Source organism: Nocardioides sp. GCM10023255 (assembly GCF_042653125.1).
In the GTDB taxonomy this organism is placed as follows: Bacteria; Actinomycetota; Actinomycetes; order Propionibacteriales; family Nocardioidaceae; genus Nocardioides.
In genome coordinates this window covers 111,718-167,215 of sequence record NZ_JBHSHU010000010.1, presented here as the reverse complement: position 1 = coordinate 167,215, position 55,498 = coordinate 111,718, and the positions used below count along the sequence as shown (strand labels likewise).

Sequence of the window (55,498 nt, the reverse complement as noted above, 5' to 3'; positions counted from 1 at the left end):
CAGCGGCGGCACGGCGAGGGCAGCGGCCACGAGCACCAGGGCAGCGCCGAGGCCGACCCACGGGGCGACGGCCCGGCGGGTGACCGTCGGCGCGCGCAGCTCGGTCGTCGCCATGCCCGTCACCCTAGGGTGCCCCGAACGCGCGCTGCCTCGGCGGTCACCCGGGGCAGGTGGCGTGACGGTCGCGTCCGGGGAAGAACTGATCCCACTCCGACGCGGTGAGGTCACGGCCCGCGATGGCACAGGCGCGCTCGGTCCAGGTCTCGGTGCGGGTGTCGGCGGTCCAGGTGCGGCCATCCGCTGCGGCGATGACGAGGCCCGAGCTGTCCTTGCGGTAGGTGATCGAGACAGGTCCGGTGTCGGCGGGCAGCGGGAGGCTCGAGAGGTACTCGCCCGTCCTCCCGTCCCACAGCGAGACCCGGTCCGCCCGGACAGCGGCGACCTGGCTGCCGTCGGGTGCGTAGTCCCGGTCGGTCCCCCACGGGGCGCCGGAGTCCGGGCCTGCCCAGGTCAGGGACGTGGCGTCCATCAGGCGCAGGTTGCCGGACGCGTCGGCCGTGGCGAGGACGGAGCCGTCCGGGGAGTACACCCAGGAGCGCGCCTGCGCGGGGAGCGTCCCCGGCGGTGCGGTGCCGAGGACCTTCCCGTCGGAGGGGTCCAGGCGGACCAGCGACCCGTCGGTCCGCAGCGCCGTCACGGACCCGTCGCTCGGGTGGGCCAGCAGGCTGGCGATCCCGGTGCCGAGGGGAACGGGGTCGTGCGCCGGTCTCAGGGTGTCCGTCTCCAGGGTCTCCAGACGGCCCGTGCCGTCCGGGAGGTAGAGCATCGTGCCATCGGGAGCGAACGCCACCGGCAGCAGGTCGGAGTAGTGCCGCCGGTGCGCGAGCTCCCGGCCCGTCTGGGCGTCCCAGACCCTGATCGTCTCGTCGGCATGCCAGGTCAGGAACCTGCGCGCATCCGGCGACCACCGCGAGCCCCACAGCTCGGGAAGCCTGCGGGACGGGGCCGTCCTGCGGCCGTTGCCGGTGTCGACGAACCACAACCGGTGCGCCTGCATCCTCGCGAGCACGCGTCCCGTCGGCCCGGGCAGCGAGAAGTCGTAGCCGCGTTCCTGCAGCCGTCCGGTGTCCTCGCCCAGGACCAGCACCCCCGGGACGGTGCTCACCCGCCAGGTCATGAGCAGGTCGTCCTCCTCGACGTCCACGCCGGACGTCGTGTACAGGGAGCGGTCGTCCGGGGACCACTGCGCGTCGACCAGGCCGCCGTTGTCGGGGACGAAGCGGTGCAGGAGCTCGCCGGTGCGGGCGTCGCGGACGACCGCGCTGTCACCCGTGACGATGACCAGCGACCTGCCGTCGTGCGAGTACGTCGCAGACTCCAGGTCGATCCCGCGGATGGCGGGCTCGCGGGGTCGCAGGGTGTCGGCGTCGAACCGGAGCACCCGGTCTCCCGTGGTGACGGCGAGGCTCGACCCGTCGGGGCTGAGGTCCAGTCCGCCGCCCCGGTAGCCCGCGACCACGTCCGGGCTGACCGCGAGCAGCCGGCCCTTGTCGACGTCGTAGGCGCGCACCGGCCGCGGTCCCCTCATCGCGGCGTACAGCCGGCTGCCGTCGTGGTCGAGGGCGACGTCGGCGTACTCCGGGACGCTGGTCCTGAAGAGCGGTCGCGCGGGGTGCGCGAGGTCCCAGACCGTGGCGGTCCCGAGCCGGGTGAAGCGATGGGTCTGGCGGTCCCAGTGCTGGACCACGGTGGCGAGCCGCCGGCCGTCGTCGCTGAAGTCCAGCGCGTACTCGATGCTGCTGCCCTCGGGCAGCCCGCCCAGCTGCCGCGCCGACAGGGTGCCGCCCGGGACGTCGTAGAGCCGGAGTGGCCGGTCGTCGATCCTCGGGGCCCGCCCCTGCCGGTCGGGCCGCCACTGGTTCACGGCCACCGCGAGCTGGTGGCTGTCGGGGGAGAAGCCGACGATGCTCGAGGGCGGGGTCGTCTCCTCGAAGTCGACCCGCTCGAGGGTCCGGGCGTCGAACAGCCGGGTCTGGTGCGTCGGCATGCCGACCGCCACCCAGCGTCCGTCGGGGCTGACCGACAGGGAGACCGTCGCGCCACCGACCTCGCCGACGCGCGAGACAGGCCCGGCCCGGGTCAACGCGGCGGCCAGGTTGTCCCGGGCCTGCGCGGACGCGTCGACGCTGCCGGCCTCGACCGCGAGGAGCAGGGAGGTGGCGAGGTCCTCCTGCTCCGCGGCCCGGGCGCCGGCCCGCCGGGCCTCGGCCAGCAGGGCGGCCGCCTGCCTGCGCTCCCGGTCGAGTCCGGCCTGGTGGGCGGACCGGACCGCCAGGACGCCGGCGACCAGGGCCAGCACCAGGAGCACGCCGAGCCCGGCGAGCGCGCCGCGCAGCCGCCGGCTCGCCCGACGCTCGCGAGCGGCCCGGGTCTCCGCGGCGCGGCGCTCGGCCGCGGCCAGCGCGACCGCGGCGTCGAGGAACGCGTTCTCGGTGTCGTCGAGGTCGGGTGCGGCCCGCTCACGCCACTCCAGCGTGCGCGTGAGACGGATGCCCCGGTAGAGCTCGCTGTCGGGGCGACCCATCGACTCCCACGCCTCGGCGGCCCCCGCGAGGTGGCGGAACAGGCGTTGCCCGTCGACGTCGTCGTCGAGCCAGCCGCGCAGCCGCGGCCACACCCGCACGAGCGCCTCGTGCGCGATCTGCAGGACGTCCCCGTCGATGCTCACCAGCCGGGCCTCCACCAGCAGCTCCACGAGCCGCGCGTGGGCCGCGTCCACGGCCACCTTGCTCCGGGGGACGCGGGCCCTGACCGGGTCACCGTCCTCGGTGGGCGTGACCAGCCGGAGCAGGAGGCTGCGCAGCCGGGTGCGCTGGGTGGCGTCGATGGCGTCGTAGAGCGTCTCGGCGGACCGGGTGACCGCTTGCCGGATCCCGCCGGTGTCCCGGTACCCCGCGACCGTCAGCGTCGGACCCTCGCGGCGTTCCCAGGTCTCCCGGAGCACGTGGGAGAGCAGCGGCAGCGCGGCCGGCTCGCCCTCCACCTCGCGGACCAGCAGGTCGACGAGCCCGGGCTCGAGCCGCAACCCGGCCCGGCGGGCGGGACCCTCGATCGCGCTGCGCAGGCCGGCCTCGCTCAGCGGCCCCAGGAGGTACAGGCCCTCCTCCAGGACCCGGGCGATCTCCGGGTACGGCGCCAGGTCGCCGAGGTGGTCTGCCCTCAGCGCCAGGACGAGGGGACCACCGGCCCCCACGTGCACGGCGAGCGCCGCGAAGTAGCGCGAGCGTTCCGCCGGGTCGGCGCAGAGCGTGACCGCCTCCTCGGCCTGGTCGACCACCAGCACCTGCCGCCCGCGCGGCTTCAGATCGACGATGGAGTCCATCGGGTGCGTCCCGGGGGAGGTGACGAGGACCGGGCGGTCACCGCCCAGGAGGGCCGCCACCACCCCGGCCCGGACCAACGACGACTTGCCCACGCCGGAGGGCCCCACGACCGCGAGGGTCCCGGCGTCGCGCAGCCGCCGCAGGCACAGGGCGACGTCGTCCTCCCGGCCGAAGAAGGTGTCGGCGTCGGCGGCGTCGTACGGCAGCAGGCCGCGGTAGGGACAGATGGTGCTGACCTCGGGAGCGGTCGCCGGGGACAGGGACGGGTCCTGCCGCAGCAGCTGGGCCTCGAGGGCGACCAGCTCGAGGCCGGGATCGAGACCGAGCTCCTCGGCAAGGATGGTCCGGGCACGCGTGATCACCCCGAGCGCCTCGGCCTGGCGGCCCGACAGGTGCAGCGCGCGGGCCAGCAACGCCCAGCGTCGCTCGCGCAACGGCGACTGCGCCGCCAGCGCACGGGCCCGCTCCAGCACCTCCGTCGGCCGGCCCGCCTCGATCTCGGCCTCGACCAACAGCTCCTCGGCGTCCATCCGCAGGCCCTCGAGCCGGGTCGTCTCCACCCGCCCGGGCTCCCACTCCTCCAGGTCCGGCACCGGCCGGCCGCGCCACAGCTGCAACGACTCCCGGGCCAGGTACGACGACCGCGCAGGGTCGCCGGCCGCGAGCGCGTCCCTCGCGCGTTCGAGCAGCCGCTCGAACACCTTGTGGTCCAGCTCGTCCTCGGCGAGGGCGAGACGGTAGCCGTGGGCTGCGGACACGATGGCGCCGCTGCCCAGCTGCTTGCGCAGGCGTACGACGCAACCCTGCAGCACCTTCGTCCACGTCGCCGGCAGGTGCGCGCCCCACAGCGCGTCGGCAAGGGCCTCGGTCGTGACGGGCTCACCGGCCCGCACAACCAGGGCCGAGAGGACCACCCGGTCCCTCGGGCTGAGCCCGTTCTCCCGGCCGTCGACCCGGAGCGGGCCGAGCACGGCGACGCCCATACCTCGACTGTCGACCCGGTGACGGCGCCCGTCAACGGCGTCGTTACCCGGTCGACACCGCTGCGGAGCCCGACCGGAACCGGTCGGGTGGAGAAACGGGATCGACCACGTTCCTCGACCTGGAGGTCATCATGACCGGACATGCGACGCAGGGCATCCTGCCGCTCCTGGCGGCGGCCTCGCTGCTCATCACCGCCTGCAGCGACGACAGCTCGAGCGTGACGAAGGAGAGGTCCCCCACCACACCCTCGTCCAGCGCGCCGGGCGACAGCACGCACCCGTCCTGGGAGCTGCTCTCGAACGAACCGGAAGGCGTGCCGCTCGCGGCCGGGACCTACGGGCTCACCCCGGGCGCGTCGTCCGAGCACGTGGCTGTGGTCCAGGCTCCTGGGGGATACGAGGCGTACGGGGGCTGGACGTTCGTCACCGGCGAGGAGCAGCCCCGCGCACTGTTCCACGCCGTGGGGATCCTGACCGCCGACCAGGTCTATCCCGACCCTTGTGCCTCCACGCGCAGCAAGGCCGCGATGCTGAGGGACCCCGGTCCCACGGTGGCAGACCTCGCCGAGGCCCTCGTGGCCCAGCAGGGGGTGACGACGTCGACGCCCCGGCCCGTCACGCTCGACGGGCACCGAGGCCTGTACCTCGACTATGAGGTGTCGAAGGGGGTCGACGTCAGGGACTGCGGCGACGAGGCCTTCGACATCTTCGGCAGCGCCGCCGGCGCTTCCTGGTATCTCGAGGCCGCGCGTGAGCGGGCTGCCATCTGGATCCTCGACGTCGACGGCGAGCGCCTCGTCCTGTCCTGGGTCGCCTTCCCCGGAGTGTCCGACAGCGAGCTTGACGAGATGACCGCCATGGCCGAGTCGGCCCGCTTCGTCGAGTCGGAGTAGCCCGGCCATGTCCGCAGGGCCTCGCGCCCGGGTGGGTCTGGGTGCCGCGTTGTGCGCCATCGCCCTCGTGGCCGGCGCCACCGTGCCGGTCGGGTCCGACGTCCGCTCCGGGGCAGCGAGCCCGCGCCGGCCCGAAGCGAGCGCCGACCGGCCGGCCCCCGGCCACGCGCGAGGGGCGGGCGGTCCGCACGGCACGGTGACGCTGGCCTTCGCCGGCGATACGCACTTCCAGCTCCAGCTGGCGGCGCTGCTCGACCACCCGCGCGGCGCGCTCGGGCCGATGGCCGGCCCCCTGGCGGCAGCCGACCTGACGATGGTCAACCTGGAGAGCGCAGTGGCCGAGGGAGGCACCCCGGACCCCAAGGAGCTCGAGGAGCCCGCCGACCGTTACTGGTACCGCACCTCCCCGAGAGCCCTGGTCGTCCTCGAGCGGGCCGGCGTCGACGTCGTCACCATGGCCAACAACCACGGTGCCGACTACGGGGCGGCCGGCCTCGCGGAGACTCTGCGGGCGCGCCGGGACGGCCCGGTCGCGGTGGTCGGAGCTGGCCGGAACCGTCGGGACGCCTTCTCGCCCTACCGCGTGTCGGTCCGCGGCACGGACTTCGCGTTCCTGGGCGCCGACGCCTCCGCGCGCGAGGGTTCCAGCAGCGTGTGGGCGGCCGGACCGCGCACCCCCGGCCTGGCCGCCGCCCACGCCGCCCGGCCCCGTGCCCTCCTCGCCGCGGTCCGAGCCGCCGACCGGCACGCCGACGTGGTCGTCGTCTACCTGCACTGGGGCGAGGAGGAGCGCGGCTGCCCCACCCACCGGCAGACGGTCACGGCGAGGGCCCTCGCCGGCGCAGGTGCCGACGTCGTCGTGGGCAGCCACGCGCACGTCCTGCTCGGCTCGGGCTGGCTCGGCGACACCTACGTCGACTACGGCCTCGGGAACTTCGTCTGGTATCACGACCACCACCCCGAGACCGGCGTCCTCCGGCTCGAGGTCCGCGACGGCAGGGTCGTCGGGGACACGTGGATCCCGGCGCGGATCCGCTCCTGGGGACGGCCGTACCCGCTGCGGGGTGCGGACCGGGCCGCTGCGAGCGCCGACTGGCGACGCCTGCGCGACTGCACCGGACTCGCGGCCGTCCACCTCCCTCTGGCCGACCACGTGGTGCCCGGCGACGGCCCGGCGCCGCTGCCGGCGTACTCGTGGTCCGGACGGCGGATCGGGCCTGGCCTGCTGGGCCGGCTGCGGTTCAGCCACCGACCCGGGTGCCCCGTCGCGGTCGGTGAGCTTCGCTACGCGCGGATGACCTACCTCGGCTTCGACGGCCACGCCCACACCGGCGAGCTGGTCGTCCACCGGCACTATCTCCATCAGGTCGTCATGGTCTTCCGCCAGCTGTACGACGCCCGCTGGCCGATCCGACGCATGCGCCTCGTCGACGACTTCGGCGGCGAGGACCAGCGGTCCATGGCTGCGGACAACACCTCCGCGTTCAACTGTCGTCGCGTCGCGGGCAGCCGCTCCTGGTCCGCCCATGCGTACGGCGCCGCCATCGACGTCAACCCTGTGCAGAACCCTGACCTGACCGGCGCCCGGGTCGCCCCGCCCGCCGGGCGGCGCTTCGCGACGATCAGGCGGTCACCCGGCGCGCATCCTCCACCTGGCGTGATCACGGCCGACGGGCCCGTGGTGCGGGCCTTCGCCCGGATCGGCTGGGAGTGGGGCGGCCGGTGGTCGACGGGCAGGGACTACCAGCACTTCGCCGCTCCCGAGCTGCCGGGCAGGTCGCGCGGCTACGACCCCGCCGTCACGACTCCGTAAGCATTGACGCCCCTGCGGGCACGCCTGACGCCTCTACCGTCGTGGACATGGAGCCCGTCTGCGACCTCGTCCTCCCGTGCCGCGACGAGGCACCCGCGCTCGCGACGCTGCTGCCCCGCGTGCCGGAGGTGTTCGCGGTGATCGTGGTCGACAACGGCTCGCGCGACGGCACCGCGCGGGTCGCCCGGGAGCTCGGCGCCACGGTGGTCGTCGAGGACGTCCCGGGGTACGGCGCTGCCGTGCACGCCGGCCTGCTCGCCGCCCGCCACGACCACGTGGCGTTCATGGACGGCGACGGCTCCTTCGACCCCGACGAGCTGCGGCCGATGCTGGACGACGTTCGCGCCGGCCGCGCCGACATCGCGGTCGGCCGGCGGCGCCCGGTCCGGTCGGGGGTCTGGCCCTGGCACGCGCGGGCCGGCAACGCGTTGATCGTGGCGTGGCTGCGCCGGCGGATCGGGATGCCTGCCCGCGACATCGCTCCGATGCGGGTCTGTCGCCGGGCCGACCTGCTCGCGCTGGACGTGCAGGACCGGCGCTTCGGCTACCCGGTCGAGCTGTTGGACAAGGCGACCCGGGCCGGCTGGCGCTTCTCCGAGCGGGAGGTGTCCTACCACCCGCGGGCCGAGGGCACACGGTCCAAGGTCTCCGGCTCGGTCCGCGGCACGGTCCGCACCGCCAGGGACTTCTGGAAGGTGCTCTCGTGACCGGCCCGCGGATGCTGGTGCTGGCCAAGTCGCCGGTCGCCGGCCGGGTCAAGACCCGGCTGGGGGCCCACGTCGGCCTCCACGAGGCGGCCGGCATCGCCGCCGCCGCGCTGCTGGACACGCTGCGGGCCTGCACGGACGCGGTCGGCGTGAGGTCGTGCCACCTCGCCCTGGCCGGTGACCTGCGCGACGGAGTCCGCGGCCAGGAGGTCGCGCGGGCGCTCGACGGGTGGACCGTGAGACCCCAGCGCGGCCGTGAGTTCGCCGAGCGGCTGGTCAACGCGCACCTCGACCTCGCCACGGGGCCCGGCCCGGTGGTGCAGATCGGCATGGACACCCCGCAGGTGACCCCGCTGCTGCTCGTCGACGCCGCCAGGGGCACCCGGGAGCACGACGCGGTGCTGGGGCCGGCGGAGGACGGCGGGTGGTGGGTGCTCGCGCTCGGCGACCCGCGCCACGCCGCCGCCATCGCAGACGTGGAGATGTCGACGCCGCGCACGCACGACGACACCCGGGGCGCCCTCGCCGGCGCCGGGCTGCGCGTCGGCACCACCGCGGTGCTGCGCGACGTGGACACCGCGGCCGACGCGGACGCGGTGGCCGTGCAGGCACCGGACGGCCACTTCGCGCGCGCCTGGACCGCCGTAAGGGCGGCGCGGTCATGAGCACCGAGTTCTCGCCCGTCGACGACGTGCGCGAGAGTCCGCCCGACGAGTCGTTCTCGGTCGTCTACTCGCGGGCGCTGCGAGGGGTCCCGTGCACGGTCGTCGGCGTGGGGACGGAGCCCCAGCCGCTGCCGGTGGCCAGCTGGACCGGAGCTGCGGACTCGACCGACGCCACGATGCTCGCCCATTGCGTCGGACCCACGCTCGACATCGGCTGCGGGCCCGGCCGGCTCACCGCCGGCCTGGCGGAGCTCGGCCACGTGGTGCTGGGCATCGACGTGGTCCACGAGGCCGTGCGGCAGACCCGGGAGCGCGGGGTGACGGCGATCGTGCGCGACGTCTTCGAGGCCCTGCCGGGCGAGGGCCGCTGGCGCAGCGCGCTGCTGGCGGACGGCAACGTCGGCATCGGCGGCGACCCGGTCGCGCTGCTGCGGCGCGTCCGGCAGCTGCTGGACCCGCGCGGCCGGGTGGTGGTCGAGCTCTCCCCACCGGGCGCGGGCGTGCACTCGATGTGGGCGGTCCTGCAGTCCGGGACGTCCCGGTCGCGGCCGTTCCGCTGGGCGGTGGTGGGCGCGGACGCGATCGCCGAGGTGGCCACCGCCGCGGGGCTGGCCGTGCGAGGCACTCACGCCTGTGCGGGCCGCTGGTTCGCGGTGCTCGAGGACCCGGCATGAGGATCCCCGCCGACTCCGACTTCCGCTCGCGGCTGCGCAGCGCGGCCGTCACCGCCCGCGTCGGCCTGTGGCTCGGGATCTGCTTCGGTGTCGCCTTCGTGACCGGTGTGATCAGCCACTACGCGCAGGTCCCCGACCAGCCGCTGCCGTTCCCCACCAGCCCGTCGTGGGGCTACCGCGTCACCCAGGGCCTGCACGTCGTCGCGGGCACCGCAGCAGTGCCGCTGCTGCTGGTGAAGCTCTGGACCGTCTACCCGCGGCTGTTCCTCCGGCCGCCACGCGGACTCCGCAAGCTCGCGGTCGAGGGCGCCGAGCGCGCGTCGGTCGCGGTGCTCGTCGCCGCGGCGATCTTCCAGCTGGCCTCGGGGCTGGCCAACGCCGCCCAGTGGTACCCGTGGGCCTTCTCCTTCCGCGCCACCCACTACGCCGTCGGCTGGGTCGCGGTCGGCGCGCTGGTCGTGCACGTGGCGGTCAAGCTCCCGGTGATCCGGCAGGCGCTGGGGGCCGACCTGGAGTCCACCGCCCTCGACCGGGCCTCTGCGGTCGAGCCCGGCGCGCTCAGCCGTCGCGGACTGCTGCGCACCACCTGGTTGGCGGCAGGCGTCGCGGTGCTGGCCACCGCCGGCAGCACCGTGCCGATCCTGCGCCGGGTGTCGGTCCTGGGCGTGCGCTCGGGCGACGGGCCGGGCGGGGTGCCGGTCAACAAGTCCGCCCGGGCCGCCGGCGTGACCGCGACCGCCACCGACCCGTCGTACCGCCTGACCGTCGCGTACGCCGACCGCGAGGTCACCCTGGACCGCGCCCGGCTCGAGGCCATGGAGCAGACCACCCACAGCCTGCCGATCGCGTGCGTCGAGGGGTGGAGCGCCGGCGCGACCTGGACCGGGGTGCGCGTCCGCGACCTGCTCGACCTGGTCGGTGCGCCGCGGGGGAGCGACGTGCTGGTCGTCTCGCTGCAGGAGAGCGGGCCCTACCGCCAGACGCTGCTGCAGTCGGGATTCGCCGACGACGAGCGCACCCTGTTGGCGCTGCGGCTCCACGGCGAGACCCTGGCGATCGACCACGGCTACCCGTGCCGGTTGATCGCGCCCGACCGTCCCGGGGTGCTCCAGACCAAGTGGGTACGCCGGCTCGAGGTGCAGACGTGACCGCGCGGCTGGTCACGGGCGCGGTCGGCGTGCTGCTCGGGGCGTACGGCGCGTGGTTGCTGCTGAGCCGCCAGGACGCCAGCCGGATCGTGGACGCCGCGACCTGGCTCGCCGCCGGGGTCGTGCTGCACGACGTGGTGCTCGCCCCCCTGGTCGTCGCCCTCGCCGCGATCGGCGCCCGTGCGCTGCCGTGGGCGGCCCGCGGCCCGGCGACGGTCGCCCTCGTCGTGCTCGGCAGCGTGACGCTGCTGGCGGTCCCGGTGCTCGGGCGGTTCGGGGCGCGGGCGGACAACCCGACGCTGCTGGACCGTCCCTACGTCGCCGGCTGGCTCGTCCTTGCCACACTGGTGGTGGTGGCCGCGGCCGTCGCCACCGTGGTCCGCGCCCGACGCGCGGCGGCCGGCCCGAGCCGGGGAAGGAGGCCACGTGTCCCGGGTCCTGGTCGTTGACGACGACCACACCGTGCGCGAGGTGGTCGTGTCCTACCTGCGCGCCCACGGCCACGACGTCCTCGACGTGGGGGACGGTGAGGCGGCGCTCGCCTCGATGCGGGACGCACCCGCGGACCTCGTCGTCCTCGACCTGATGCTGCCCGGCATCGACGGGCTCGAGGTGTGCCGGCGCCTGCGGGAGACCGGCGACGTGCCGGTGATCATGCTGACCGCACTGGGCAGCGAGACCGACCGCGTGGTCGGTCTTGAGCTGGGCGCCGACGACTACGTGACCAAGCCGTTCAGCCCCCGCGAGCTGGCGCTGCGGGTCGACTCGGTGCTGCGGCGTACCGAGACCGCGCCCGCGGCGCCCGAGCTGCTCACCGACGGCGACCTGGTCGTCGACGGCGCCCGCCACACCGTCACCCGGGCGGGCAGCCCGTTGGCGCTGACCGCCCGGGAGTTCGACCTGCTGCGCTTCCTGGTCGCGCACCCGGGGGTCGCGTTCTCCCGCGACGACCTGCTCCAGCAGGTGTGGGGGTGGTCGATCGGGGACCGGTCGACGGTGACGGTGCACGTGCGTCGGCTGCGCGAGAAGGTCGAGCGTGACCCGACTCGGCCCGAGCGCCTGCTCACCGTGTGGGGCGTGGGCTACCGCTGGGAGGCAGGCGGATGAGCTCGGACCAGCTCCAGATCGTCCTGGTGTCCGCGGCCAGCGCGGCGGCCGTGGGAGCCGTCGGGCTGGGTGCGGCCTGGCTGCTGCGGCACCGCTCCATCCGCTGGCAGCTCGGGCTGGTGGCGCTGGTCGCGGTGCTCTCGGTGCTGGCGGGTGTCCTGGCCACCTCCGAGCTGATGTTCATCTCCGACCACGACTGGGGCGTGGTGAGCCTCGTCGCCCTGGTCGCCGGCGTCGTGGCGGTGGCGGTGGCCCTGGCGCTCGGGGCCGCGGTCGTGCGCTGGTCCGCCGCGCTGCGTGAGGAGGCCCGGCGGATGGCCGAGCACGGGCGCTTCATCGCCGGCAGCCGGGGACCCAGCGAGTTCCAGGCCCTCTCCGAGGAGCTGGCGCGCACCAGCGAGCGCCTGGAGGAGGCGCGCGTCCGGGCCGCCCGGCTCGAGGAGTCGCGTCGCGAGCTGGTCTCGTGGGTGTCCCACGACCTGCGTACGCCGCTGGCCGGGATGCGCGCGATGACCGAGGCGCTCGAGGACGGGCTGGCCACCGACCCCGCCCGCTACCACCGGCAGATCCGGGCCGAGGTGGACCGGATGGTGCGGATGGTCGACGACCTCTTCGAGCTCTCCCGCATCCACGCCGGGGTGCTGCGGCTCAGCCCGGAGGCGGTGGTGCTCGGCGACCTGGTCAGCGAGGCGATCGCCGGCGCCGACCCGGTGGCGCGCGCCCGGCGGGTGCGCCTCGGGGGGACGGTCGAGGCGGGCGTGGAGGTGACCGCCGACCCGGCCGGGCTCTCCCGCGTCGTCTCCAACCTGGTGATGAACGCGATCCGGCACACCCCGGCCGACGGGGTGGTCGAGATCCACGGGCGCGCGGTGGCCGAGGGGGTCGAGCTGAGCGTCGTGGACGGGTGCGGCGGCCTGACCGCCGAGGAGATGGCGCGCGTCTTCGACGTGGCCTGGCAGGGGGGAGCGGCGCGCACCCCCGACCCCGACGACTCCTCGCACGCCCGCGGCGCCGGGCTCGGCCTGGCCATCGTCAAGGGCATCGTCGAGGCCCACCGCGGGCAGGTCGAGGTCGAGAACGTCGTCGACGGACCGGCCGCGGCCGGGTGCCGGTTCCGGGTGGTGCTGCCACGGGTGCCGGGGGAGTCGTCGCGCGAGCCGGTCGCCGACCCCGCCTGAGCCGTCGTACGCCGCGCCCACCGACGCCGCGGCTCCGGAATCGCCCCGGTGGCCGCGATCGCCCAGTGACCAGAATCGCCCAATTGGGGGGTTCGCCCGGGCCGGGATCGACGAAGAGTGGAGCCGTGGAGGAACGGGGGTTCTCGGACCACGGCGACGGCACCGACGAGCCGTCGGCGTGGCTGGGCGACCACGCCCAGGACGCGTGGACGGACGAGGACGACGTCCCGGTGGGGGACGACGTCCGGTACGACGCCGTGCCGGCGCCGGCCGGCGACCCGGGGCGGGGCGAGGACGGTTACGACGACCCGCCCGAGGACGAGGACCCCGAGTGGGACGAGGGCTGGGAGGCGGACTGGGACGGGGCTCTCGTCGACGTACCCGGGGAGCCGCAGCGCACGGCCCGGTGGTGGCTGAGCCCCGCGTTCTTCGCGGGTGCGCTCGCCGGGATGCTGGTCGTGGCCCTGGTCTGGCTGGTTGCCGCGGCGGGGTCCGAGGGGGCGTCGCGGGATCCGGCGAACGCCGCCGCGTCACGCGCGGTCCCGACCCCGTCGACCGACCCGACCACGTCCGCCGCGCAGCAGCAGGAGGAGCAGTGCGCCGATGCCGCTGCGGCCCTCCACGGGGTGCTGCAAGCGGCCGCGCCCGCCCTGGACCAGTGGGAGGTGCACGTGGGCGCCATGAACCAGCTGGTCTCCGGCGCCATCAGCCTGCAGCAGGCGACGCAGTTCTGGAACCAGACCCGCGTCGGCGCGCACCAGCGTCTGGCCCGGTTCCGGGCCGCCGACCGGAGCCTGGCCGTCCGGGCCGGGGCCTGCCCGGCACCGGAGGGGCTGCCCGACGCGCCCGCGGCGCTGCGTTCCTGCAGTCGCGTCGTGGCCCACGACCGGACGACACTGGACACCGCCCGGACGTCGATCGACACCTGGGAGCACCACGTGCACGACATGGAGATGCTCCGGTCGGGGCGCCTCTCGCCGGCGGCGGCGACGCAGATGTGGCTGGCCAGCTGGAGGCAGGGCGTCCGGGAGCTCGACGCCTACCACGCGGCGCGGCGCGAGCGGCAGCGCCAGCTGTGCGGCGGCTGAGCCTGGGGCCGGGTGCGGGGGCCGGGCGGCGGGTGGACGACACGCCCACCGCACCTGCGTGAGTCGAACACGTGTTCGGGCTAGGGTGGTTCCACAGGTGACGCGCAGGTCGACGTCGTCCCCAGCAGTCCGGCCCCGGACCGGCACTGTCGGCGGTCCCGTCTAGCGTCTCGCACGACGATGAACACGACGACGACATCCCAGACGAAGCGACCACGACGCGGGGCGGGCAAGCCCCCGAAGGAGAAGAACGACATGGCTGGTGGAGACCGCGACAAGGCTCTCGACACCGCGCTCGCCAACATCGAGCGCCAGTTCGGCAAGGGTTCGGTCATGCGGCTCGGCGACGAGACGCGCGCCCCGCTCGAGATCATCCCGACCGGCTCGATCGCGCTCGACGTGGCGCTCGGGCTCGGCGGCCTGCCCCGCGGCCGCGTGGTGGAGATCTACGGCCCGGAGTCCTCCGGAAAGACGACGGTCGCCCTGCACGCGGTGGCCAATGCCCAGCGCGCCGGCGGCATCGTGGCGTTCATCGACGCCGAGCACGCCCTCGACCCCGAGTACGCCAAGAACCTCGGTGTCGACACCGACGCGCTGCTGGTCTCCCAGCCCGACTCCGGTGAGCAGGCGCTCGAGATCGCCGACATGCTGATCCGCTCCGGTGCGCTCGACCTGATCGTCATCGACTCGGTGGCCGCCCTGGTGCCCCGTGCCGAGATCGAGGGCGAGATGGGCGACAGCCACGTCGGCCTGCAGGCCCGGCTGATGAGCCAGGCGCTGCGCAAGATGACCGGTGCCCTGAACAACTCCAAGACGACCGCGATCTTCATCAACCAGCTGCGCGAGAAGATCGGCGTGATGTTCGGCTCCCCGGAGACCACGACCGGTGGTCGGGCGCTGAAGTTCTACTCCTCGGTCCGCCTCGACGTGCGCCGCATCGAGACGCTCAAGGACGGCACCGACATGGTCGGCAACCGCACCCGCGTCAAGGTCGTCAAGAACAAGGTCGCCCCGCCGTTCAAGCAGGCCGAGTTCGACATCATGTACGGCAAGGGCATCAGCCGCGAGGGCGGCCTGATCGACGTCGGCGTGGAGGCGGGTCTGGTCCGCAAGGCCGGTGCCTGGTACACCTACGAGGGCGACCAGCTCGGCCAGGGCAAGGAGAACGCCCGCAACTTCCTGCGGGACAACCCCGACCTGGCCAACGAGCTCGAGAAGAAGATCCTCGAGAAGCTCGGGGTGGGCCCGACGGTCGACGCCGAGGTCCCCGCCGACCCGCTGGGCGTCGATGACTTCTGAGCCCCGCAGCACCCGTTCGTCGGGCTTCGACGACGACCGACCCGCACCCTCGTGGGCCGGTGACGTCACCGCCGGGGTGGACGCGTGGACGCAGCGTGCGTCCACGCCCGCCCCGGCGGACACCGAGATGCCCGAGCGGGGGTCGTCACGCGGCGGTGCCCGGTCGGGCCGTCGGCGGGCCGGGCGCGGACGCACCGATCCGCCCCCGCCCGACCCGCAGGAAGGTGGCCCGGAGGCCGACCCCGAGTCGGTGGCCCGCAAGATCCTGCTCGACCAGCTGACCGGCCAGGCCCGCAGCCGCAAGGAGCTCGACGACAAGCTCGCGGCCAGGAACGTGCCACCCGAGATCGCGACCCGCCTCCTCGACCGCTTCGAGGAGGTCGGCCTGGTCGACGACGAGGCGTTCGCGCGGTCGTGGATCGCCAGCCGGCAGCCGGGCAAGGGGCTGGCCCGCCGGGCGCTCGCCCAGGAGCTGCGTCGCAAGGGCGTCGACGACGAGGTCGCCCGCGAGGCCCTCGACGAGATCGACCCGGCGGCCGAGGAGGAGGCGGCGCGCGCCCTGGTGCGCAAGAAGCTGCGCTCGCTGGCCCGGGTCGACGACACCACCGCCACCCGGCGCCTGGTCGGCATGCTCGCGAGGAAGGGCTACGGCTCCGGCCTGGCCTTCGCCGTGGTGCGCGAGGAGCTCGCTGCGAGCGGCCGCGACCACGATGAGGACCTCGCCGGCCCCGGCCTCTGACGATCCGGCAGACTCCCGTCATGACCGACCGGGAGACCTTGACCTGGGAGGCGTTCGGCGCCTCCGTGCGTGACCTGGGCCAGCAGGTCGTCGACGACGGCTTCGACCCCGACCTGATCCTCTCGATCGCCCGCGGCGGCCTGGCTCTCGGCATGGGCCTGGGCTACGCGCTGGCGGTGAAGAACCTCGCCGTGGTCAACGTCGAGTTCTACACCGGCGAGGACCAGCGGCTGGAGATGCCGATCATGCTGCCGCCGACCCCGGACGTGGTGGACCTGTCGGGCCTGAAGGTGCTCATCGCCGACGACGTCGCCGACACCGGGCGCACCCTCGAGATCGTCCAGGACTTCTGCGCCGACCACGTGGCCGAGGCCCGCACCGCCGTGGTCTACGAGAAGCCGCGGTCGGTGGTGAAGCCCGACTACGCCTGGCGGCGGACGTCGGCCTGGATCGACTTCCCGTGGTCCTCCCAGCCGCCGTTGGTCGAGCGCGCCGGCGGCGCCCCCGCCTGAGCCACCGGCCTCGGGGCGCCCGGCGTCCGAGGGAGGTGCTGCCCCTCAGGCGTGGATCGGCCTACGCTCACCCATGTGGCCGAGCACGTCGGGATGCGCGTCGTCGTCCACGACCGGGGGCACGACCTCGCCGGCGTGGTGCGCGCGGGGGAGTCCTGGGCCGAGGCGGCGAGACGCACCTGCGCGGCGGTGCACGCGCTGCCGGTACCGGTCGACCTCTCCGGTGGGGTCAAGCAGTTCGCGATCGACCACGAGCGGGTGGTCTCGCTCCGGGCGATGACCCACGGCGACCTCGCCGACGTCGCCCGGTGGTGTGCGACCGAGCACGTGCGTCGTTGGTGGGCCGTCGACGGTGAGCCCACCCGCGAGGCGGTCGAGGCGACGTACGCCCCGCGCATCGACGGGATGACCCCGACGCGGATGTGGGTGGTCGAGGTCAACGGCCGGTCGGTGGGATTCGTGCAGGACCACCGGATCGGCGACCACCCGGACGCGGCCGTCCCCGGCCCGGCCCGGGACGCGATCGGGGTCGAGTACGCGATCGGTGACCCGGCCTGGGTGGGTCGCGGCCTCGGCGTACGCCTGCTGTGGGCCTGGATGCTGCGCGCCCGCCGTCGCTTCCCCGACGCGCCCACCTTCTTCGCTGCCCCCGACCATCGCAACGCACCCTCGCTGCGGATCCTGGCGAAGGCCGGCTTCGCGGAGGAGCTGAGGTTCGACGAGCAGCACCGCGACGGCAGCGTCGGCACGGTGGTGGGCTGCAGCCTCGACGTGCGCCGGGTCCTGGGGTGAGTCCCGTCGGTCGAGCCGCACCCTCCGGTGGTCGAGGTCGTCGAGACCCGACATGATGGCCCGCATGACCGACGAGTACCCCTTCCGCCTGCCCGCGGGCCCGGTGGACCTCACCTCCATCGAGACCAACACCTCGCCGGGCTTCACGGGTGGCAAGAAGAAGGGCAAGGCCGCTCTCTTCGCGCTGGGGGACGAGCTGTCGGACCTCCAGGAACGACTCTTCGCGGAGGGCCGGTCCGGCTCCGGGCGCCGCCTGCTGCTGGTGCTGCAGGGCATGGACACCTCCGGCAAGGGCGGGGTGCTGCGGCACACCGTGGGGCTGGTCGACCCGCAGGGCGTGCGGATCACCTCCTTCAAATCGCCGACCGACGAGGAGCGGGAGCACGACTTCCTGTGGCGGGTCCGTCGGGCACTGCCGGAGCCCGGCTACATCGGCGTCTTCGACCGCTCGCACTACGAGGACGTCCTGATCGGGCGGGTGCGCGAGCTGGCCGAGCCCGACGAGATCGAGCGCCGCTACGGGGCGATCAACGACTTCGAGCGCGAGCTCGTCGACAGCGGCACCACGATCGTGAAGTGCATGCTCCACATCTCGGCGGACGAGCAGAAGGAGCGGCTGCTCGCGCGGCTGGGGAAGCCCAGCAAGCACTGGAAGTTCAACCCCGGCGACATCGACGAGCGTGCGCAGTGGCCGCGCTACCGCGAGGCCTACGAGATCGCCCTCGAGCGCACGAACACCGAGCACGCGCCCTGGTTCGTGATCCCGAGCGGCAAGAAGTGGTACCGCAACCTCGCCATCGGCCGGCTCCTCTACGACACGCTGCGCAGGATGGACCCGCAGTGGCCGGTAGCCGACTTCGACGTCGAGGCCGAGACGAAGCGTCTCATCCACGAGGCACCCGTCTCGTGAGCGCGACCGTCTCCGTCACCAGGTACGTCACCCCGCTGCGCGAGGGTGGCAGCCTGCCCGGCATCGTCGAGGCCGACGACCTCGGCACCTACGTCTGCAAGTTCCGCGGCGCCGGCCAGGGGCTGCGCGTGCTCGTCGCCGAGGTGGTCGTCGGTGAGCTGGCGCGCCGCATCGGGCTGCGGACACCGCGCCTGGTCGCCCTGGAGCTGGACCCCGAGATCGCGCGCTACGAGGCCGACGAGGAGGTGCAGGACCTGCTCAACGCGAGCGCCGGGCTCAACCTCGGAGTGGACTTCCTGCCGGGCGCGTTCGGGTACGACGGCGACCTGCCCGCCGGTCAGGGGGTCGGCGCCACCGTGCTGTGGCTCGACGCGTTCACCGCCAACGTCGACCGCAGCTGGCGCAACCCCAACCTGCTGCTGTGGCACGGCGACCTGTGGGTGATCGACCACGGCGCGTCGCTGTACTTCCACCACGCGTGGTCCGGGGGTGTGACCGATCCGGCGCGGTTCGCCGCGCAGCCGTGGGACCCCAGCGACCACGTGCTCGGCTCCCACGCGGCCGAGCTGCCTGCCGCGGACGAGCGGATCCGCGCCCTGCTCGACGAGTCCGTCCTCGCGGAGGTGCTGGCCGAGGTGCCCGACGAGTGGCTGGAGCCGGTCCCCGGCGCGGAGACCGCGGACGCCGTGCGTGCGGCGTACGTGGCGTTCCTGACCGCGCGGCTGGCGACCCGGCAGTGGCTTCCGGCGGGGGTGGGCGCATGAGCACCTCGACCAGGCTGGCCTACCAGTACGTCGTGCTCCGCTGCGTGCCGCGCGTGGACCGGGAGGAGTTCCTCAACGTCGGGGTGGTCGTCTACTGCCAGGTGAGTGACTACCTCGATGTCGCGTGGGCGGTCGACCGCGAGCGGCTGGCGGCGCTCGACCCCGGCCTCGACCTCGACCAGGTGTGCGAGGCGCTGGCGTTCGTCGAGGGCGTCTGCGCGGGCGACGAGCGTGGCGGCGCGGCGGCGGCCCGACCGATCGGCCAACGCTTCGGTTTCATCAAGGCGCCGCGCAGCACCGTGATCCAGCCCGGTCCGGTCCACGGCGGCGTGACCGCCGACCCGGCACGCCAGCTCGAACACCTGCTGGAGAAGCTGGTCAGCTGACCGCGGCTCGCTGACGGTCTGTCAGAGGTAGGGGCGCAGCGCCCTCAGCGACTCGGTCGGCACCTTGACGGCGATGCCCTCACCGATGGTCCGGAGCAGCCACCGGTCGCCGTTGCGCACCAGCTTGGCCATCGCCAGCCCGGTCTGCGGGACGCCGCCGGTGAGCGTGAAGCGCGCCAGCTCGACGTCGTGCTCGTCGGTGATGCGGCAGTAGGCGTTGTTGATCCACTCGAGCGTGTGGCCCTGGTAGCTGCTCACCAGGAACACGATCGTGTCGACCTTGGTGTACACGCTGCCGAGGTCGACGGTGATGACCTCGTCGTCGCCCTCGCCCCGCCCGGTGACGTTGTCACCGAGGTGCACCACCGACCCGTCCCGGGTCCGGAGGTTGTTGTAGAAGGCGAGGTCGAAGAGCTGGCCGTCTGCGAACTGCACGGCCGAGGCGTCGAGGTCGACGTCGGGCGCACCGGTGCCGATGAAGCCGGCGGTCCGCTCCTTGTCCCAGCCCAGGCCCACGCGCAGCCGGGTCAGCGGCCGCCCCTCCTCAGTGGCCAGCTCGAGCTCCTGGCCCGCGGTCAGCTGCGTCACGTCGTTCCTCCCGTCGGTGGTCCTTCGAACCTACCGGGCGGGAGGAACGACGTGACGTCAGACGGGGACCAGCTCGACCGCACCCACGGCGTACCGCGCCAGGATGGTGCGGGCCAGCTCCGGGTGCGCACCCAGCGGCTCCGAGACCGCGATGGCGCCCGCCTCGGTGGCCAGCTCCGCGGCCCGGTCCGGCAGGAAGCCGGGGGCGAGGAAGAGCGAGGCGACCGCGATGTGGCGGCGGCCCTCGGCGCGGAACTGGCGCACCGCCTCGCCGGCGGCCGGGGGAGCCGCCGAGGCGAACGCCGCGGTGACCGGCAGCTTGTGCCGCTGGCCCCACACCCGGGCGAGCCGGGCGACGGCCTGGTTGGCCAGGGCGTCGCTCGAGCCGGCCGCGGCCAGCACCAGCGCGTCGAGCTCGCGCACCCGCGCGGCCTTCAGCGCCTCGCGCATGCGCACGTCGAGGACCTCGAGGAAGCACGGCTCGAGGCCGAGGATCGAGGTGGCCCGGATCTGCAGGCCCTCGTGGCGGGCCTGGGCCTCGGCGACCGCGGACGGGACGTCGACCTTCGCGTGGTAGGCCTCGGTGAGCAGGAGGGGTACGACGACGATCTCGTCGTGGCCGGCCTTCACGAGCCGGTCCACGACCGTCGTGAACGACGGCTTGGAGAGCTCGAGGAACGCCTGCTCGACACGCAGGTCCGGGCGCATCGCGCGGACCTCGTCGACCAGGGCGGTGATCGTCGCAGCGGACCGTGGGTCACGGCTTCCGTGAGCCAGGGCCACCAGGGCAGGAGCAGCCATCAGTGCGGCCTCCTCTGTGTTGCCGGTGCTACCGGGGTGGTGGTGTGACGACGACCGACAGCGCTGTCGATCTGGGGGGAGTGAGGAGTCATGAGTGGATCCCGCACTCGGTCTTGTTGGTGCCGGCCCAGCGCCCGCTGCGCGGGTCCTCGCCGGGGGCGACGCGGCGCGTGCACGGCCAGCAGCCGATGGAGGGGTAGCCGTCGTAGACGAGCGGGTTGACGAGCACGCCGTTCTCGGCGACGTAGCGCTCGACCTCCTCGTCGGACCAGCGGGCCAGGGGCGAGACCTTGACCTTGCCCTTCTTGGCGTCCCAGCCGACGACGGGGGCGATGACCCGGTTGTGGGTCTCGGCCCGCCGCAGCCCGGTCGCCCAGGCGTCGTACTGCTCCAGCGACTCGGCCAGCGGCTTGACCTTGCGCAGCGCGCAGCACAGGTCGGGGTCGGTCTTGTACAGGTCCTTGCCGTGCTCCGCGTCCTGCTCGGCCACGCTCTGCGCGGGCGTGATGGTCAGCAGGTTGACGTCCAGGGTGGCCTCGACCGCGTCGCGGGTGCCGATGGTCTCCGCGAAGTGGTAGCCGGTGTCGAGGAACACCACGTCGATGCCGGGCGCGACCTTGGCGGCGAGGTGGGCCAGCACCGCGTCCCCCATGGAGGAGGTGATGCAGAACCGCTCGCCGAAGGTCGCGACCGCCCACTCGATGATGTGCTCGGCCGGCGCCAGCTCGAGCTCGGCCCCGACGTGGGAGACCAGCTCGCGCAGCTCCTCGGGGGAGCGCCCCTCGGTGTGGGTGCCGCGGAAGTTGCGGGCGGACGTGGTGGTCGCGGCGGTCATGCCGAACCACCTCCCGACGGCCTCAGCAGCCCGAGCATCTTCAGCGAGAACGCCCGCATGCAGGAGCGGCACTCCCAGGTCCCGTGCGGGGAGCTGACCTCCCCGGTCTCGGAGACGACCTCGTGCGGACGCAGGTCCTCGTCGCCGCAGTAGGGGCAGTGGAAGGGCACGGCGCGCTCGCTCATGAGACCGTCTCCAGCTCGCGCTCGCCCCGCAGGTCGGCCTCGTCGGCGCGGGTGACCCACGTGGCGAAGGACTCGCCGGGCTCCCGCTGGTCCAGGTAGGCCCGCACCACGTTGGTGACGTAGTCGTCGAGGCCCGCGCTGGTCACCTTGTGCGCCCGCAGCTTGCGGCCGAAGGTCGCGTTGAGCCCGGTCGCGCCGCCCAGGTGGACCTGGAACCCCTCGACCTGGTTGCCGTCGGCGTCCATCACCAGCTGGCCCTTGAGCCCGATGTCCGCGACCTGGGTGCGGGCGCAGGCGTTGGGGCAGCCGTTGACGTTGACGGTGATGGGGGTGTCGAGGTCGGGGATGCGACGCTCGAGCTCGGCGACCAGGTCGCGGGCGCGGTTCTTGGTGTCGACGATCGCCAGCTTGCAGAACTCGATGCCGGTGCAGGCCATCGTGCTGCGCCGCCAGTTCGACGGGGTGGCGGTGAGGCCGATCGTCTCCAGGTCCTCGAGGAACGCGTCGAGGTGGGCCTGCTCGACGCCGATCACCACGAGCTTCTGGTACGCCGTGAGCCGGACGCCGGCCGCGTCGTACTTCTCGACGAGGTCGGCCAGCCCGGTCAGGACCGTGCCGGAGACCCTGCCCACGACCGGCGCGGCGCCGACGTAGAACTTGCCGTCCTTCTGGGCGTGCACGCCGATGTGGTCGCTCTGCACCTCCGGCGAGGGGGGCGAGGGGTTCGACACCAGGGCCCGGCCGAGGTACTCGGTCTCGAGCACCTCGCGGAACTTCTCGACGCCCCAGTCCGCGACGAGGTACTTCAGCCGGGCGCGGGACCGCAGCCGCCGGTAACCGTAGTCGCGGAAGATCGACGCGACGCCCTCCCAGGCGTCGGCGACCTGGTCGAGCGGGATCCAGACGCCCAGCTTCTGCGCGAGCATCGGGTTGGTGGACAGGCCGCCGCCGACCCAGAGGTCGAAGCCGGGGCCGTGCTCGGGGTGGACGGTGCCGACGAAGGCGACGTCGTTGGTCTCCGGGCAGACGTCGTGCGAGGGGTGCCCGGTCAACGCGGTCTTGAACTTGCGGGGGAGGTTGGAGAACTCCTTGTTCCCGATGAAGCGGCTCTTGATCTCCTCGAGGGCCGAGCTGCCGTCGATGATCTCGTCGGCGGCGATCCCGGCCACCGGCGACCCGAGGAACGGACGGGGGGAGTCGCCGCACGCCTCCTGGGTGTCGAGGCCGGCTGCCTCGAGGCGCTCCCAGATGGTGGGGACGTCCTCGATGCGGATCCAGTGGTACTGGATGTTCTCGCGGTCGGTGATGTCGGCGGTGTCGCGGGCGAACTCCGTGGAGACGGTGCCCAGGGCCCGGACCGCGTCCGCGCTGAGCAGGGCGCCGTCCGAGCGGACCCGCATCATGAAGTACTCGGCGTCGAGGTCGGCCGGGTCGACGGTCGCGGTCTTGCCGCCGTCGAAGCCCTCGGCGCGCTGGGTGTAGAGCCCCCACCAGCGCATCCGGCCGCGCAGGTCGTTGGGGTCGATCGAGGCGAACCCGCGCTTGGAGTAGATCGCCTCGATCCGGGCGCGGACGTTGAGGGCGTCGTCGTCCTTCTTGAACTGCTCGTTGGCGTTCAGGGGCTCGCGGTAACCGAGCGCCCACTGGCCCTCACCGCGCTTGGCGCGGGGGCGGGGGGTGCGGGGAGCGGTGGCCTGGTCGGGCATGAGGCTGGATCCTTGGCGGTTGTGAGACGCACGAATCGTCAGGGCCCGACCTCGTCGTCGGGTTGACCTTTACCAACCGTGCGCCCGTGGACTGGTGTCTCGGGCGGCGGCCGTCGGCTCGCGAAGGAGGGCGACGGCGGTCAGAAGGGCCAACACATCATGCTGCGGGTGCGCCCGAGGTCCACGTGGCGTCGAACCACGAGGTACGCGTGCGTCGCAGCAGTGATCATGGCCGGAAGTCTCACGGGTCGGACGGCTCGATCACAAGCCGAGATCTCATGCAGTGAGACGCGTGTCCACATCGCGGGATGCTGGGCGGCGAGCGAGGCGGAGCAGGGGCGTCCGTGCGGCCCAGGTCACAGCGCGCCGGCCGCGGACGCGGCGCTGACGCCGGCACTGCACGTCACTACGCTGTCAGCATGACGGATGCCCTGATCAGCAGCGCGTACAGCCAGGCCCTCGAGGTCATCGCCTCGGTCGAACCCCGCATCGCGGACGCGACGCGTCAGGAGCTCGCCGACCAGCGGGCGTCCCTGAAGCTGATCGCCAGCGAGAACTACGCCTCGCCCGCGGTCCTGCTCACCATGGGCACCTGGCTCAGCGACAAGTACGCCGAGGGCACGGTCGGTCACCGCTTCTACGCCGGCTGCCAGAACGTCGACACCGTCGAGTCGGTCGCGGCCGAGCACGCGCGCGAGCTGTTCGGCGCGCCGTACGCCTACGTCCAGCCGCACTCCGGCATCGACGCCAACCTGGTCGCCTTCTGGTCGATCCTCGCCAACCGGGTCGAGACCCCCGCACTGCAGAAGCTCGGCGCCAAGAACGTCAACGAGCTGAGCGAGGCCGACTGGGAGTCGCTGCGCCACGACCTCGGCAACCAGCGCCTGCTCGGCATGTCCCTCGACGCGGGCGGCCACCTCACCCACGGCTTCCGCCCCAACATCAGCGGCAAGATGTTCCACCAGCAGCAGTACGGCACCGACCCGGAGACCGGCCTGCTGGACTACGACGCGGTCGCCGCCAAGGCGCGCGAGTTCAAGCCGCTGGTGCTCATCGCCGGCTACTCCGCCTACCCGCGCCGGGTGAACTTCGCGAAGATGCGCGAGATCGCCGACGAGGTCGGCGCGACCCTCATGGTCGACATGGCCCACTTCGCCGGCCTGGTCGCGGGCAAGGTCTTCACCGGTGACGAGAACCCCGTCCCGTTCGCCCACATCACGACCACCACGACCCACAAGTCGCTGCGCGGCCCGCGCGGTGGCCTCGTGCTGGCGCAGGAGGAGTACGCCGCCGACGTCGACCGCGGCTGCCCGATGGTGCTCGGCGGCCCGCTCTCGCACGTGATGGCCGCGAAGGCCGTCGCGCTCGCCGAGGCCCGCCAGGCGTCGTTCCAGACCTACGCCCAGCAGATCGCCGACAACGCCAAGTCGCTCGCCGACGGGTTCCTGACCCGCGGCGCGAAGCTGGTCACCGGCGGCACCGACAACCACCTCGTGCTGCTCGACGTCTCGTCCTTCGGCCTCACCGGCCGGCAGGCCGAGTCGGCGCTGCTCGACGCCGGCGTCGTGACCAACCGCAACTCCGTCCCGGCCGACCCCAACGGCGCCTGGTACACCTCCGGCATCCGCCTCGGCACGCCGGCGCTGACCACGCGCGGCTTCGGCCACGACGAGTTCGACACGGTGGCGGACCTGATCGTGCACGTCCTGTCGAACACCCAGCCCGGCACCACCAAGGCGGGTGGCCCGTCGAAGGCGTCGTACGTCCTCGCCGACGGGGTGGCCGACAAGGTGAAGGCGGCCTCCGCCGAGATGCTGGACAAGCACCCGCTCTACCCCGGGCTCGAGCTCAGCTGAGTCCCACCGGGTCGGGCAGCCCAGCCTGCGCCGGGGCGCACCCTGGGCCGCACGACTCGTTCGGGGTCAGTCGCTCATGTCCCTGAACCAGTCGCGGGTCCCGTCGGGGCGTTCGACGTACCAGCCGAACGTCGCGCCGGGGTCGCGGCGTCGGGCCTCGGCGACCCGGGCCGCCAGCTCCTCGTCCTCGAGCGCCCCGGGCGTCTGCTCCGTCGGCGACGGGTGCAGCTCGTAGTTCTCGTACACCAGGAACCGGTCGTCGGGCCCGAGCGCCTCGATCGCGCGGGTGACGCCCAGCAGCGCACCCTCGTCGTCCGTTCCCCACACGACCGGGATGTCGTCCCAGTCGTCCGGCGTGACCAGGACCGTCACGGTGCGGTCGCCGAGGGCGAGACGGACGCCGCCCTCGGCCTCCTCGGTCACCGCGCCGAAGGTGGCGAGGTGGGTGAGCAGTCGCTCCCAGGACTCCGTGGTCATGCCTCGAGCATCCCCGACCGGGGCGGTGCCCGTCAGCCGAGTCCTGGCGGCTCAGCGCCAGGCGTACTCCATCTCGGGACGGCCACTGCCGCCGTAGCGTGGCCGGCGCTCGGCCTGGCCGGTCTCGGCGAGGTGCTCGAGGTAGCGACGCGCGGTGACCCGGGAGGCGCCGACCGCCGCGGCCACCTCGCTGGCGGACATGGGGGCGTCGGCGTCGCGCAGCGCGGCCGTCACGTCGCGCAGCGTCTCCGCGCTCATCCCCTTGGGCGTCGCGGCCGTCGGTGCCGCCCGCAGCGACCCGAACAGCTGGTCCACCTCGTCCTGGACCACCTCGTCGGGCGCGGCCGCGAGCCGGGCACGGTAGGCGGCGTACTGCTCGAGCTTGGCCCGGAACGTCGCGAACGTGAACGGCTTGAGCAGGTAGAGCACCACGCCCTGGGCGACCGCGTGCCGCACCACGTCGGCGTCCCGCGCCGAGGTCACCGCGATCACGTCGCACCGGTGGCCGGCGCCGCGTAGCCGCTGCAGCAGGCCCAGGCCGTGGCCGTCGGGCAGGTGCATGTCGAGGAGCACCAGGTCGACATGGCGGTCCTGGTTGAGGAAGCGTGCCGCCTCGGCGGCCGAGCGCGCGACACCGGCGACCTCGAAGCCCTCGATGCGCGCGGTGTACGCCGCGTGCGCCTCCGCGGCGAGCGCCTCGTCCTCGACGACGAGCACCCGGACGTTCATGCGTCCGCCCGTCCCGCCCGGACCGACGCGGCCCGCAGGGTGACGGTGAACTCGGCGCCGCCGTGGGCGGAGCCGCCGATCTCCACCCCGCCGCCGTGGCGCCGGGCCACCTGTCCCACCAGGGCCAGCCCGACACCCCGCCCGCCGCCGAGGTCGTCGACCGAGGCCTTCGTGGTCCAGCCCCGGTCCAGCACGTGGGCAGCCTCCTCCTCGGAGAGGCCGGGCCCGCTGTCACCGACGGTGACCCGCAGCGTGTCCGCGTCACCTCCCAGGTGCACCGCCACCCGGCGCACCGGCCGTCCGGCCACGGCGTCGAGGGCGTTGTCGACGAGGTTGCCGAGCACGGTGACCAGGTCCCGCGGCGCGACGGCGGGCCCCGGCGTCGGCAGGTCGCCCTCGACGGTGAGCTCGATGCCGCGCTCGGCGGCCTCGGCGCTCTTGCCGAGCAGCAGCGCAGCCACCACCGGGTCGCCCAGCTGGCCGACCATCCGGTCGGTGAGGTGCTGGGCCACCTCGAGCTCCTCGGTGGCGAAGGCGACCGCCTGCTCGGGGCGGCCCATCTCGATGAGGGACACCACGGTGTGCAGCCGGTTGGCGGCCTCGTGGTTCTGCGAGCGCAGCGACTCGGTGAGGCCGCGGACCACGTCGAGCTCGCCGGTGACCGAGCGCAGCTCGGTGTGGTCGCGCAGGCTGACGACGGCGCCGACCTCGCGCCCCTGCCAGGTCGCGGGGGAGGAGCTCACGACCAGCACGTGCTCGCCGGCGACGTAGATGTCGTCGGCCTCGCTGGTGCGGCCCAGAGCCGCGGTGACCAGCCCGGGCGGCAGCCCGAGGTCGCTGACCGGTCGGCCGACGACGTCCTCGGGCAGCGCGAGCAGGCGACGGGCCTCGTCGTTGACGAGCTGGACCCGACCTCGGTCGTCGATGAGGAGCAGCCCCTCCCGGACGGCGTGCAGGACGGCGCTGTAATACTCGTACATCCGGGTGATCTCGCGCTCGCCGAGCCCGTGCGTGGCGCGCCGCAACCGCCGGGCGACCAGCCAGGTGCCGATCAGGCCGACCGCGAGCACCGCGAGCGCGGCACCACCGATCAGCAGCACGTCGTCGCGCAGGCCGCGGTCGATCCGCTCGATCGTGATGCCGACCGAGACCAGGGCGACCACCCTCCCCGAGCCGTCGAGGACCGGCACGACCGCGCGCATCGACGGGCCCAGCGTCCCGGCGTACTCCTGGGTGAACGTGCCGCCCTGCGGCGCGTCGCCGACGTCGCCGACGAAGTGGCCGCCGATCCGGCTGGGGTCGGGGTGGCTGTAGCGGATCAGGTCGAGGTTCATGACGGTGATGAAGTCGACCCCGGAGTCGCGTCGGACCCGCTCGGCCAGGGGCTGGATGGTCGCGCTCGGGTCCGGGTCGTCCAGCGCGTCGACCAGCGTGGGGGAGTCCGCGAGCGTCCGGGCCACGGCGACCGCCCGCTCGGTCGCGGTCGTGCGCGCGTTGTGGCGGGCGTCGTACGCCGCGAGCCCGAGGGCGCTCACCACCAGCACGACGACCACCAGGACCTGCAGCAGCAGGATCTGGCGCGCGACCGAGGGCTCCCGGGTGGTTCGCCGCCAGCGCATGGCGGGATTGTCCCTCACCGCGACGGGTGTGAACTCAACGACCACAACGGTGACGGGCATCACAGCCCGCCCCACGATGGTCCGACCGGCCGGATCCCCGGCGACCACCTGGAGGAACCCCATGAGCGTCACCGTCCCCGAACCCCGCGGCGCGACGAAGCAGCCGCCGCGCAACCGGACCCACTACCTGTACGTCGCGGTGATCGCCGCCGTCGTGCTCGGCATCGCCGTCGGCCTGCTGTTCCCCGACTTCGCCGTGCAGCTCAAGCCGCTCGGCACCGCGTTCGTCGCGTTGATCAAGATGATGATCCAGCCGGTCATCTTCTGCACGATCGTGATCGGCGTGGGGTCGGTGCGCAGCGCCGCCCGGGTGGGCAAGGTCGGCGGTCTCGCGCTCGTCTACTTCCTGGCGATGTCGACGGTCGCGCTGGCCATCGGCCTGGTGGTCGGCAACGTCCTGCACCCGGGTTCCGGTCTCCACCTGACCGACGAGGTGGCGAGCGCCGGTGCCGCCCAGGCCGAGGGCGCGGGTACCACCACGGACTTCCTGCTCGGCATCGTCCCGACCTCGCTCTTCTCCGCGCTCACCTCGGGCGAGGTGCTCGAGACGCTGCTGGTCGCCCTGCTGATCGGCTTCGCCGTGCAGGCGATGGGCCGGACCGGCGAGCCGATCCTGCGCGGCGTCGGCCACGTCCAGCGCCTGGTCTTCCGGGTGCTGTCGATGATCATGTGGGCCGCCCCCGTGGGCGCGTTCGGCGCGATGGCCGCGGTCGTCGGCGAAACCGGTGTCGACGCCCTGAAGAGCCTGGCCGTCCTGATGCTCGGCTTCTACGTCACCTGCGCGCTGTTCGTCTTCCTGGTGCTGGGCACGCTGCTCAAGACCGTCACCGGCGTCAACGTGTTCAGCCTGTTCCGCTACCTCGGCCGGGAGTTCCTGCTGATCCTGTCGACGTCGTCCTCGGAGTCGGCGCTGCCGCGCCTGATCGCGAAGATGGAGCACGCCGGCGTGGACAAGCCGACCGTGGGCGTCGTGGTCCCGACCGGCTACTCGTTCAACCTCGACGGCACCGCCATCTACCTGACGATGGCCTCGCTGTTCATCGCCTCCGCGCTCGGCGACCCGCTGAGCATCGGGGAGCAGGTCTCGCTGCTGCTGTTCATGATGATCGCCTCCAAGGGCGCGGCCGGCGTCACCGGCGCCGGCATGGCGACCCTGGCCGGCGGACTGAGCTCGCACCGCCCCGAGCTGCTCGACGGGGTGGGCCTGATCGTCGGTATCGACCGCTTCATGTCCGAGGCTCGCGCGCTGACCAACTTCGCCGGCAACTCCATCGCCACCGTGCTGATCGCGCACTGGACCGGCGGCCTCGACCGGCCCCGCCTGGACCGGGTGCTCGCCGGCTCCGAGCCCTTCGACGAGACGACGATGCTCGACGAGGAGGACGACGTCCCGGCCGCTCCCGTGACCCAGGTGCCGCAGCCCCAGCCCGTCCCATGAGTTGAGTTGGGCCGGAATCGGCGTTGAGTTGGGCCTCGTTCACCGAACGGGGCCCAACTCACGTCCGAATCCGGCCCAACTCAACCCAGGGTCGGGGTGGCGCGCTCCACGATCGAGCGCAGGTCGCCGCTCTCGAGCGCGCCGAACGTGCCGTCGTAGGACGTGCCGAGGCGGGAGGCGCAGAAGACGTCGGCCACCTCCGGGGGCGCGAAGCGCACCAGCAGCGACCCCTGCAGGCACGCGGCCATGCGCCCCGCGAGCCGGCGCGCCGAGCCCTCGAGCGCGACCGGGTCGCCCAGCTCGCCGAGCAGGGCCAGCGTCTCGTCGACGGCCCGGTCCAGCCGGGAATCGGCGCCCCGGGCCAGCCCGACCTCGGTGATCCAGGCGCTCAGCGCCTCGGGCTCGCGCTGCAGCGCCCGCAGCACGTCGAGGGCGTTGACGTTGCCGGACCCCTCCCACACCGAGTTGAGCGGCGCCTCGCGGTAGAGCAGCGGCAGCACGGACTCCTCGACGTACCCGTTGCCGCCCAGGCACTCGAGTGCTTCGGCGACCATGAACGGCGTCCGCTTGCAGACCCAGAACTTCGCCAGCGGCAGCGCGATCCGGCGCAGCGCCGCCTCGTGCGGGTCGTCGATCCGGTCCACCGCCGCCGCCAGGCGCAGCGCGATCGCGGTGGCCGCCTCGGTCTCGACCGCGAGGTCGGCGAGCACGTTCTGCATCAGCGGCTTGTCGGCGAGCAGGGAGCCGAACGCCGAGCGGTGGGCGGCGTGCCAGGAAGCCTCGTTCAGCGCGCGGCGCATCAAGGAGGTCGAGCCCAGCACGCAGTCGAGGCGAGTCGCTGCCACCATCTCGATGATGGTGCGCACCCCGCGGCCCTCGTCGCCGAGGCGGTGCGCGACGGTGCCGGCGAGCTCCAGCTCCGAGGACGCGTTGGAACGGTTGCCGAGCTTGTCCTTGAGGCGGACCACGTCCAGCCGGTTGCGGGTGCCGTCGGCGAGCACGCGGGGCACCACGAAGCAGGTCACCCCGCCCTCCGCCTGGGCCAGCACCAGGAAGACGTCGTTCATCGGGGCAGAGGTGAACCACTTGTGCCCGTGCAGGGTGTACTCGCCGTCCACCGACGTCGGGCGCGCCTGCGTGACGTTGGCCCGCACGTCCGAGCCACCCTGCTTCTCGGTCATGCCCATGCCGGCCAGCGCCCCGCGCTTGGCGGAGGCGAGCCGGACGCCGGGGTCGTACGACGTGGAGGCCAGCAGCGGCGTCCACTCCTTGGCCAGCGCGTCGTCGGCCCGCAGCGCCGGCACCGCGGCGTACGTCATCGAGATCGGGCAGCCGTGCCCGGGCTCGGTGTGCGACCAGGCCATGAACCCGGCGGCGCGCCGGACGTGGGCGTGCGGGGAGTCCGACTCCCACGGCGCCGCGGCCAGGCCGTGCCCGACCGCCCGCTCCATCAGCCAGTGCCACGAGGGGTGGAAACGGACCTCGTCGATCCGGTTGCCGTACCGGTCGTACGGCGTGAGCTGCGGGTGGAACTCGTTGGCGAGGACGCCGTGCTCGCGGGCCTCCGCCGAGCCGGCCTGCTCCCCGAGCCCGGCGAGGTCGGCGACGACCTCCTCCGAGGCGTGTCGTACGACGCCCTCGACCAGCGCCCGGTCGGTGGTGACCACGTTGTGGCCGACGAGCGGGGGTGCTTGATTGGCGACGACCCGGATGTCGTCCGGAGTGTGGCGCGTCATGTGGCTACCGTAGGCCCCATGGCTCATCCGGAGGTTCGCCCGTCCGCGGCGACCCCGGGCAGCACCACCTGGGTGCAGAGCACCCGGGAGGTGGTCTGGCGCCTGATCGTGACGACCGTGAGCTCCTGCCTGCGCTACCGGGTGACCGGGCTGGCGGCCGAGGCGGCGTTCTTCGCCGTGCTGTCGGTGCCGCCGCTGATCTTCGCGATGGCCGGCGCCATCGGCTACGTCACCGACCGCTTCACGCCGGCGCAGATCGCCGACGTGCGGGCGGCGGTGATCGACCTCTCCGAGCGCGCCCTCACCGAGAGCGCGGTCAACCGGATCATCATCCCGACCATCGACGACGTGCTGAAGGGCGGCCGGTTCGACGTCATCTCGCTCGGCTTCGTGCTGGCCCTGTGGTCGGGCTCGCGGGCGTTGAACGTCTTCGTCGACACCATCACGATCATGCACGGCCTGGGCGGGCACCGGGGGATCATCAAGACCCGGGCGCTCTCCTTCGCCCTCTACGTCCTCGCGATGGTCACCGGCGTCCTCACCGTCCCGCTGGTCGTCGCCGGGCCCTCCCTGGTGGGGGACTGGCTGCCACCGCGCTTCGACTTCGTCATGAACTTCTACTGGCCGACGGTCATCGTGGTGTGCATCTGCTTCCTGGCGACGCTCTACCACGTGTCGGTGCCCGTCCGGACCAACTGGAGCTTCAACCTGCCCGGGGCGACGTTCTCCCTCGTCGTGTGGATCGCTGGGTCCTACCTGCTGCGCTGGTTCCTCACCGCCACGGCCGCCGACTCCAAGTCGATCTACGGGCCGCTCTCCGCGCCGATCGCGGTCCTGATCTGGCTCTACCTGGTGGCCATCGCGGTGCTGATCGGGGCGGCCGTCAACGCCTCCTTCGACACCGTCTTCCCGCAGAAGAGCACGACCCGGGCCCGGCTGGAGCTCATGCAGCGGCTGCGTTCGATGACGGTCCGGGACCGCTCCGTCTGAACCGGCACCCGGTCGACTAGATTCGCTCCGTGCCCGACGACCATCTCGACCTCAGCCCGGGGTCCTCCCGCGGCAAGGTGTCGCTCCCCGACACGGTGCGGTCCCCCTGGTGGGAGCTGGGCCGGCGGCTGCTGGCGGCGTTGGCGATCCTGGTCGGCACCGTCCTCATCGTGTACCTCGACCGCGACGGGTACCGCGACGCGAACGACCCGCCGTTGTACGGCGTCAACCTGGTCGACTCGATCTACTACACGACCGTCACGCTGAGCACGACCGGGTACGGCGACATCGCGCCGGTCTCGGAGCGAGCCAGGCTCATCAACGCTTTCGTCATCACCCCCGCCCGCATCGCCTTCCTGGTGCTGCTGATCGGGACCACCCTGGAGGTGCTCGCCTCCCAGGGCCGTGAGATGTTCCGGGTCGCCCGGTGGAGGAAGAGCATGGGAGAGCACGTCGTCGTCGTCGGCTACGGCACCAAGGGCCGCAGCGCCGTCGAGACGCTGGTCAACAACGGGCAGGACCGCGAGGGCATCGTCGTCGTCGACCCCGGCTCCGCCGCGCTCCAGGACGCCCACGCGGACGGGCTGGCGGTGGTGACCGGCGACGCCACCCGGCGCGAGGTGCTGCGACGCGCGGGCGTCGCCACCGCGAACCAGGTCATCATCACGACCAACCGCGACGACTCCAACGTGCTCGCGACGCTGACGGTCCGCCAGCTCAACCCCGACGCCTGGATCGTCGCGGCGGTGCGCGAGCAGGAGAACGTCGCGCTGATGCGCCAGTCGGGCGCCAACTCGGTGATCACCTCCTCCGACGCGGTGGGCCGCCTGCTCGGGCTCTCCTCGCTCTCACCCACGCTCGGATCGGTGATGGAGGACCTGCTGACCTACGGCGAGGGACTCGAGGTGGCCGAGCGCGACCTGCTGGTCTCCGAGGTCGGCCAGCAGCCCCAGTCCCTGCCCGACCAGGTGATCGCGGTGGTGCGTGACGAGAAGGTCTACCGCTACTTCGACCCGGTCGTGACGCAGCTGGCGCGCGGCGACCGGCTCATCGTCGTACGCCCCGCCAAGGAGCTGCCGTGGGCGCCGCGCCCCGGCACCCACGGCGAGGACCTCGCCAGCGAGGACGCCTAGCCGCTCGGCAGGCCCCTGGGACGGACCGCGTCCGTCCTGCGGCATTCGCCCCCGTCGGTCGTCCGGTCCCGCTAGCCTCGAGCCGAGTGGGTGGGGGCCCAGTGAGGGGTACTTGATGCCGGGGAGCGTGACGCGTCCCGGCACGAGACCGACGCTGACAACGGCGCTCGGCTTCGTGCTGGTGTACGTCGTGTTGGGATTCGTGGGTCGGGCGACGACCGTCGACGGGGAGACGTTCGCCCTGGTCTGGCCCGCAGGTGGACTCGCGGTGCTGTGGTTCCTGGTGCGCGGCGCCGGGCTCCGGAGCATCGACTCGGTGCTGCTGGCGGCGGCCGTGGTGGGTGTGAACTCGACGACCGGCGCGCCGCTGTCGGCGAGCGTCGTGCTCGTGGTGACCAACCTGCTGCAGACCCTGCTGGCCGTGGGGCTGCTGCTTCGCTGGTGCCCGGAGATGTGGGGGTGCGGGGGAGAGCGCGCGCTCGACTCGCCACGCGCGCTCAGCCGTTACCTGGCCGCGGCCGCGGCGGCCACGGCCGCGGGGGCCCTGGTCGGGACGCTCGCGTTCGGGGCTGTCCGGGGGGAGGTCGACTGGGTGGGCGGCGCGCTGTGGTTCGGGCGCAACCTGTGCAGCGTCCTGACGGTGACCACGCTGGGCCTGCTCGCGGGCCAGTGGCGCTCGACCACCGGGCCGCGTGCCCCGCTCGTCCGCCCGGGCCGCACGGCCCGGGCCGAGCTGGCCGGCGCGATCCTGCTCACCGTGGCGATGTACGTGCTCGCCTTCGTCTTCGATGACCTGCCGCTCGCGTTCCCGCTGCTGGCCGTGACCGCGTGGGTCGCGCTCCGTTTCGCGACCCTGGTGAGTGCCGCGCACGCGACCCTGATCGGCGTCGCAACGGTGGCACTGACCCTGCACGACGTCGGACCCTTCGCCCTGGTCGTCAACCCCGAGCTGGGGGCGCTGCTGGCGCAGTTCTACGTGACCACGATCGTGGTGACGGCGCTGGCGGTCTCGACCGGACGCGACGAGCGCGAGGCGCTGGCGACGGAGCTGCGCCGCAGCCAGGCGGAGGCGGTCTACGAGTCCAGCCTGCGCGACGCGATCATCGGGTCGATGGCCGAGGGGGTCGTGGTGATCGACGAGACCGGAGAGGTGCTGGTCGCCAACCGGGCCGCGGGGGAGATCCTCGGCCGGCCGACCACGGGCTGGTCGCTCTTCGGGGTCGGTGCCTCCCATCCGGACGGGTCGCCGCTGCAGGACCACGAGCGCCCGTCGTGGCAGGCCCTGCGCGGCGGCAGCGTGCGCGACATGGAGGTCATGCTGCCGCTGCCGGACGGGTCGCCCCGGGCGCTGGCCGTCTCGGCGGTCCCCTTGCCGCGCGACGACCACAGCGGGCGGGCCCGGGCCCTGATGCTCGCCCGGGACACGACGGTCGAGCACGCCCGGCGCCAGGAGCTCGCGTCGTTCGCGGGCGTCGTGGCGCACGACCTGCGCAACCCGCTGGCGGCGATCGACGGCTGGACCGAGCTGATCGCCGAGGAGCTCGACGCGGGCGAGCTGGACCCGGACGTGGCCCGGGAGTTCGTGTCACGGGTGCGCTCGTCGTCACGCAGGATGCGCGAGCTGATCCGGGACCTGCTGGCCCACGCCACCAGCGGCTCCCGCGAGATGTCCGAGGCGCGGGTCGACGTGGCGGGACTGGTCGACGAGGTGACCGCCGCCCGGCACGCCGACGGACTGGTGAGGTGCGGACGCATCCCGCTCGTCGCCGGGGACCCGGTCCTGCTCCGGCAGGTCGTCGACAACCTCATCGGCAACGCCCTGAAGTACGTCGCCCCCGGCGAGCAGCCGCGGATCGACGTGTCCGGGCGGACCGCGGGGGACCAGGTGGTGGTCCGCGTGGCCGACCGGGGCATCGGGTTGCCCGAGGGGGAGCACGACCGCGTCTTCGAGGAGTTCCACCGCGCGCACCACCGCGACTACGAGGGCAGCGGCCTGGGCCTGTCGATCTGCCGTCGGATCGTGACCCGGCACGGCGGCACCATCGTGGCGCGGGACAACCCGGCGGGACGCGGGACCGTCATCGAGCTCACGCTGCCGGCGTACGTGCGTCCGAGCGTCCCCGATCCGGCCGGCCCGGCCGAGGCCGCCCCACCGGAGGCATCCGGGCCGGTGGTCGGCGCTGACGCCGGGCCGGTGGCCCAGGTCGGCTGAGAGCGGCGAACTTCATCCTTCCGGGTGTGCCCCTGACGAGGCGACACCCCCGACACTGGTGCGGTTCCACGCTCGACGCGTGACTCACCGTCCCCGCACCACGGGGGGTCGGGGACGGTGAGGGGGCTCCCTCAGCTGGCGCCTTCGAGCTCCCGGTCGTCCGCCTGCGGCATGGTGAGCAGCGAGACGAGCTCGGTCAGGACGCACAGCCGCAGGAAGACGGGGCTGAACGCGACGACCTCCAGCGACCCGGCGCACGAGCGCACGAGGTCCCGGGCCCGGACCAGCACACCCAACGCCGAGGCGTCCACGAAGGTGACGCCGGTCGCGTCGAGCTGGGCCCGCCGGCACCCCGACCACAGGGCCTGGCTGACAGCGCGGCTGACCTGGCCGGCGGTGAAGATGTCGAGCTCGCCGTCGAGGGTCAGGCGAACGACGGGAGGGGTGTGGTTGGAGCGGATCGAGAACTGCATGGGGCCTTGATTCCTGGCGCCGGCACGCCGGCGTCTGTCCATCTCAGCCGGGAACGGAGGCGCCTTGGATGGCGGGACACGAAGTGCACCCGGCTTGCTTCGACGGTACGCCCCCTGCGCGCGTCGCGCCCGGGGTGGGGGGTAAAGGTTTTCGGAAGACCGGACTGGACCACCTCGGTGGATCCTCGCTGACGCCCTTGAGCGCCGCCGGCCGGAGGCTAGTATTCGAGTGGAACCGCTGGTGACCCGAGACACCAGCGGTTCCTTCATGTCCGGACGCCCCTCACCGTCGTCGGCTCAGCACGATCGCGAGCGTGACCAGCACGACCAGGACGAGCAGCAGCACCCACGGCGAGGCGTGCCGCAGGCCGAGCAGGAAGTGTCCGCCTCCGGGCGGTCGTCGCACGGCGCCGACCAGGGCTGCGCTGGGGCTCATGCCTGCGAACCTACGTGGGTGCCGTGGATCGGGGTGACCAGGGCGAGTGGGCGCACGACCGGTCCGCGTCCTTGAGGAAATCTTGCGGCTTTCCGGATGTTCACCTTCAGGTTGGCCGGGCTACTGTTCCTATCGAACCGCCGGTGACCCGAGACGCCGGCGGTTCCTCATATTTCCCCCCGGTCGGCATGACTTCTCCGTGCCCGCGCTCGTTGTTCCCTTCGGCTGCTGGTCCCGGCAGCAGGTCCCCGCGCCGAAAGTGAGCTCCTCGTGACGAGTCCTCGCAAGATCCTCACCCTGCACCCGCCGCTGGGTGACCGCGCCACGGACGCCCTCCTGACCGCTGTCGAGGCGGCCCTCCTCGAGGTCGGGGCCACCCGCATCTGGGTGGAGACCGACTGCTACCCCGACCTCACCGTGATGGCGATGGTGCCCGAGCTGCACCTCGCGCGCGCGGAGGAACTGGTCGGCTGACGCCGTGGCGGGCTTGACCGACCCGCCGCCGCACGCGAGCGTCACCCCCATGCTGCCCGCGCCCTTCGACCTCGCTGGTCGTGTCGCACTGGTGACGGGGGCCGGGTCCCCGGACGGCATCGGGTTCGCCGCAGCGCGGCTGCTCGGTGCCCTGGGCGCCGCTGTCGCCGTCGCAGCCACCACCGGGCGGGCGCACGAGCGCGCCGCCGAGCTGGACGGAGCAGGGGTTCGTGCCGTCGGGGTCGTCGCCGACCTGACGGACGAGCGCCAGGTGGGCCGGGCCGTCGCCGAGGTCGTCGCGGCACTGGGGCCGCCGACGGTGCTGGTCAACAACGCCGGCATGACCAGCGTGAGCGCTCCCGCCGTCGACGTCACCTCGTCCGGCGGCGAGGAGTCCGGCACCGCCGGCTCGATGACCTACGAGCAGTGGCGACGCTCGCTGGTCCGCAACCTCGACACCGCGTTCCTGGTCACCCGCGAGCTGCTGCCCGGCATGCGGGAGCGGGGTTGGGGACGGGTCGTCATGGTCGCCTCAGTCACCGGTCCGCTCATGGCGATGCGCGGTGAGGCGGCGTACGCCGCGGCCAAGGCCGGGATGGTCGGCCTGGCCCGCTCGGCCGCCGTGGACCACGCCGCGGACGGGATCACCGCCAACGCCGTGGCACCGGGCTGGATCCGGACGGGCAGCCAGACCGCCGACGAGGTCGTCCAGGCGCGGCGTACGCCGATCGGGCGCAGCGCCACGCCCGACGAGGTCGCCGCCGCCGTCGCCTTCCTGTGCTCGCCCGGTGCCTCCTACGTGACCGGCCAGTGCCTCGTGGTCGACGGGGGCAACGCGGTGGCCGAGGAACGCGGCTGAGCCGTTCACCGCGGTGCTCTCGGGACCAACGGTTCCGCTGGTGCGGGTCGATCAGCCGTGGCGAGGCCGGCATCGCCGGGCGGAGTGTCGTGGGTGGAGTGGTTCACCACGAGCCGCACGTCGGGGAGGTTGCTCATGTCCATCCGTTCCTGGGGCCCCGCCGTGGCCGTCACGGCCGCGGCCTTGTCGGCCCAGTTCCTGGTCGCAGGTCCGACCGGAGCCGTCACGACCACGGCAGCCCAGGGGCGTGCGGCCCCGGTGGCGGCCGGGACCTGGGGTCCGGTGAAGCGCCTGGACGCGGACACCCGGGGTGAGTCGCTGGCCGTGGACGCCCGCGGCGTCACGACGATCGTGTGGGCGACGAGGAATCCGCCGCGGGAGATCAAGGCGCTGCGACGCACGCGCGCCGGCGACTGGGGTGCCGAGCGGATCATCGGCCACGGGTACGCCCCGCAGGTGGCGGTCGACGCCGAGGGGAACGTCACGGTCGTGTGGCTCACCCAGCACCGGGACACCACCGACGGCGTGCTCGCCGTTCGTCGTCCCGTCGGCGGGCCGTGGTCCGAGCCGGTACGGCTGACCCAGGACCGGAGCGTCCCCGGCTACGTCCCCGGCGGCGATGACGTGAACGGAGCCTCCGACGTCCGGTTGGCGGCGAACCCGGCCGGCGCCGTCGTGGTCGCCTGGGCCTGGGGGAGCGGCCTCCTCGACGAGCCCTCGCGGGTGCAGTCCGCCTACCAGGCGCCTGGGCAGTCGTGGACGGCTGCGGAGGACGTCACGTCCGCCAACGGTGCGGGCGCACCCCTGGTGGGGATCGACGCCCAGGGTGGCGTCGTGCTGGTCTACGCCCGGCAGCGCGTGGGGCACCCCCAGGTGCTGCGGGCGCGGCAACGACCTGCGGAGGGCGGTTGGACCGCGCCGACGGTCGTGGCCGACGAGGGGTACGGACCGTCGCTCGCCGTCGACCTCGCCGGGGACGCCGTCGTCGTCTTCACGCGCAACTTCAACCGGGTCCGGGCCGTGCGCCTGGCCGCCGGAGGGCAGTGGGGACCGGCTCGGGCACTGTCGCCGGCAGGGGTCACGATCAACGACTACGCGCTGGCGATGAACGGTCGGGGCAAGGCGCTGGTCGCCCTGGCGCGGGGCAACGGCCGCGTGGACCTGGTCCGCCGGCCGCCGCAGGGGCGGTGGTCGGCCCCGGTGCGGGTGGTCGGGCGCGGCAACACGGTCGGCGACGTGCTCGTGGCCCTTGACGAGGCCGGGGACACGTTCGTCGGGTACGGCCTGTACGCGCTGTGGGGCAAGTACCGGCCGCGCGACGGCGTCTGGGGCCGGCAGGCCACCATCTCGCCCGACTCCGGCGTCGAGGTGCTCGAGGAGACCTTCGCCGCCATGGCGCCCGACGGCGACGTCGTCGTGCTCTGGGAGCAGGAGGAGCGGCCGCTCAAGGTGCGGGTGATGACCACGTCCTGACCTGTGGGGGAACCAGCGTCGTCGTTGCGTCCATCTTGCGTGTCCCTTGAGGCTCCGGTCCTACGTTCGTCGCAGATCTCGAGGATGAAGGTGGGGATGATGGGGATGGTTTTCCACGAGACCTCCAAGTGCGACGCAGCGGAGAACCTGCGGCTCGGCGAGTTCCTGCTCGCGCGCATCCGGGAGGAAGAGGCGGTCCTGCGGGCCCACCTCGAGGGCGCTGACGGGCTCCACCCGGTGCTGCGGCGGGTCCTCGAAGGTGCGATGACCGCGTGCCTGAGCCGGCGACAGCTCGTCCTGGAGCACCTGGACGGTCACCGCGAGGGGGACAGCTGCGAGCTCCTGCTGCTCCTGGCCGCCGGCTACGACCACGACGTCGAGTGGGTGGAGCCGGTCCCGGCCTGACCGACCCGACGCCGTGTCGCGGCGGAGGAGCACGTCTCAGCGCGGAGTGACCGCGGCGGGTTGGACCACCTGGATCAGGTGTCCGTCGGGGTCCTCCGCCCATGCGATGAGGAGTCGGTCGAGCCATGGCTCCGGACCCTTGACGGGCGCGGCCCCCAGCTCCTGGAGACGCGCGTACGCCGCCGGGGTGTCCTCGGTCCACAGGATCACCGCCGCGCGCTGACCCGCGACGACGGGGTCGAGCCCGTGGTCGTCCCTCGTCGAGTCCTCGCTCGCCAGACCGATGCGATACCCGTCGAGGACCAGGTCGACGTGGATGGGGCTGCCCTCCGTCGGGGTCCTGAAGACCTCCTCGAAGCCCAGCGCGGTGTAGAAGCCTGCTGCGTTCGCCACGTCCTTGCTGAAGAGGACGACCTGCGGTGTCCTGAACATCGTCACGGACGCGAACACTGGCACACCTCCCAGTCGGCGACCGGGTGCCGACGCCCCACACCTGGCGCGGGCCGAAGAGGGTCACTCCGGCGCGCTGACGTCGGGCGCATCGCCGGGTTGGCTGTCGAGCCGAGCCTCGGTGCCCGGGGGAGAGGACACCTCCAGGAATGAGAAGAGCCCCTCTGCCAGCTGGCAAAGAGGCTCTGACCTGTGGTGGTACTGGTGGGCGATACTGGGTTTGAACCAGTGACCTCTTCCGTGTCAAGGAAGCGCGCTACCACTGCGCCAATCGCCCGTTGAGCAACAACAATCCCACAAGTGGGACCGAAGTTGTTCGAGGTGGAGACGGGATTTGAACCCGTGTAGACGGATTTGCAGTCCGTTGCCTCGCCTCTCGGCCACTCCACCGTGGAGGCCAAACCGTGAGAGAGACCTCTCCGAGCGGACGACGAGGCTCGAACTCGCGACCTCAACCTTGGCAAGGTTGCGCTCTACCAACTGAGCTACGTCCGCTTGTCTCTCCGCTTCCCGGTTCCCCGGGCCGCGGCGACGTGAGAACAGTAGCCGATGCCTGTGGGGGTGCAAAATCGACCCCCCGTGGGCGTGTTCGGGCCCGGTTCGTGGGTGGTTCCGGCTCCTAGAGTGAGCCCATGCGTGCGTGGATCAACGGAGACCTGCTGTCCGACCCGAGTGCCCCCGCGTTGGGGGTGACCGACCATGGGTTCACCGTGGGCGACGGGGTCTTCGAAGCGATCAAGGTCGTGGACGGGCAGCCGTTCGCCCTCACCCGGCACCTCGAGCGGCTCGCTCGTTCCGCGGCCGGTCTCGGCCTGCCGGAGTCCGACGACGACGCCGTACGTCGCGGCGTCGCGGCCGTCCTCGACGGCCAGGAGCTGCCACTGGGCCGGATCCGGATCACCTACACGGGCGGACCGGCGCCGCTGGGTTCGGGCCGTGGCGACGAGCCGCCGACGCTGGTGGTGGTCGCGGACGCGATGGCCACCTGGCCGGCCACGACGCGGGTCGCGACCGTGCCCTGGCCCCGCAACGAGCGCGGCGCCCTGGCGGGCCTGAAGACCACGTCGTACGCCGAGAACGTGGTCGCCCTCGCCGAGGCGCAGCGACGCGGCGCCAGCGAGGCGGTCTTCGCCAACCTGGCCGGCCACCTGTGCGAGGGCACGGGCTCGAACGTCTTCTACGTCGTCGACGGGGAGCTGCGCACGCCCACGCTGGCGAGCGGGTGCCTGGCCGGGGTGACCCGCGCGCTGGTGCTGGAGTGGTACGGCGGCGTCGAGGTGGACGAGCCGATCGAGGCGGTGCGAGAGGCGAGCGAGGTCTTCCTGGTCTCGACCACGCGCGACGTGCAGGGCGTGTCCGCCTGGGACGACCGGGAGCTGCCCGCGCCGGGTCCGGTCACCGCGGAGGTCGCGGCCGTGTGGTCGAAGCGGGAGTCCGAGCTGCTCGGCTCCTGACCGATTGCCCGAGCCGCGATGAGTCTCAGCGCCGGCCCGGGTCCTCACGCACACCAACCCTGCGCACGGAACCCGGAGGCACGATGAAGCTCTTGCTCACGTCAGGCGGCGTCACCAACCCCAGCATCCACACGGAGCTCGTGCAGCTGCTCGGCAAGCCGGTCGCCGAGTGCCACGCCCTGGTCGTCCCCACCGCCCAGTGGGGTCACCCGATGTGCGGACCGGCATCGGTACGCGGGGTCGTGGCCGCCGAGCCGAGGTCGCAGCACTTCACGGGCCTGGGGTGGGCGTCGCTCGGCGTCCTCGAGCTCACCGCACTGCCCACCATCGGCCCGGAGCGATGGGTCCCCTGGGTCCGGGAGGCCGACGTGCTCCTGGTCGACGGCGGCGACGCGACGTACCTGTGCCACTGGATGCGGGAGTCCGGGCTGGCCGACCTGCTGCCGTCGCTGCCCGACATGGTCTGGGTGGGAATGAGCGCCGGAAGCATGGTGATGACGCCGAGGATCGGGGCGGACTTCGTCGAGTGGCCCTCCGCGCCGGACGACCGCACCCTGGGCGTCGTCGACTTCTCGATCTTCCCGCACCTGGACGCCTTCCCGGAGAACAGCCTGGCCGACGCGGAGCGATGGGCCGCCGACATCGGCGCCCCGGCCTACGCCATCGACGAGCAGACCGCCATCAGCGTCGTCGACGGATCCGTGCAGGTGGTCTCGGAGGGACGATGGACGAAGCTCGGGTCGTAGCCGGTCAGGCCGGCGGGTGGGCGAGCAGGTCCGCCACGAGCGCGTCGAGGTCGAGGTGCTGGCTCTCGGTGCCGGCCGGCACGGCCGCCAGCGTGCGGGTGAGGAAGCGGTAGACCTCGTGGGTGTGGGCCTGGGCGATCAGCTGGCCGCCGGGGGAGCGGAACTCGAGGACCACCACGGCCCGGCCCTCCTCGTCGATGCTCGGCCACATCTCCAGGTCGCCCTGGCCCGCCGGGTCCGTGAGCGCCCGGAGCAGCGTGTCACGGCACATCGCCCAGCGGACGTCACCCTGCGACGAGGGGAACGTGATCCACACGGCGTACGGGTCGGTGGGGTCGTAGCCGAAGCTCGCCTTCAGCTCGATGCCCCGCCCGCGGGCGTCGACACACTGCAAGGTCAGCTCCTGGGAGAGCGTCCGAGACATTGGCTGCTGGGTCACGTCGACTCTCGCCCCGTCCTTGATCACGCGACCGGCCCCCGTGACCGGTCTTGACCCCAAGACGGTGCACCCGCGGGGGCGTGACGCAACAGGGACCAAGGACCCGGAATGTGAGTCGTCGGTTCTGATGCGCTAAAGTCTGCGACCGCACCTCGGGCTCGCCCGACGAGTGCGAGCTGGGGCGATTGGCGCAGTGGTAGCGCGCTTCGTTCACACCGAAGAGGTCACTGGTTCGAACCCAGTATCGCCCACCAGCCGGAGACAGGAGCCGCGCTACCTAGTGGTAGCGCGGCTCTGTCGTTTGCACCGAAGAGGTCACTGGTTCGAACCCAGTATCGCCCACCAGCCGGAGACAGGAGCCGCGCTACCCAGTGGTAGCGCGGCTCCATTCAGGTACCGAAGAGGTCAGTCGGCCTCGGAGCCGGGGAGGGCCGCGCCGGGCACCTCGCCGGGCAGGTAGATCCTCGGGTCGCCCGGGTAGGGCAGCTCCCAGTGGTGGGCGTCGTACCACGTGAAGCGGTTCATCTGCTCGGGGTTTGCGAAGTCGGGACGGGCCCGGTTGCCGCTGAGGTGCTGCTTGCCGGCCCACCTCTCCCACGCCGCGGCGTAGGAGACGTACGCCGCCGGGGTGGGTGCGGCCTTGGCCGACGGGCCACCGTTCGCGGGCGTGTCGAGTCCGCACGCCGGCGGGGTGGCGATGTTCTCGGTGAGCGGGATGCGGTTCGGCCTCGCCGTGTAGGGCCTGTTGTCCGGGGTGCCCCGGAAGGCGTCGAACATCGGGGTCGCCGCGGCGACCTTCTGGTTGAGGGGCTCGGCGCCGAGGATCTGCTCGATGGTGCGGACCATCGAGATCTGCGAGTAGTAGGTCGAGACGGTCCTGCCGTGCGCGGCCCAGGGGCTGATGACCTGGATCGGTGCCCGGTGGCCGTCGACGTGGTCGGCCCCGCTCTGGCTGTCGTCCTCGACCACGAAGATCGCCGAGCTCTTCCAGTACTTGCTGTGCGAGATCGTGTCGACGACCTTGCCGACCGCGAGGTCCCCGCTGGCGACCTCCGCGCGCGCGGACACCGGGCCGCCGGTGTGGTCGTCGGAGAGCCACATCATGGAGAAGTCGGCCGGGCCGTTCTGCTCGAAGTCCTGCTTCCAGATCTCGTAGCGGTACAGGTCCGGGATGGTCAGGTCGAAGGGCGGGGACAACGGGTGGGTGATCGCGTTCAGCGACGGGATCACCGAGCCGTAGTTCCCCTTGAGCTCCGGAGACGTCAGCTGGGCGGGGTCGCCGCCGTCCTCGACGCTCTTGACCGCGCAGTAGTACTGCTGCCAGGTACCGGCCGGCTTGCCCTCGGTGTAGAGGAACTCGCCGTAGTTCCTGGCGGTGTGGCCGGCCGCCTGGACGGCGGTCCACAGGAAGCCGGAACGCTGGTGGCCGAGCACGTCCTCCTCGGTGTCGTAGCTGCGGACGTACTCACCGGCGCTGGACTCGGTGTACTCCGGGTTGTCACCCTGCATGATCCAGTTGTGGCCCTCTGCGGAGTTCGTGCCGATGTCGTAGGTGTTGTCGTAGAGGCCGAACTGGCGGGACAGGGCGTGGAGGTTGGGCGTGACCTGCTCGCCGAACTGGGCCAGCGACGGGTCGCCGTTGCCCTCGGGCATGTCGCCGTGGACCTGGTCGTAGGTCCGGTTCTCCTTCACGATCATGAACACGTGCTTGATGGTCGACGGGTCACCGATGCGCCGGGGCACGGGCACCGGCCTGGCCACCCGACCGCGGGCGTGCCGGACATCGGTGCGCGCGTCGCCCCAGCCGTTCTGGGCGAAGACCGTCGGGGTGTGGCTGTCCCTGATCTCGGCGTCGGAGGGAAGCGTGAACCGGGTCAGCGAGGCGGTCGTGCCGTGCGTGCCGTGGCCGGTCGCCGGTGTGGTGCCGTAGCCCTGGTTGAAGGTGATCAGTGGCCCGCGGGCGTCGATGCCGCGCCGGTTGACCACCACGAGCCGGTCGTCGACCGGGAAGACGTCCTCGGGGTAGTAGTCGGTCGGGAGGAGGCCGACGTAGCTGACCGGGTCGAGGGGGCTCTCACCGAGCCGGTACACCGCCACGGCGTTGGCACGACCGAGGCTGACCAGCAGTCGACCGTCCTGGACGGTGACGGCGTCGGGCGCGTACCCGACCTTCGAGCCCTGCCAGGGCTGGGTCGCGATGGTCTGCACGACCTCGTCGCTCGTGGTGTCGACCACCGACACCGTGTCGCCGCCCGTGTCGGCGACGTACAGCGCGTCGTCCTCGACGTGGAGCGCGGTCGGGTGCAGGCCCACGTCGATCTGTCCCACGGGGGCGGTGGGGTCGGCCGTGTCGATGGTGCTGAGCACTCCCGTCGTCGAGGTCCCGCGCACCGGGTCGGCGGGGACGTCGGTCCCGTAGGAGCCCTGGGTGGGCTCGCCTGACGTGGCGCGGCGGCCGCCCTCGTCGCTGACGTATAGCTTCGTGCCGACGAACGCGAGCTGGCGCGGCGCGATCCCGACGTCCCAGGTCCGGGTGACGGTGCCGGCGGTCGGGTCGATCGCCACGACGGTGTTCTGCCCGTTGACGGCGGCGTAGAGGGTCGAGCCGTCGGGGGAGTAGGCCAGGCCCCCGGTCAGTGCCTGCTGGCCGCCGACCGTGGGGATCGGGACCTTGGTGCCCGAGCCGAGGGATCCGTCGGCGTCGACCGGGAAGCGGGTCAGCCCGGTCGCGTTGGGCATCCAGAGGAACTTGCCGTCGGGGGAGTAGAGCGGGCCCTCCTGGCCGACGGTGTTGTCCGACAGCCTGGCGTCCACGCCGGCGGCGGTGCCGCCGCGCCAGACGAGCTCGTAGGACTTCAGGTCGAACACCTGCAGGGAGACCGACCGGTCGTTCGAGGTGGTGGCCAGGAAGCGGCCGTCGGGGCTGACGGTGGAGCCCATGAACTTGCCGTACGGCGTCATGAGCCGCTCGCCCAGCGGCTTCAGGACCTGGTCGGAGGAGATCTGGAGGCCGTCGGCGTACTCCTGGCCGACCTGGTGCTGACCGAAGCCCACGGTGGTGCCGTAGGCGACGCCGCCGGTGACCGCGAGGGCCAGTCCGCCGGCGATGACGGCCACCGGCATTCTCCGGGACAAGCGCCGGCGAGCGGGTTCGAGCACGCGGTTGCGCGTCACACTCATGGTGTTCCTTCCTGAGGGGTCGAGCGTGGTGGGTCGAGCAGGTCGACGAAGCCGTCGAACTGCCACAGCGGGTTCGGGGCGTCGCCCCGCGGCGTGCGGACCAGGAAGCTGCCGTTGACCTCCTTGGGCCCGTCGCCGTCCGCGACGTAGCGGCCGTCGGCGGCCACGTCGAGCTGGTAGATCGCGGTGCCGGTCGCGGTCGCCCCGGGCAGCGACCAGGTGACGACGCAGCGCCAGTCGGCGCCGGGGCCGGTGTCCTCGACCCGGTCGCCGCCCTTGTCGCAGCGGGCCGTGGTGTGGAGCTGGGCCTCGGTGACCGCCGGGCGGTGGAGCTCCTCGGTCTGCAGCACGTAGAGGTGGGAGTACGACGTCGCCAGCGCCGCCTCGAGCTTCGCCCGGTCGATGCCGGAGCCGGTCGCGCCGGTGGTCGCGGCCACGGTGCCGGTGGTCACCGCGACCAGACCTGCCAGCGGTACGACTCCCGCCAGCAGGAGGCCGCGCGCCGACCCGTCGTGGGCCGGACCGGTGAAGTCACGGCGGACGAAGAGACGCAGCGCGAGGTACGTCGCCAGCGCGGTCCAGGCGAGGCTGACGGCGACTCCCGTCCAGAGCGGGCCCACCTCGGCCGGCTCCGTCAGGAGCGCCCGGTAGGCCAGGAACGCGTTCATCGGGAGCGCTACCCGGAGCGCGACCGGCACCGGCATCAGCTGCATCCCGGCGAGCACCAGCGCGAGCACGACCGGCATCAGCAGCCCGAGCGGTGAGCGACCCAGCGCGACCGAGCCGAGCAGGCCGACCGCGGAGAACGCGAGCGTGGGCGGGATGATGCTCAACCAGGCCAGCAGCACCGTCACGCCGAGCTCGCCGGGCCCCATCGCGTGCCCGTCGAGGCCGGGCAGCGGATGGCTGCCGACCGACGCGAGGCCGCCTGCGACCGACGACACGGCCAGCGCCGCGAGCAGGACCAGGGTGACGGTGAGCGCGGCCAACGCCTTGGCCCAGAAGATCCGTCGCGGCGAACGCACCGCCACCAGCAGGTGGCGCCAGGTGCCGAGCCGGTCCTCGACGGCGAAGACGTCGCCGGCCACGACGGAGGTGATCAGCGGCAGGACCAGCGTCCCGAGGAAGACGAGGATCACCAGGGACCCGGCCCAGCCCGACTGGTTCATCCAGCGGCCGTAGACGGCGTCGACCGGCAGCGACGTCTGCCTGCTCACCACCGCGGTGTAGGCGGCGGGGGCGAGCAGGCAGGCCACGAACACCAGCCGGAGGCGCCACTGCGCGGCCAGCTTCACCAGCTCGAAGCGGTAGCCGCGGCGCAGGGCCACCGGCCGCGCGGGTGCCGGATCGGCGGGGGGCGAGGCGAGGGTCGTGGTCACCGGGCGTCCTCCTCGTCCTCGGCGGCGCTCTCGTCCGGGCCCGTGAGCGCCAGGAAGGCCGCCTCCAGCGAGGGCACGACCGGCCCGAGCTCGCGGACCGCGATGCCCGCACCGACGAGCCGGACGACCAGGTCGTCCACGGCGGGCACGGGTCCGCGGACGACGAGCGGGTCGTCGTCCGCCTCCACGGGCGAGCGGCGGCCGGCGACGAGCGTCAGCGACGGCGTGCCGGCGGCGACGCGGCGGGCGGCCCCGGCATCGGAGGTCACGAGCCGGTAGTCGAGCTCGCCGCTCTCCGCGGCCAGCTTGCGCAGCGGGCCGGAGAAGACGACCCGGCCCGTGGACAGCAGCGTGACCTCCTCGCAGAGAGCAGCGAGGTCGTCCATCCGGTGGCTGGAGAGCACGACGGTGGTGCCGGCGTCGGCGAGGTCGGTCAGCACCTGGTGGACCTGCCGCTTGCCTGCGGGGTCGAGGCCGTTGGCGGGTTCGTCGAGCACCAGCAGCCGCGGCTCCCCGAGCAGGGCCGCGGCCAGTCCCAGTCGCCGGCGCATCCCCAGCGAGAAGCCCCTGACCACGTCGCCGGCCACCTCGCGCAGGCCGACCCGGTCGAGGAGGTCGTCGACGCCCGTCGGACTTCCGGACGCCTCGCCGCGCAGGGAGGCGAGGGCGGCGAGGTTCTGGCGTGCCGTCAGCGTCGGGTAGAGGGCGGGACCGTCGACGAACCCCGCCACGCCCTCGGTCGCGGCGAGCCCGCGACCGGACGGCATGCCGAGGATCTCCAGGGTGCCGCCGCCGGCCGAGGCAAGGCCGAGCAGGAGGCCGAGGAGCGTGGTCTTCCCGGCTCCGTTGGGCCCGATGAGGCCGTGGATCTGTCCGGCGGGGATGTCGAGGTCAACACCGTCCAGGGCGATGACGTCGCCGAAGGTCTTGGTGAGACCGCGCGCCCGAACGGCGGTCGTGTGCAAGGTGGGCCTTTCTCACGGTGGTCGACAGGACCGATCAGCAGCTGCACTCGGCAACCACTTCCGTGCAGGAAACGTAGGCATCCCGGGTGACGTGGGCCGATCGATCGGCCGAACGTTCCGCGAACGGGAGCGGGCGCCGCGGTGCTCGACGCCGTGCCGTGGAAGTCCCCGCCCCGGATGACCTTCTGCTCTGGGGGCGCGCCGACCGGCCGGGCGACCGTCGAGAAGAGCCGACGCCGCGGGGCGCCGACCGACCGGACGGTGGCCGGGCCGCCGTCCCGAGGCAACGGGGGAACCATGAGGCCGTTTCGGGCCTTCGCTTCGACCGCAGCAGCAGTCATCGCCCTGGCCGTGTCCGCGGTCGGGGCCCCGGCCGGACTGACAGCCGGGCCGGGAACCGCCTCGGCGGCAGCTGACACGACACCGCCGACGGTGACGCTCGATCCGTGGGCGCACTACCGGGTGGGGTCCCAGATCTTCACCGACTACACGCCCGACTACGACTACTTCCACGGGCGCTTCTTCCTGCGGTGGACCACGGGCGATCCGTCCGGGGTCTGCTCGCAGCGCGTGGCGTGGCAGGGCTACGACAACATCGGTGGTCCGGAGGACCCCGTGCTCGGGGAGGACACGGTGGACTACCCGGTCACCGCCAGGGCGCGGACGTTCGACTTCTCCACCAACATCGAGAACTGGTGGCGCATCCCGGACCGGTTCGTGGTCCGGAGCCGCGACTGCGCCGGCAACACCGGCACCAGCAACATCGCTGACACCCAGTTCGGCACCCGCGAGGACGACGGCCCCGGGATCAGCTACCGGGGGACCTGGTCGACGAGCCGGTTCTCCGGCTTCTCGGGCGGCACCACGCACTGGACGAGCAGGGCCGGTGACAGCTTCACGGCCACCTTCGACGGCGACGGACCGATCGGGCTGGTCATGGAGAAGGCGCCCGACCGGGGCAAGGCCGACGTGTACGTCGACGGCGTGCTCCGCAAGACCATCGACACGCATGCCACCACGACCAAGCATCGGATCGTGGTCTGGCAGGGGCTGTTCAAGAGTGGGCCGCACACGCTGCGCGTGGTGAACAAGGCAACCGCCGGACACCCCCGGATCGACCTGGACACCCTGCTGACCTGCAGCGGCGCCCACCACGACTTCCTCGCCTGTCCGTGAGTGACCGGTGGGACAGGAGATTGGCATGAGAATGAACCGCAGGATCGCTGGCGTGGCGGCAACCGTCGTCGCCCTGACCGTGTCAGCGGTGGGGGCGCAGCTCGGGCAGGCAACCGCGACGGCGGCGGCTGACACGACACCACCGACGGTGAAGCTCGATCCGTGGGCGCACTACCGGGTGGGGTCCCAGATCCTGACCGACTACGACTACGGGTACTTCCAGGGCGGGTTCTTCCTGAAGTGGGCCACCAGCGACCCGTCCGGCATCTGCCGGCAGCGTGTCGCCTGGCAGGGCTACGAGAGCATCGGCGGGCCGGTGGACCCCGTGCTCGGACCCAACACGGTGAAGTACCCGGTCGACGCGGGTGCGCGCAGGTACGACTTCGACACCAACTCCGAGAACTGGATGCGGATCCCGGACCGGTTCGTGGTCAGGAGCCGGGACTGCGCCGGCAACAAGGGAGTGAGCGGCATCGCCCGGGCCGGGTTCGGGACCCGGGAGGACGACTCGGCGGGCATCCGCTACCGGGGCGCGTGGTCGACGAGCAAGTTCGCCGGGTTCTCAGGTGGTACGACGCACAGGTCGACCACCGCGGGCAGCGCGTTCACGGCGACGTTCGACGGTGCCGACGGCCCGATCGGGCTGGTGATGGAGAAGGCGCCCAACCGGGGCAAGGCGGCGGTGTACGTCGACGGGGTCCTCCGCAAGACGGTCAACACGCACAGCGCCACGACCAGGCACCGGATGATCGTCTGGCAGGGGCTGTTCAAGAGTGGCCCGCACACGTTGCGCGTGGTGAACAAGGCGACCGCGGGGCACCCCCGGATCGACCTGGACACGCTGCTGACGTGCAGCGGTCACCACGTGGACTTCGGCTGCTGGTGACCTCCACGCGGTGAGCCGGGCGTCCGGCCCTGCGGATGCAGCCGACCGGCCGGCCGAACCGGCGAGGTCACGCACACCGGAATGATCCGACCGGCCATGCCGTTCGGACTGCCATGACCACCATCGGACTCATCGGAGCAGGACACATCGGCAGCACGGTCGCGAAGCTGGCGGCGGCCGCCGGCCACGACGTCGTCGTCAGCAACAGCCGGGGTCCCGAGACCCTCGCCGACCTGGTCGCGGAGCTCGGCGACCACGCCCGGGCCGCGACCGCGGCCGAGGCGGCGGCCGCCGGTGACATCGTCGTCGTGACGATCCCGCTGAAGAACTACCGCCAGGTGCCGGTCGAGCCGCTGCGCGGCAAGGTCGTCATCGACACCAACAACTACTACCCGCAGCGTGACGAGCAGATCCCCGAGCTCGACGACGAGTCGACGACCGTCAGCGAGCTGCTGCAGGCGCACCTGCCGGAGTCGCACGTCGTGAAGGCGTTCAGCAACATCTACTTCGGCCACCTCCTCGAGCTGGCCCGTCCCGCCGGCAGCGAGGACCGCAGCGCCCTCGCGATCGCGGGTGACGACACCGAGGCCAAGAAGCAGGTCATGGAGTTCCTCGACTCCATCGGCTACGACACCGTGGACGCGGGCCCGCTCGCCGAGGGGTGGCGCTTCCAGCGCGACACCGCCGCCTACGGCACGCCGTACACCGAGGGCTGGGGGACCGCGGACATGCAGGCCCGCACCGGCGACGCGGACCGGGTCCGCGCGCTCCTGGCACAGGCGAAGCGCTACCGCGACATGTGAGGGACCGGCCGGCCTCCGGTGCCACGGAGGCCGGCCGGACCGGTGGACGCGCTCACACGCGCACGGCCTGGCGTCCTCGGGCCTCGCCGGTCATCGAGTCGAGCGCGGCCCCGAACGCGGCCAGCAGCGACTCCCGGCGCGAGCGGCGGGACACCCCGCACGTCGTACGCGGCCGTCGCGGCGACCTCTTGGACAGCCCTGCTCCGAACATCTGCGCACCCCCTCCGGGTCTCGCTGCCTCCGCTCGAGGCAGGTGGCCCGAGCCTCGCAGCGGATCACCGGGCAGCACGGGATGAACGCGGTACGCGTCCCCCTGATTGGGTACGCGCACCGGCCGTACGCCCAGGCCTGGTTCCCCGGCGGTCGGCCCGCGCCGCCGCGGCGAAACCCGGGCGCGGCAGCCACGGGTGGACGGATACGATCGACCGGTCCGAACTTTCCTGCCTCAAGGAGCACTCCCGTGTCCGACATCAAGGTCGTCCTCGCCCACGCCGACGCGCGTGAGGACCGGACGGTCACGACGGGCACCAAGGCCTGGGAGCTCTTCGCCGAGGACCCCGCGGTCATCGCCGCGCGCGTCGGCGGCCAGCTCAAGGACCTCGCCTACGAGCTCACCGACGGCGACGAGGTCGAGGGCGTGGCCATCGACAGTGCCGACGGCCGCGACATCCTGCGCCACTCCACCGCGCACGTCATGGCCCAGGCCGTGCAGGAGCTGTTCCCCGAGGCGAGGCTCGGCATCGGCCCGCCGGTCGAGAACGGCTTCTACTACGACTTCGACGTCGAGACCCCGTTCGTGCCCGAGGACCTCGAGAAGATCGAGACCCGGATGCGCAAGATCGTCAAGGAGGGCCAGAAGTTCTCCCGCCGCGTGGTCACCGACCACGACGCGATCGCCGAGCTGGCCGACGAGCCGTACAAGATCGAGCTGATCGGTCTCAAGGGGTCGGGCAAGTCGGACGATGCCGCAGAGGGTGCCAGCGTCGAGGTCGGCGCCGGCGAGCTGACCATCTACGACAACATCCGGCGCAACGGTGACGTCGCCTGGAGCGACCTGTGCCGCGGCCCGCACCTGCCCACCACCAAGCGGATCCCGGCGTTCAAGCTGATGCGCTCTGCCGCGGCCTACTGGCGCGGTGACGAGAAGAACAAGCAGCTCCAGCGCATCTACGGCACCGCCTGGGAGTCCAAGGAGGCGCTCGAGGAGCACCTCCACCGGATCGAGGAGGCCGAGCGACGCGACCACCGCAAGCTCGGCCGCGACCTCGACCTGTTCTCGTTCCCGGACGAGATCGGCTCCGGTCTCCCGGTCTTCCACCCCAAGGGCGGCGTGATCAAGCGGGTGATGGAGGACTACGTCCGCCAGCGCCACATCGAGGAGGGGTTCGAGTACGTCGGCACGCCGCACATCGCCAAGGAGGGGCTGTTCTACACCTCCGGGCACCTGCCGTACTACGGCGAGGGCATGTTCCCAGCGCTCGACGTGGACGAGATGGCCTACCGCCTCAAGGCGATGAACTGCCCCATGCACAACCTCATCTACCGGTCGCGGCAGCGCTCCTACCGGGAGCTCCCGCTGCGGCTCTTCGAGTTCGGCTCGGTCTACCGGCACGAGAAGTCCGGTGTGGTCCACGGCCTCACCCGGGTCCGCGGGTTCGCGCAGGACGACTCCCACTCCTACGTCACCCCGGAGCAGGCGCCGGCCGAGATCCAGCACCTGCTGGACTTCTGCCTCGGCCTCTTCCGCGACTTCGGGCTCGACGACTTCTACCTCGAGCTCTCGACCCGCGACGACTCCAAGCCCGACAAGTTCATCGGCTCCGACGAGGACTGGGCGATGGCGACCAAGGTGCTCGGGGACGTGGCCACCGCGTCCGGCCTCGAGCTCGTGCCCGACCCGGGCGGGGCTGCCTACTACGGCCCCAAGATCTCGGTGCAGGCGCGGGACGCGATCGGGCGGACCTGGCAGATGTCGACCATCCAGTACGACTTCAACCAGCCCTCTGCCGACCGGTTCAACCTCGAGTACGTCGCCGCTGACGGCAGCCGCCAGCAGCCGGTGATGATCCACTCGGCGAAGTTCGGCTCCATCGAGCGGTTCATCGGCGTGCTGGTCGAGCACTACGCCGGCGCGTTCCCGCCCTGGCTGGCGCCCGTCCAGGTGCAGGGGATCCCGGTGGCCGAGCGCCACCTCGACCACCTGCACGACGTGGCCCGGCGGATGCGTGCGGCCGGGCTGCGGGTCGAGGTCGACGACTCCGACGACCGGATGCAGAAGAAGATCCGCAACGCGCAGCTGCAGAAGGTGCCGTTCATGGTGATCGTCGGGGACAACGACGTCGAGGCGGGCGCGGTGTCGTTCCGCTACCGCGACGGCCACCAGGAGAACGGCGTGCCCGTCGCGGACGCCATCGCCCGGGTGGTCGCGGCCGTCGAGTCCCACGAGCAGGTCTGACGAGGACCCTCCGCGGGCGTGCTCAGCGCACCCGCTTGGTGTAGCGACGGCACGGCGAGATGAACGTCTCGCCGGCCGCCGTCACCTCGTACGGGAGGTCACCGGCGTTGGTCCAGCCGCGCTTCTCGTAGAAGGCACGGGCCCGGGTGTTGCCGATCGCCACCGCCAGCCAGGCGACCTCGTGGCCGGCGGCCGCGACCTGACGCTCGGCCTCGTCGAGCAGCAGGCCGGCCACCCCGCTCCCGTGCCGCTCCGGGTCGACGAAGACCTGCTCGACCTCGTCGCCGTCGATCATGATGAAGCCGACCACCTCCCCGTCCAGCTCGGCGACGGTCGTGTCGGCGACCCGCGCGGGGGTCCGCGCGTGGAACGACTCGAGGGTGCGGGCCGCGGTCAGCCCGTCCGGCACGTGGCCGGGGTGACTGGTGTGCCAGCCCGCGTGCCAGACGTCCGCCACCCTCGCCATGTCGCCGGGGGTCGCGGGCCGCAGGGTCGGAGTCGTCATGGGCTCACCCTAGGATCGGGCACCATGAGCGACGAGGTGCTGCACCAGGACGGGATCGGGGCGTCCGACGGGCTCGACCGGCTCTGGACCCCGCACCGGATCGCCTACATCCGCGGCGAGAACAAGCCGGCCGACGAGACACCGGGGGAGTGCCCCTTCTGCCGGATCCCGGGGCTCGACGACGCCGACGGCCTCGTCGTCCACCGCGGGGACCTGGCGTACGCCGTGCTCAACCTCTACCCGTACGCGCCGGGTCACCTCATGGTCTGTCCCTACCGCCACATCGCGGACTACACCGAGACCACCGACGACGAGGCCGCCGAGATCGCCGACCTCACCCGCGAGGCGATGCGGGTCGTGCGCCTGGTCTCGGGCGCGAAGGGGTTCAACATCGGCATGAACCAGGGCCACATCGCCGGCGCCGGCATCGCCGCCCACCTGCACCAGCACGTCGTGCCCCGCTGGCCCGGCGACCAGAACTTCATGCCGATCATCGGTCGCACCAAGACGCTGCCGGAGCTGCTCGGCGACACCCGTGAGCTGCTGGCCAAGGCGTGGGGGAGCGCCGGGTGACCCGCCCGGGCCCGACGCCGGCCGAGGACGCGGCGCTCGCTGCCGACCTGGTGCGCGAGGCCGGCCGGCTCGCGGCCCGCATGCGGGCCGGGGGAATCGACGCCGAGCAGAAGACCTCGATCTCAGACCTGGTGACGGCGGCGGACCACGCCGCCGAGCGTCTCGTCGTCCAGCGCCTCGCCGCCGACCGCCCCGAGGACGGCATCCTCGGCGAGGAAGGCACCGACCGGGCCGGGACCAGCGGCCGGTCGTGGGTGATCGATCCGGTCGACGGCACCTACAACTTCCACCGCGGACTCACCTGGTGGTGCTCGGCGATCGCGCTGGTCGACGCCGACGACGTCCTCCTCGGCGCGATCTACCACCCGCACGACGACGTGGTCTTCGTCGGCGGGCCGGGGCTCCCCTCGACCCGCAACGGTGAACCGATGCCGCCGCTGGCCGACGTCTCCCTGGCCGAGACCTGCGCGGCCACCTACCTGCACCCGCCGTACGACGACCGCGGCCGGGTCGACGCCTTCTCCAGGGTCGCCTCCCGGGTCGCGACCCTGCGGATGCTGGGTTCGGCGAGCATGGACGCCACGGCGGTGGCGCAGGGTCAGCTCGGCGTGAGCTTCCAGCACGGGGTGGCCGACTGGGACCGGCTGCCCGGTGCCGCGATCATCCGCGGGGTCGGCGGCGTGGCACGGCGTACGACCGCCGGCGGCGTGCTCTGGTCGGTGGTCGGCGCCCCGACCGCCGTCACCCAGGTGTGCGCCGCGCTGGACGCGGACTGACCCGACCTGGGGATTGCCACCCGCTCCGGGCGGCAGGAGGGTGGGAGGAGCGGCAGCGCCGCCGGGACGCTGCCCCGATCCCGAAGGAGGCGCGCCATGTTCGCGCGTTCCACCACCGTCAAGGGCGATCCGGGCGCCATCGACGACGGCATCCGCTACATCCGTGACGAGGTCATGCCGGCCGT

The 55,498-nt window shown here is 72.7% G+C and carries 54 protein-coding genes and 4 tRNA genes (2 of these 58 running past the window's edge); 36 read left to right on the top strand and 22 right to left on the bottom strand.

Annotated elements, in window-relative coordinates:
* Positions 1-114, bottom strand: partial view of a hypothetical protein gene (locus tag ACFO9I_RS17415; protein WP_379183122.1) — the beginning only. The gene continues 1,239 nt to the left of window position 1, outside the view; 114 of the gene's 1,353 nt are visible here — the first part of the coding sequence; it begins with the start codon at positions 112-114; its stop codon lies off the left edge, out of view.
* A 43-nt stretch (positions 115-157) separates the two neighbouring features.
* A complete protein-coding gene (locus ACFO9I_RS17410; protein ID WP_379183120.1) occupies positions 158-4,366 on the bottom strand; it encodes a BTAD domain-containing putative transcriptional regulator in 4,209 nt (1,402 codons plus the stop codon).
* A 131-nt stretch (positions 4,367-4,497) separates the two neighbouring features.
* On the opposite strand from ACFO9I_RS17410, the gene ACFO9I_RS17405 reads away from it, so the two are divergent.
* From ACFO9I_RS17405 to ACFO9I_RS17325, 17 genes are all read left to right on the top strand, one after another.
* Complete coding sequence (locus tag ACFO9I_RS17405) at positions 4,498-5,259, top strand: hypothetical protein (protein WP_379183118.1); 762 nt, start codon at positions 4,498-4,500, stop codon at positions 5,257-5,259.
* A gap of 7 nt (positions 5,260-5,266) precedes the next feature.
* Positions 5,267-7,072 carry a CapA family protein gene (locus ACFO9I_RS17400; RefSeq protein WP_379183117.1) on the top strand — a complete coding sequence of 602 codons (1,806 nt, stop codon included), beginning with the start codon at positions 5,267-5,269 and terminating at the stop codon, positions 7,070-7,072.
* 47 nt (positions 7,073-7,119) lie between these two features.
* Complete coding sequence (locus ACFO9I_RS17395; RefSeq protein ID WP_379183115.1) at positions 7,120-7,779, top strand: glycosyltransferase family 2 protein; 660 nt, start codon at positions 7,120-7,122, stop codon at positions 7,777-7,779.
* Positions 7,776-8,444 (top strand): TIGR04282 family arsenosugar biosynthesis glycosyltransferase, encoded by a 669-nt coding sequence (locus ACFO9I_RS17390; RefSeq protein WP_379183113.1) that lies wholly within the window; start codon positions 7,776-7,778, stop codon positions 8,442-8,444. The genes ACFO9I_RS17395 and ACFO9I_RS17390 overlap by 4 nt, the downstream gene beginning before the upstream one ends.
* On the top strand, positions 8,441-9,118 hold the full coding sequence (locus tag ACFO9I_RS17385) for a class I SAM-dependent methyltransferase (protein WP_379183111.1): 678 nt from the start codon (positions 8,441-8,443) through the stop codon (positions 9,116-9,118). Before ACFO9I_RS17390 ends, ACFO9I_RS17385 begins: the two co-directional genes overlap by 4 nt.
* Positions 9,115-10,266 carry a molybdopterin-dependent oxidoreductase gene (locus ACFO9I_RS17380; RefSeq protein WP_379183109.1) on the top strand — a complete coding sequence of 384 codons (1,152 nt, stop codon included), beginning with the start codon at positions 9,115-9,117 and terminating at the stop codon, positions 10,264-10,266. Before ACFO9I_RS17385 ends, ACFO9I_RS17380 begins: the two co-directional genes overlap by 4 nt.
* A complete protein-coding gene (locus tag ACFO9I_RS17375) occupies positions 10,263-10,715 on the top strand; it encodes a hypothetical protein (RefSeq protein ID WP_379183107.1) in 453 nt (150 codons plus the stop codon). Before ACFO9I_RS17380 ends, ACFO9I_RS17375 begins: the two co-directional genes overlap by 4 nt.
* Positions 10,693-11,373 (top strand): response regulator, encoded by a 681-nt coding sequence (locus ACFO9I_RS17370; RefSeq protein ID WP_379183105.1) that lies wholly within the window; start codon positions 10,693-10,695, stop codon positions 11,371-11,373. The genes ACFO9I_RS17375 and ACFO9I_RS17370 overlap by 23 nt, the downstream gene beginning before the upstream one ends.
* On the top strand, positions 11,370-12,551 hold the full coding sequence (locus tag ACFO9I_RS17365; protein WP_379183103.1) for a sensor histidine kinase: 1,182 nt from the start codon (positions 11,370-11,372) through the stop codon (positions 12,549-12,551). Before ACFO9I_RS17370 ends, ACFO9I_RS17365 begins: the two co-directional genes overlap by 4 nt.
* A gap of 125 nt (positions 12,552-12,676) precedes the next feature.
* Positions 12,677-13,639, top strand: a complete 963-nt coding sequence (locus tag ACFO9I_RS17360; protein WP_379183101.1) for a hypothetical protein — start codon at positions 12,677-12,679, stop codon at positions 13,637-13,639.
* A gap of 255 nt (positions 13,640-13,894) precedes the next feature.
* Positions 13,895-14,938 (top strand): recombinase RecA, encoded by a 1,044-nt coding sequence (gene recA, locus ACFO9I_RS17355; protein WP_379183099.1) that lies wholly within the window; start codon positions 13,895-13,897, stop codon positions 14,936-14,938.
* Positions 14,928-15,677 carry a regulatory protein RecX gene (locus tag ACFO9I_RS17350; RefSeq protein ID WP_379183097.1) on the top strand — a complete coding sequence of 250 codons (750 nt, stop codon included), beginning with the start codon at positions 14,928-14,930 and terminating at the stop codon, positions 15,675-15,677. The genes recA and ACFO9I_RS17350 overlap by 11 nt, the downstream gene beginning before the upstream one ends.
* Positions 15,678-15,697: 20 nt before the next feature.
* Positions 15,698-16,189 (top strand): phosphoribosyltransferase, encoded by a 492-nt coding sequence (locus ACFO9I_RS17345; RefSeq protein WP_379183095.1) that lies wholly within the window; start codon positions 15,698-15,700, stop codon positions 16,187-16,189.
* Between the two features lie 75 nt (positions 16,190-16,264).
* Positions 16,265-16,981, top strand: a complete 717-nt coding sequence (locus tag ACFO9I_RS17340) for a GNAT family N-acetyltransferase (protein WP_379183093.1) — start codon at positions 16,265-16,267, stop codon at positions 16,979-16,981.
* Positions 16,982-17,045: 64 nt separating this feature from the next.
* Complete coding sequence (locus ACFO9I_RS17335; protein ID WP_379183091.1) at positions 17,046-17,891, top strand: PPK2 family polyphosphate kinase; 846 nt, start codon at positions 17,046-17,048, stop codon at positions 17,889-17,891.
* Positions 17,888-18,655: a HipA family kinase gene (locus ACFO9I_RS17330; protein WP_379183089.1), complete on the top strand. Its 768-nt coding sequence runs from the start codon at positions 17,888-17,890 to the stop codon at positions 18,653-18,655. The genes ACFO9I_RS17335 and ACFO9I_RS17330 overlap by 4 nt, the downstream gene beginning before the upstream one ends.
* Positions 18,652-19,041, top strand: coding sequence for a DUF3037 domain-containing protein (locus tag ACFO9I_RS17325; RefSeq protein WP_379183087.1), 390 nt, complete (start codon positions 18,652-18,654; stop codon positions 19,039-19,041). The genes ACFO9I_RS17330 and ACFO9I_RS17325 overlap by 4 nt, the downstream gene beginning before the upstream one ends.
* A 21-nt stretch (positions 19,042-19,062) precedes the next feature.
* Here ACFO9I_RS17325 and ACFO9I_RS17320 read toward each other — a convergent pair whose 3' ends face one another.
* The 5 genes from ACFO9I_RS17320 to ACFO9I_RS17300 all read right to left on the bottom strand — a co-directional run bounded on the left by ACFO9I_RS17320 (position 19,063) and on the right by ACFO9I_RS17300 (position 23,156).
* Positions 19,063-19,629, bottom strand: a complete 567-nt coding sequence (locus tag ACFO9I_RS17320; RefSeq protein ID WP_379183085.1) for a TerD family protein — start codon at positions 19,627-19,629, stop codon at positions 19,063-19,065.
* Between the two features lie 57 nt (positions 19,630-19,686).
* Positions 19,687-20,430 carry a sirohydrochlorin chelatase gene (locus ACFO9I_RS17315; RefSeq protein ID WP_379183084.1) on the bottom strand — a complete coding sequence of 248 codons (744 nt, stop codon included), beginning with the start codon at positions 20,428-20,430 and terminating at the stop codon, positions 19,687-19,689.
* Between the two features lie 88 nt (positions 20,431-20,518).
* The gene (locus ACFO9I_RS17310) at positions 20,519-21,265 is read right to left on the bottom strand and encodes a phosphoadenylyl-sulfate reductase (protein WP_379183083.1); all 747 of its coding nucleotides are present in this window, start codon (positions 21,263-21,265) and stop codon (positions 20,519-20,521) included.
* Complete coding sequence (locus ACFO9I_RS17305; protein WP_379183082.1) at positions 21,262-21,450, bottom strand: hypothetical protein; 189 nt, start codon at positions 21,448-21,450, stop codon at positions 21,262-21,264. The genes ACFO9I_RS17310 and ACFO9I_RS17305 overlap by 4 nt, the downstream gene beginning before the upstream one ends.
* Positions 21,447-23,156 carry a nitrite/sulfite reductase gene (locus ACFO9I_RS17300; RefSeq protein ID WP_379183080.1) on the bottom strand — a complete coding sequence of 570 codons (1,710 nt, stop codon included), beginning with the start codon at positions 23,154-23,156 and terminating at the stop codon, positions 21,447-21,449. Before ACFO9I_RS17300 ends, ACFO9I_RS17305 begins: the two co-directional genes overlap by 4 nt.
* Before the next feature lie 419 nt (positions 23,157-23,575).
* Here ACFO9I_RS17300 and ACFO9I_RS17295 point away from each other — a divergent pair, with 419 nt between their 5' ends.
* The gene (locus ACFO9I_RS17295; RefSeq protein WP_379183078.1) at positions 23,576-25,012 is read left to right on the top strand and encodes a glycine hydroxymethyltransferase; all 1,437 of its coding nucleotides are present in this window, start codon (positions 23,576-23,578) and stop codon (positions 25,010-25,012) included.
* 66 nt (positions 25,013-25,078) lie between these two features.
* Here ACFO9I_RS17295 and ACFO9I_RS17290 read toward each other — a convergent pair whose 3' ends face one another.
* From ACFO9I_RS17290 to ACFO9I_RS17280, 3 genes are read right to left on the bottom strand one after another with little or no spacing between them, the layout of a single operon-like run.
* Positions 25,079-25,489, bottom strand: coding sequence for a hypothetical protein (locus tag ACFO9I_RS17290; RefSeq protein ID WP_379183076.1), 411 nt, complete (start codon positions 25,487-25,489; stop codon positions 25,079-25,081).
* A 51-nt stretch (positions 25,490-25,540) separates the two neighbouring features.
* On the bottom strand, positions 25,541-26,218 hold the full coding sequence (locus ACFO9I_RS17285) for a response regulator (protein ID WP_379183074.1): 678 nt from the start codon (positions 26,216-26,218) through the stop codon (positions 25,541-25,543).
* Complete coding sequence (locus ACFO9I_RS17280) at positions 26,215-27,837, bottom strand: ATP-binding protein (protein WP_379183072.1); 1,623 nt, start codon at positions 27,835-27,837, stop codon at positions 26,215-26,217. Before ACFO9I_RS17280 ends, ACFO9I_RS17285 begins: the two co-directional genes overlap by 4 nt.
* Positions 27,838-27,958: 121 nt before the next feature.
* Here ACFO9I_RS17280 and ACFO9I_RS17275 point away from each other — a divergent pair, with 121 nt between their 5' ends.
* Complete coding sequence (locus tag ACFO9I_RS17275) at positions 27,959-29,335, top strand: cation:dicarboxylate symporter family transporter (RefSeq protein ID WP_379183070.1); 1,377 nt, start codon at positions 27,959-27,961, stop codon at positions 29,333-29,335.
* Between the two features lie 80 nt (positions 29,336-29,415).
* On the opposite strand, the gene ACFO9I_RS17270 is transcribed toward ACFO9I_RS17275, so the two are convergent.
* Positions 29,416-31,071, bottom strand: a complete 1,656-nt coding sequence (locus ACFO9I_RS17270; RefSeq protein ID WP_379183068.1) for an acyl-CoA dehydrogenase family protein — start codon at positions 31,069-31,071, stop codon at positions 29,416-29,418.
* Between the two features lie 18 nt (positions 31,072-31,089).
* On the opposite strand from ACFO9I_RS17270, the gene ACFO9I_RS17265 reads away from it, so the two are divergent.
* From ACFO9I_RS17265 to ACFO9I_RS17255, 3 genes are all read left to right on the top strand, one after another.
* The gene (locus ACFO9I_RS17265) at positions 31,090-32,061 is read left to right on the top strand and encodes a YihY/virulence factor BrkB family protein (RefSeq protein WP_379183066.1); all 972 of its coding nucleotides are present in this window, start codon (positions 31,090-31,092) and stop codon (positions 32,059-32,061) included.
* A 29-nt stretch (positions 32,062-32,090) separates the two neighbouring features.
* Positions 32,091-33,194: a potassium channel family protein gene (locus ACFO9I_RS17260; RefSeq protein ID WP_379183064.1), complete on the top strand. Its 1,104-nt coding sequence runs from the start codon at positions 32,091-32,093 to the stop codon at positions 33,192-33,194.
* 115 nt (positions 33,195-33,309) lie between these two features.
* On the top strand, positions 33,310-35,406 hold the full coding sequence (locus tag ACFO9I_RS17255) for an ATP-binding protein (RefSeq protein ID WP_379183062.1): 2,097 nt from the start codon (positions 33,310-33,312) through the stop codon (positions 35,404-35,406).
* Positions 35,407-35,537: 131 nt separating this feature from the next.
* Here the strand turns inward: ACFO9I_RS17255 and ACFO9I_RS17250 are convergent, their stop codons facing one another.
* Positions 35,538-35,879 carry an STAS domain-containing protein gene (locus ACFO9I_RS17250; protein WP_379183060.1) on the bottom strand — a complete coding sequence of 114 codons (342 nt, stop codon included), beginning with the start codon at positions 35,877-35,879 and terminating at the stop codon, positions 35,538-35,540.
* A 283-nt stretch (positions 35,880-36,162) separates the two neighbouring features.
* Positions 36,163-36,315, bottom strand: a complete 153-nt coding sequence (locus ACFO9I_RS17245; RefSeq protein WP_379183058.1) for a hypothetical protein — start codon at positions 36,313-36,315, stop codon at positions 36,163-36,165.
* Positions 36,316-36,585: 270 nt separating this feature from the next.
* Here ACFO9I_RS17245 and ACFO9I_RS17240 point away from each other — a divergent pair, with 270 nt between their 5' ends.
* From ACFO9I_RS17240 to ACFO9I_RS17225, 4 genes are all read left to right on the top strand, one after another.
* On the top strand, positions 36,586-36,789 hold the full coding sequence (locus tag ACFO9I_RS17240) for a hypothetical protein (protein WP_379183056.1): 204 nt from the start codon (positions 36,586-36,588) through the stop codon (positions 36,787-36,789).
* A gap of 49 nt (positions 36,790-36,838) precedes the next feature.
* Positions 36,839-37,648, top strand: a complete 810-nt coding sequence (locus ACFO9I_RS17235; protein ID WP_379183054.1) for an SDR family NAD(P)-dependent oxidoreductase — start codon at positions 36,839-36,841, stop codon at positions 37,646-37,648.
* A 135-nt stretch (positions 37,649-37,783) separates the two neighbouring features.
* On the top strand, positions 37,784-39,121 hold the full coding sequence (locus ACFO9I_RS17230; RefSeq protein WP_379183052.1) for a hypothetical protein: 1,338 nt from the start codon (positions 37,784-37,786) through the stop codon (positions 39,119-39,121).
* 105 nt (positions 39,122-39,226) lie between these two features.
* Positions 39,227-39,526, top strand: a complete 300-nt coding sequence (locus ACFO9I_RS17225; protein WP_379183050.1) for a hypothetical protein — start codon at positions 39,227-39,229, stop codon at positions 39,524-39,526.
* A gap of 36 nt (positions 39,527-39,562) precedes the next feature.
* On the opposite strand, the gene ACFO9I_RS17220 is transcribed toward ACFO9I_RS17225, so the two are convergent.
* The 4 genes from ACFO9I_RS17220 to ACFO9I_RS17205 form a co-directional block, all read right to left on the bottom strand.
* Complete coding sequence (locus tag ACFO9I_RS17220; protein WP_379183048.1) at positions 39,563-39,976, bottom strand: VOC family protein; 414 nt, start codon at positions 39,974-39,976, stop codon at positions 39,563-39,565.
* Between the two features lie 202 nt (positions 39,977-40,178).
* A tRNA-Val gene (locus ACFO9I_RS17215) sits at positions 40,179-40,253 on the bottom strand.
* A 42-nt stretch (positions 40,254-40,295) separates the two neighbouring features.
* Positions 40,296-40,366 (bottom strand) — tRNA-Cys (locus ACFO9I_RS17210).
* Between the two features lie 32 nt (positions 40,367-40,398).
* Positions 40,399-40,471, bottom strand: a tRNA-Gly gene (locus ACFO9I_RS17205).
* 137 nt (positions 40,472-40,608) lie between these two features.
* Here ACFO9I_RS17205 and ACFO9I_RS17200 point away from each other — a divergent pair.
* Together ACFO9I_RS17200 and ACFO9I_RS17195 are read left to right on the top strand one after the other, a co-directional pair.
* Positions 40,609-41,430, top strand: a complete 822-nt coding sequence (locus tag ACFO9I_RS17200) for an aminotransferase class IV (RefSeq protein ID WP_379183046.1) — start codon at positions 40,609-40,611, stop codon at positions 41,428-41,430.
* 83 nt (positions 41,431-41,513) lie between these two features.
* Complete coding sequence (locus tag ACFO9I_RS17195) at positions 41,514-42,176, top strand: Type 1 glutamine amidotransferase-like domain-containing protein (protein ID WP_379183044.1); 663 nt, start codon at positions 41,514-41,516, stop codon at positions 42,174-42,176.
* 4 nt (positions 42,177-42,180) lie between these two features.
* Here ACFO9I_RS17195 and ACFO9I_RS17190 read toward each other — a convergent pair whose 3' ends face one another.
* Positions 42,181-42,615 carry an SsgA family sporulation/cell division regulator gene (locus ACFO9I_RS17190; RefSeq protein WP_379183042.1) on the bottom strand — a complete coding sequence of 145 codons (435 nt, stop codon included), beginning with the start codon at positions 42,613-42,615 and terminating at the stop codon, positions 42,181-42,183.
* A 179-nt stretch (positions 42,616-42,794) separates the two neighbouring features.
* Between ACFO9I_RS17190 and ACFO9I_RS17185 the strand changes: the two genes are divergently transcribed.
* Positions 42,795-42,869, top strand: a tRNA-Val gene (locus ACFO9I_RS17185).
* A gap of 151 nt (positions 42,870-43,020) precedes the next feature.
* Here the strand turns inward: ACFO9I_RS17185 and ACFO9I_RS17180 are convergent.
* From ACFO9I_RS17180 to ACFO9I_RS17170, 3 genes are read right to left on the bottom strand one after another with little or no spacing between them, the layout of a single operon-like run.
* A complete protein-coding gene (locus ACFO9I_RS17180) occupies positions 43,021-45,738 on the bottom strand; it encodes an alkaline phosphatase family protein (RefSeq protein WP_379183040.1) in 2,718 nt (905 codons plus the stop codon).
* A gap of 53 nt (positions 45,739-45,791) precedes the next feature.
* On the bottom strand, positions 45,792-47,174 hold the full coding sequence (locus ACFO9I_RS17175) for an ABC transporter permease (RefSeq protein ID WP_379183038.1): 1,383 nt from the start codon (positions 47,172-47,174) through the stop codon (positions 45,792-45,794).
* Positions 47,171-48,139, bottom strand: coding sequence for an ABC transporter ATP-binding protein (locus ACFO9I_RS17170; RefSeq protein ID WP_379183036.1), 969 nt, complete (start codon positions 48,137-48,139; stop codon positions 47,171-47,173). The genes ACFO9I_RS17175 and ACFO9I_RS17170 overlap by 4 nt, the downstream gene beginning before the upstream one ends.
* 432 nt (positions 48,140-48,571) lie before the next feature.
* Between ACFO9I_RS17170 and ACFO9I_RS17165 the strand changes: the two genes are divergently transcribed.
* The 4 genes from ACFO9I_RS17165 (at position 48,572) to thrS (ending at position 53,459) form a co-directional block, all read left to right on the top strand.
* On the top strand, positions 48,572-49,315 hold the full coding sequence (locus ACFO9I_RS17165; RefSeq protein WP_379183034.1) for a hypothetical protein: 744 nt from the start codon (positions 48,572-48,574) through the stop codon (positions 49,313-49,315).
* A 52-nt stretch (positions 49,316-49,367) separates the two neighbouring features.
* Complete coding sequence (locus tag ACFO9I_RS17160; protein WP_379183032.1) at positions 49,368-50,201, top strand: hypothetical protein; 834 nt, start codon at positions 49,368-49,370, stop codon at positions 50,199-50,201.
* A gap of 35 nt (positions 50,202-50,236) precedes the next feature.
* On the top strand, positions 50,237-51,004 hold the full coding sequence (locus ACFO9I_RS17155) for an NADPH-dependent F420 reductase (protein ID WP_379183030.1): 768 nt from the start codon (positions 50,237-50,239) through the stop codon (positions 51,002-51,004).
* A 460-nt stretch (positions 51,005-51,464) separates the two neighbouring features.
* Positions 51,465-53,459 (top strand): threonine--tRNA ligase, encoded by a 1,995-nt coding sequence (gene thrS / locus ACFO9I_RS17150; RefSeq protein ID WP_379183028.1) that lies wholly within the window; start codon positions 51,465-51,467, stop codon positions 53,457-53,459.
* A 22-nt stretch (positions 53,460-53,481) separates the two neighbouring features.
* On the opposite strand, the gene ACFO9I_RS17145 is transcribed toward thrS, so the two are convergent.
* Positions 53,482-53,964, bottom strand: coding sequence for a GNAT family N-acetyltransferase (locus ACFO9I_RS17145; RefSeq protein ID WP_379183026.1), 483 nt, complete (start codon positions 53,962-53,964; stop codon positions 53,482-53,484).
* 24 nt (positions 53,965-53,988) lie between these two features.
* Here ACFO9I_RS17145 and ACFO9I_RS17140 point away from each other — a divergent pair, with 24 nt between their 5' ends.
* The 3 genes from ACFO9I_RS17140 to ACFO9I_RS17130 form a co-directional block, all read left to right on the top strand.
* Positions 53,989-54,537 (top strand): HIT family protein, encoded by a 549-nt coding sequence (locus tag ACFO9I_RS17140; protein ID WP_379183024.1) that lies wholly within the window; start codon positions 53,989-53,991, stop codon positions 54,535-54,537.
* Entirely contained in the window at positions 54,534-55,313 is a 780-nt protein-coding gene (locus ACFO9I_RS17135) for an inositol monophosphatase family protein (protein ID WP_379183022.1), read from the top strand. The genes ACFO9I_RS17140 and ACFO9I_RS17135 overlap by 4 nt, the downstream gene beginning before the upstream one ends.
* Positions 55,314-55,409: 96 nt before the next feature.
* Positions 55,410-55,498, top strand: partial view of a hypothetical protein gene (locus ACFO9I_RS17130; RefSeq protein WP_379183020.1) — the beginning only. Its footprint extends 526 nt past the window's final position; the window shows 89 of its 615 coding nt (coding positions 1-89); its start codon is at positions 55,410-55,412; its stop codon lies beyond the right edge, outside the window.

What these genes read in the sequence shown, in the direction of transcription:
- ACFO9I_RS17395 (WP_379183115.1), top strand. Translation starts at nt 7,120, where the DNA reads ATGGAGCCCGTCTGCGACCTCGTCCTCCCGTGCCGCGACGAGGCACCC.
- ACFO9I_RS17230 (WP_379183052.1), top strand. Translation starts at nt 37,784, where the DNA reads ATGTCCATCCGTTCCTGGGGCCCCGCCGTGGCCGTCACGGCCGCGGCC.
- ACFO9I_RS17305 (WP_379183082.1), bottom strand. Translation starts at nt 21,450, where the DNA reads ATGAGCGAGCGCGCCGTGCCCTTCCACTGCCCCTACTGCGGCGACGAG.
- ACFO9I_RS17235 (WP_379183054.1), top strand. Translation starts at nt 36,839, where the DNA reads ATGCTGCCCGCGCCCTTCGACCTCGCTGGTCGTGTCGCACTGGTGACG.
- ACFO9I_RS17245 (WP_379183058.1), bottom strand. Translation starts at nt 36,315, where the DNA reads ATGAGCCCCAGCGCAGCCCTGGTCGGCGCCGTGCGACGACCGCCCGGA.
- ACFO9I_RS17405 (WP_379183118.1), top strand. Translation starts at nt 4,498, where the DNA reads ATGACCGGACATGCGACGCAGGGCATCCTGCCGCTCCTGGCGGCGGCC.
- ACFO9I_RS17350 (WP_379183097.1), top strand. Translation starts at nt 14,928, where the DNA reads ATGACTTCTGAGCCCCGCAGCACCCGTTCGTCGGGCTTCGACGACGAC.
- ACFO9I_RS17410 (WP_379183120.1), bottom strand. Translation starts at nt 4,366, where the DNA reads ATGGGCGTCGCCGTGCTCGGCCCGCTCCGGGTCGACGGCCGGGAGAAC.
- ACFO9I_RS17225 (WP_379183050.1), top strand. Translation starts at nt 39,227, where the DNA reads ATGGTTTTCCACGAGACCTCCAAGTGCGACGCAGCGGAGAACCTGCGG.
- ACFO9I_RS17285 (WP_379183074.1), bottom strand. Translation starts at nt 26,218, where the DNA reads ATGAACGTCCGGGTGCTCGTCGTCGAGGACGAGGCGCTCGCCGCGGAG.
- ACFO9I_RS17270 (WP_379183068.1), bottom strand. Translation starts at nt 31,071, where the DNA reads ATGACGCGCCACACTCCGGACGACATCCGGGTCGTCGCCAATCAAGCA.
- ACFO9I_RS17250 (WP_379183060.1), bottom strand. Translation starts at nt 35,879, where the DNA reads ATGCAGTTCTCGATCCGCTCCAACCACACCCCTCCCGTCGTTCGCCTG.
- ACFO9I_RS17380 (WP_379183109.1), top strand. Translation starts at nt 9,115, where the DNA reads ATGAGGATCCCCGCCGACTCCGACTTCCGCTCGCGGCTGCGCAGCGCG.
- ACFO9I_RS17180 (WP_379183040.1), bottom strand. Translation starts at nt 45,738, where the DNA reads ATGCCGGTGGCCGTCATCGCCGGCGGACTGGCCCTCGCGGTCACCGGC.
- ACFO9I_RS17335 (WP_379183091.1), top strand. Translation starts at nt 17,046, where the DNA reads ATGACCGACGAGTACCCCTTCCGCCTGCCCGCGGGCCCGGTGGACCTC.
- ACFO9I_RS17295 (WP_379183078.1), top strand. Translation starts at nt 23,576, where the DNA reads ATGACGGATGCCCTGATCAGCAGCGCGTACAGCCAGGCCCTCGAGGTC.
- ACFO9I_RS17310 (WP_379183083.1), bottom strand. Translation starts at nt 21,265, where the DNA reads ATGACCGCCGCGACCACCACGTCCGCCCGCAACTTCCGCGGCACCCAC.
- ACFO9I_RS17385 (WP_379183111.1), top strand. Translation starts at nt 8,441, where the DNA reads ATGAGCACCGAGTTCTCGCCCGTCGACGACGTGCGCGAGAGTCCGCCC.
- ACFO9I_RS17200 (WP_379183046.1), top strand. Translation starts at nt 40,609, where the DNA reads ATGCGTGCGTGGATCAACGGAGACCTGCTGTCCGACCCGAGTGCCCCC.
- ACFO9I_RS17255 (WP_379183062.1), top strand. Translation starts at nt 33,310, where the DNA reads ATGCCGGGGAGCGTGACGCGTCCCGGCACGAGACCGACGCTGACAACG.
- recA (WP_379183099.1), top strand. Translation starts at nt 13,895, where the DNA reads ATGGCTGGTGGAGACCGCGACAAGGCTCTCGACACCGCGCTCGCCAAC.
- ACFO9I_RS17400 (WP_379183117.1), top strand. Translation starts at nt 5,267, where the DNA reads ATGTCCGCAGGGCCTCGCGCCCGGGTGGGTCTGGGTGCCGCGTTGTGC.
- ACFO9I_RS17290 (WP_379183076.1), bottom strand. Translation starts at nt 25,489, where the DNA reads ATGACCACGGAGTCCTGGGAGCGACTGCTCACCCACCTCGCCACCTTC.
- ACFO9I_RS17315 (WP_379183084.1), bottom strand. Translation starts at nt 20,430, where the DNA reads ATGGCTGCTCCTGCCCTGGTGGCCCTGGCTCACGGAAGCCGTGACCCA.
- ACFO9I_RS17365 (WP_379183103.1), top strand. Translation starts at nt 11,370, where the DNA reads ATGAGCTCGGACCAGCTCCAGATCGTCCTGGTGTCCGCGGCCAGCGCG.
- ACFO9I_RS17195 (WP_379183044.1), top strand. Translation starts at nt 41,514, where the DNA reads ATGAAGCTCTTGCTCACGTCAGGCGGCGTCACCAACCCCAGCATCCAC.
- ACFO9I_RS17265 (WP_379183066.1), top strand. Translation starts at nt 31,090, where the DNA reads ATGGCTCATCCGGAGGTTCGCCCGTCCGCGGCGACCCCGGGCAGCACC.
- ACFO9I_RS17140 (WP_379183024.1), top strand. Translation starts at nt 53,989, where the DNA reads ATGAGCGACGAGGTGCTGCACCAGGACGGGATCGGGGCGTCCGACGGG.
- ACFO9I_RS17345 (WP_379183095.1), top strand. Translation starts at nt 15,698, where the DNA reads ATGACCGACCGGGAGACCTTGACCTGGGAGGCGTTCGGCGCCTCCGTG.
- ACFO9I_RS17280 (WP_379183072.1), bottom strand. Translation starts at nt 27,837, where the DNA reads ATGCGCTGGCGGCGAACCACCCGGGAGCCCTCGGTCGCGCGCCAGATC.
- ACFO9I_RS17300 (WP_379183080.1), bottom strand. Translation starts at nt 23,156, where the DNA reads ATGCCCGACCAGGCCACCGCTCCCCGCACCCCCCGCCCCCGCGCCAAG.
- ACFO9I_RS17145 (WP_379183026.1), bottom strand. Translation starts at nt 53,964, where the DNA reads ATGACGACTCCGACCCTGCGGCCCGCGACCCCCGGCGACATGGCGAGG.
- ACFO9I_RS17155 (WP_379183030.1), top strand. Translation starts at nt 50,237, where the DNA reads ATGCAGCCGACCGGCCGGCCGAACCGGCGAGGTCACGCACACCGGAAT.
- ACFO9I_RS17275 (WP_379183070.1), top strand. Translation starts at nt 27,959, where the DNA reads ATGAGCGTCACCGTCCCCGAACCCCGCGGCGCGACGAAGCAGCCGCCG.
- ACFO9I_RS17325 (WP_379183087.1), top strand. Translation starts at nt 18,652, where the DNA reads ATGAGCACCTCGACCAGGCTGGCCTACCAGTACGTCGTGCTCCGCTGC.